The sequence below is a fragment of the Nonomuraea sp. NPDC049480 genome, from assembly GCF_044465905.1.
GTDB lineage: Bacteria > Actinomycetota > Actinomycetes > Streptosporangiales > Streptosporangiaceae > Nonomuraea.
In genome coordinates, this window is sequence record NZ_JBITMD010000003.1 from 113014 (window position 1) to 167441 (window position 54428).

The 54428-nt window shown below is 70.3% G+C and carries 63 protein-coding genes (2 of these 63 only partly in view); 39 read left to right on the forward strand and 24 right to left on the reverse strand.

What is annotated here, in order from left to right:
• From ACIBX3_RS10255 to ACIBX3_RS10335, 17 genes are all read left to right on the forward strand, one after another.
• Nucleotides 1-14: the final stretch of an LLM class flavin-dependent oxidoreductase gene (locus ACIBX3_RS10255; RefSeq protein WP_397115240.1), read on the forward strand. 1021 nt of this gene lie to the left of the window's left edge; 14 of the gene's 1035 nt are visible here — the last part of the coding sequence; the start codon falls outside the window, past its left edge; its stop codon occupies nt 12-14.
• Nucleotides 11-1099, forward strand: coding sequence for an MsnO8 family LLM class oxidoreductase (locus ACIBX3_RS10260; RefSeq protein ID WP_397115242.1), 1089 nt, complete (start codon nt 11-13; stop codon nt 1097-1099). The genes ACIBX3_RS10255 and ACIBX3_RS10260 overlap by 4 nt, the downstream gene beginning before the upstream one ends.
• Nucleotides 1096-2694: an ABC transporter substrate-binding protein gene (locus ACIBX3_RS10265; RefSeq protein ID WP_397115243.1), complete on the forward strand. Its 1599-nt coding sequence runs from the start codon at nt 1096-1098 to the stop codon at nt 2692-2694. Before ACIBX3_RS10260 ends, ACIBX3_RS10265 begins: the two co-directional genes overlap by 4 nt.
• Entirely contained in the window at nt 2691-3596 is a 906-nt protein-coding gene (locus ACIBX3_RS10270) for an ABC transporter permease (protein WP_397115245.1), read from the forward strand. The genes ACIBX3_RS10265 and ACIBX3_RS10270 overlap by 4 nt, the downstream gene beginning before the upstream one ends.
• Before the next feature lie 8 nt (nt 3597-3604).
• Nucleotides 3605-4525, forward strand: coding sequence for an ABC transporter permease (locus tag ACIBX3_RS10275; protein ID WP_397115247.1), 921 nt, complete (start codon nt 3605-3607; stop codon nt 4523-4525).
• The gene (locus ACIBX3_RS10280) at nt 4522-6105 is read left to right on the forward strand and encodes a dipeptide ABC transporter ATP-binding protein (RefSeq protein WP_397115248.1); all 1584 of its coding nucleotides are present in this window, start codon (nt 4522-4524) and stop codon (nt 6103-6105) included. Before ACIBX3_RS10275 ends, ACIBX3_RS10280 begins: the two co-directional genes overlap by 4 nt.
• Nucleotides 6106-6157: 52 nt before the next feature.
• Complete coding sequence (locus ACIBX3_RS10285) at nt 6158-7780, forward strand: TIGR04028 family ABC transporter substrate-binding protein (RefSeq protein ID WP_397115250.1); 1623 nt, start codon at nt 6158-6160, stop codon at nt 7778-7780.
• Nucleotides 7777-8706, forward strand: coding sequence for an ABC transporter permease (locus ACIBX3_RS10290; protein WP_397115252.1), 930 nt, complete (start codon nt 7777-7779; stop codon nt 8704-8706). The genes ACIBX3_RS10285 and ACIBX3_RS10290 overlap by 4 nt, the downstream gene beginning before the upstream one ends.
• Nucleotides 8707-9103: 397 nt before the next feature.
• Entirely contained in the window at nt 9104-9415 is a 312-nt protein-coding gene (locus ACIBX3_RS10295) for an ABC transporter permease subunit (protein ID WP_397115254.1), read from the forward strand.
• The gene (locus ACIBX3_RS10300; protein ID WP_397115256.1) at nt 9412-10983 is read left to right on the forward strand and encodes a dipeptide ABC transporter ATP-binding protein; all 1572 of its coding nucleotides are present in this window, start codon (nt 9412-9414) and stop codon (nt 10981-10983) included. The genes ACIBX3_RS10295 and ACIBX3_RS10300 overlap by 4 nt, the downstream gene beginning before the upstream one ends.
• Nucleotides 10980-11972, forward strand: a complete 993-nt coding sequence (locus ACIBX3_RS10305) for a putative FMN-dependent luciferase-like monooxygenase (RefSeq protein ID WP_397115258.1) — start codon at nt 10980-10982, stop codon at nt 11970-11972. The genes ACIBX3_RS10300 and ACIBX3_RS10305 overlap by 4 nt, the downstream gene beginning before the upstream one ends.
• A complete protein-coding gene (locus ACIBX3_RS10310) occupies nt 11969-12559 on the forward strand; it encodes a CMD domain protein (RefSeq protein ID WP_397115260.1) in 591 nt (196 codons plus the stop codon). The genes ACIBX3_RS10305 and ACIBX3_RS10310 overlap by 4 nt, the downstream gene beginning before the upstream one ends.
• On the forward strand, nt 12556-13125 hold the full coding sequence (locus ACIBX3_RS10315) for an alkylhydroperoxidase domain protein (protein WP_397115262.1): 570 nt from the start codon (nt 12556-12558) through the stop codon (nt 13123-13125). Before ACIBX3_RS10310 ends, ACIBX3_RS10315 begins: the two co-directional genes overlap by 4 nt.
• The gene (locus tag ACIBX3_RS10320) at nt 13122-13742 is read left to right on the forward strand and encodes a VOC family protein (RefSeq protein ID WP_397115264.1); all 621 of its coding nucleotides are present in this window, start codon (nt 13122-13124) and stop codon (nt 13740-13742) included. The genes ACIBX3_RS10315 and ACIBX3_RS10320 overlap by 4 nt, the downstream gene beginning before the upstream one ends.
• Nucleotides 13743-13757: 15 nt before the next feature.
• Complete coding sequence (locus ACIBX3_RS10325; protein WP_397115266.1) at nt 13758-14291, forward strand: OsmC family protein; 534 nt, start codon at nt 13758-13760, stop codon at nt 14289-14291.
• 199 nt (nt 14292-14490) lie between these two features.
• Complete coding sequence (locus ACIBX3_RS10330; RefSeq protein WP_397115268.1) at nt 14491-14763, forward strand: hypothetical protein; 273 nt, start codon at nt 14491-14493, stop codon at nt 14761-14763.
• On the forward strand, nt 14760-15152 hold the full coding sequence (locus ACIBX3_RS10335) for a type II toxin-antitoxin system VapC family toxin (protein WP_397115270.1): 393 nt from the start codon (nt 14760-14762) through the stop codon (nt 15150-15152). The genes ACIBX3_RS10330 and ACIBX3_RS10335 overlap by 4 nt, the downstream gene beginning before the upstream one ends.
• 227 nt (nt 15153-15379) lie before the next feature.
• On the opposite strand, the gene ACIBX3_RS10340 is transcribed toward ACIBX3_RS10335, so the two are convergent.
• The 4 genes from ACIBX3_RS10340 to ACIBX3_RS10355 all read right to left on the reverse strand — a co-directional run bounded on the left by ACIBX3_RS10340 (nt 15380) and on the right by ACIBX3_RS10355 (nt 17349).
• Nucleotides 15380-16402, reverse strand: coding sequence for an LLM class flavin-dependent oxidoreductase (locus ACIBX3_RS10340; RefSeq protein ID WP_397115272.1), 1023 nt, complete (start codon nt 16400-16402; stop codon nt 15380-15382).
• 72 nt (nt 16403-16474) lie between these two features.
• The gene (locus ACIBX3_RS10345; RefSeq protein ID WP_397116368.1) at nt 16475-16822 is read right to left on the reverse strand and encodes a hypothetical protein; all 348 of its coding nucleotides are present in this window, start codon (nt 16820-16822) and stop codon (nt 16475-16477) included.
• A 44-nt stretch (nt 16823-16866) separates the two neighbouring features.
• Nucleotides 16867-17061: a hypothetical protein gene (locus ACIBX3_RS10350; protein ID WP_397115274.1), complete on the reverse strand. Its 195-nt coding sequence runs from the start codon at nt 17059-17061 to the stop codon at nt 16867-16869.
• Between the two features lie 111 nt (nt 17062-17172).
• Entirely contained in the window at nt 17173-17349 is a 177-nt protein-coding gene (locus ACIBX3_RS10355; protein ID WP_397115276.1) for a hypothetical protein, read from the reverse strand.
• 37 nt (nt 17350-17386) lie between these two features.
• Between ACIBX3_RS10355 and ACIBX3_RS10360 the strand changes: the two genes are divergently transcribed.
• Together ACIBX3_RS10360 and ACIBX3_RS10365 are read left to right on the forward strand one after the other, a co-directional pair.
• On the forward strand, nt 17387-17884 hold the full coding sequence (locus ACIBX3_RS10360; protein ID WP_397115278.1) for a helix-turn-helix domain-containing protein: 498 nt from the start codon (nt 17387-17389) through the stop codon (nt 17882-17884).
• Between the two features lie 165 nt (nt 17885-18049).
• A complete protein-coding gene (locus tag ACIBX3_RS10365; protein WP_397115280.1) occupies nt 18050-18988 on the forward strand; it encodes a sulfite exporter TauE/SafE family protein in 939 nt (312 codons plus the stop codon).
• Between the two features lie 75 nt (nt 18989-19063).
• On the opposite strand, the gene ACIBX3_RS10370 is transcribed toward ACIBX3_RS10365, so the two are convergent.
• Nucleotides 19064-19702, reverse strand: a complete 639-nt coding sequence (locus tag ACIBX3_RS10370) for a 1,2-dihydroxy-3-keto-5-methylthiopentene dioxygenase (protein ID WP_397115281.1) — start codon at nt 19700-19702, stop codon at nt 19064-19066.
• A 50-nt stretch (nt 19703-19752) separates the two neighbouring features.
• On the opposite strand from ACIBX3_RS10370, the gene ACIBX3_RS10375 reads away from it, so the two are divergent.
• Genes ACIBX3_RS10375 through ACIBX3_RS10415 form a run of 9 tightly spaced genes read left to right on the forward strand, consistent with a single transcriptional unit; the run spans nt 19753 to nt 26388 of the window.
• Nucleotides 19753-20832, forward strand: a complete 1080-nt coding sequence (locus ACIBX3_RS10375) for a substrate-binding domain-containing protein (protein WP_397115283.1) — start codon at nt 19753-19755, stop codon at nt 20830-20832.
• A complete protein-coding gene (locus ACIBX3_RS10380) occupies nt 20829-22373 on the forward strand; it encodes a sugar ABC transporter ATP-binding protein (RefSeq protein WP_397115285.1) in 1545 nt (514 codons plus the stop codon). Before ACIBX3_RS10375 ends, ACIBX3_RS10380 begins: the two co-directional genes overlap by 4 nt.
• Nucleotides 22370-23395 carry an ABC transporter permease gene (locus tag ACIBX3_RS10385; RefSeq protein ID WP_397115287.1) on the forward strand — a complete coding sequence of 342 codons (1026 nt, stop codon included), beginning with the start codon at nt 22370-22372 and terminating at the stop codon, nt 23393-23395. Before ACIBX3_RS10380 ends, ACIBX3_RS10385 begins: the two co-directional genes overlap by 4 nt.
• Nucleotides 23392-24573 (forward strand): S-methyl-5-thioribose kinase, encoded by a 1182-nt coding sequence (gene mtnK, locus ACIBX3_RS10390; RefSeq protein WP_397115289.1) that lies wholly within the window; start codon nt 23392-23394, stop codon nt 24571-24573. The genes ACIBX3_RS10385 and mtnK overlap by 4 nt, the downstream gene beginning before the upstream one ends.
• Nucleotides 24570-24992 (forward strand): hypothetical protein, encoded by a 423-nt coding sequence (locus ACIBX3_RS10395; RefSeq protein WP_397115291.1) that lies wholly within the window; start codon nt 24570-24572, stop codon nt 24990-24992. Before mtnK ends, ACIBX3_RS10395 begins: the two co-directional genes overlap by 4 nt.
• A gap of 3 nt (nt 24993-24995) precedes the next feature.
• Nucleotides 24996-25304, forward strand: coding sequence for a hypothetical protein (locus tag ACIBX3_RS10400; protein WP_397115293.1), 309 nt, complete (start codon nt 24996-24998; stop codon nt 25302-25304).
• The gene (locus ACIBX3_RS10405; RefSeq protein ID WP_397115295.1) at nt 25295-25786 is read left to right on the forward strand and encodes a hypothetical protein; all 492 of its coding nucleotides are present in this window, start codon (nt 25295-25297) and stop codon (nt 25784-25786) included. The genes ACIBX3_RS10400 and ACIBX3_RS10405 overlap by 10 nt, the downstream gene beginning before the upstream one ends.
• Nucleotides 25779-26246 carry a hypothetical protein gene (locus ACIBX3_RS10410; RefSeq protein WP_397115297.1) on the forward strand — a complete coding sequence of 156 codons (468 nt, stop codon included), beginning with the start codon at nt 25779-25781 and terminating at the stop codon, nt 26244-26246. Before ACIBX3_RS10405 ends, ACIBX3_RS10410 begins: the two co-directional genes overlap by 8 nt.
• Nucleotides 26227-26388: a hypothetical protein gene (locus ACIBX3_RS10415; protein WP_397115299.1), complete on the forward strand. Its 162-nt coding sequence runs from the start codon at nt 26227-26229 to the stop codon at nt 26386-26388. Before ACIBX3_RS10410 ends, ACIBX3_RS10415 begins: the two co-directional genes overlap by 20 nt.
• Here ACIBX3_RS10415 and mtnB read toward each other — a convergent pair.
• The 12 genes from mtnB to ACIBX3_RS10475 form a co-directional block, all read right to left on the reverse strand.
• A complete protein-coding gene (gene mtnB / locus ACIBX3_RS10420; RefSeq protein ID WP_397115301.1) occupies nt 26374-27006 on the reverse strand; it encodes a methylthioribulose 1-phosphate dehydratase in 633 nt (210 codons plus the stop codon). The genes ACIBX3_RS10415 and mtnB overlap by 15 nt on opposite strands.
• The gene (gene mtnC / locus ACIBX3_RS10425) at nt 27003-27668 is read right to left on the reverse strand and encodes an acireductone synthase (RefSeq protein WP_397115303.1); all 666 of its coding nucleotides are present in this window, start codon (nt 27666-27668) and stop codon (nt 27003-27005) included. The genes mtnB and mtnC overlap by 4 nt, the downstream gene beginning before the upstream one ends.
• On the reverse strand, nt 27665-28612 hold the full coding sequence (locus ACIBX3_RS10430) for a nucleoside hydrolase (RefSeq protein ID WP_397115305.1): 948 nt from the start codon (nt 28610-28612) through the stop codon (nt 27665-27667). The genes mtnC and ACIBX3_RS10430 overlap by 4 nt, the downstream gene beginning before the upstream one ends.
• Nucleotides 28609-29613: a s-methyl-5-thioribose-1-phosphate isomerase gene (locus ACIBX3_RS10435; RefSeq protein WP_397115307.1), complete on the reverse strand. Its 1005-nt coding sequence runs from the start codon at nt 29611-29613 to the stop codon at nt 28609-28611. Before ACIBX3_RS10435 ends, ACIBX3_RS10430 begins: the two co-directional genes overlap by 4 nt.
• Complete coding sequence (locus ACIBX3_RS10440; RefSeq protein WP_397115309.1) at nt 29610-30479, reverse strand: ABC transporter permease; 870 nt, start codon at nt 30477-30479, stop codon at nt 29610-29612. The genes ACIBX3_RS10435 and ACIBX3_RS10440 overlap by 4 nt, the downstream gene beginning before the upstream one ends.
• Nucleotides 30476-31498, reverse strand: coding sequence for an ABC transporter permease (locus tag ACIBX3_RS10445; RefSeq protein ID WP_397115311.1), 1023 nt, complete (start codon nt 31496-31498; stop codon nt 30476-30478). Before ACIBX3_RS10445 ends, ACIBX3_RS10440 begins: the two co-directional genes overlap by 4 nt.
• A 50-nt stretch (nt 31499-31548) precedes the next feature.
• Nucleotides 31549-33078 carry an ABC transporter ATP-binding protein gene (locus ACIBX3_RS10450; RefSeq protein ID WP_397115313.1) on the reverse strand — a complete coding sequence of 510 codons (1530 nt, stop codon included), beginning with the start codon at nt 33076-33078 and terminating at the stop codon, nt 31549-31551.
• A 35-nt stretch (nt 33079-33113) separates the two neighbouring features.
• Complete coding sequence (locus ACIBX3_RS10455; protein WP_397115315.1) at nt 33114-34136, reverse strand: BMP family ABC transporter substrate-binding protein; 1023 nt, start codon at nt 34134-34136, stop codon at nt 33114-33116.
• Between the two features lie 434 nt (nt 34137-34570).
• The gene (locus tag ACIBX3_RS10460; RefSeq protein ID WP_397115317.1) at nt 34571-35341 is read right to left on the reverse strand and encodes an SDR family oxidoreductase; all 771 of its coding nucleotides are present in this window, start codon (nt 35339-35341) and stop codon (nt 34571-34573) included.
• A complete protein-coding gene (locus ACIBX3_RS10465) occupies nt 35338-35925 on the reverse strand; it encodes an NADPH-dependent FMN reductase (protein ID WP_397115319.1) in 588 nt (195 codons plus the stop codon). The genes ACIBX3_RS10460 and ACIBX3_RS10465 overlap by 4 nt, the downstream gene beginning before the upstream one ends.
• Nucleotides 35915-36547: a DsbA family protein gene (locus ACIBX3_RS10470; protein WP_397115321.1), complete on the reverse strand. Its 633-nt coding sequence runs from the start codon at nt 36545-36547 to the stop codon at nt 35915-35917. The genes ACIBX3_RS10465 and ACIBX3_RS10470 overlap by 11 nt, the downstream gene beginning before the upstream one ends.
• 12 nt (nt 36548-36559) lie before the next feature.
• A complete protein-coding gene (locus ACIBX3_RS10475; RefSeq protein ID WP_397115323.1) occupies nt 36560-38053 on the reverse strand; it encodes an MDR family MFS transporter in 1494 nt (497 codons plus the stop codon).
• 86 nt (nt 38054-38139) lie between these two features.
• Between ACIBX3_RS10475 and ACIBX3_RS10480 the strand changes: the two genes are divergently transcribed.
• The 8 genes from ACIBX3_RS10480 (at nt 38140) to ACIBX3_RS10515 (ending at nt 43815) form a co-directional block, all read left to right on the forward strand.
• Entirely contained in the window at nt 38140-38883 is a 744-nt protein-coding gene (locus tag ACIBX3_RS10480) for a TetR/AcrR family transcriptional regulator (protein WP_397115325.1), read from the forward strand.
• Nucleotides 38884-39139: 256 nt separating this feature from the next.
• Nucleotides 39140-39283 carry a hypothetical protein gene (locus ACIBX3_RS10485; protein WP_397115327.1) on the forward strand — a complete coding sequence of 48 codons (144 nt, stop codon included), beginning with the start codon at nt 39140-39142 and terminating at the stop codon, nt 39281-39283.
• A 75-nt stretch (nt 39284-39358) separates the two neighbouring features.
• A complete protein-coding gene (locus tag ACIBX3_RS10490) occupies nt 39359-39841 on the forward strand; it encodes a tyrosine-type recombinase/integrase (protein WP_397116369.1) in 483 nt (160 codons plus the stop codon).
• A gap of 71 nt (nt 39842-39912) precedes the next feature.
• Nucleotides 39913-40359 (forward strand): hypothetical protein, encoded by a 447-nt coding sequence (locus tag ACIBX3_RS10495; protein WP_397115329.1) that lies wholly within the window; start codon nt 39913-39915, stop codon nt 40357-40359.
• A gap of 310 nt (nt 40360-40669) precedes the next feature.
• On the forward strand, nt 40670-41743 hold the full coding sequence (locus ACIBX3_RS10500) for an ABC transporter substrate-binding protein (RefSeq protein ID WP_397115331.1): 1074 nt from the start codon (nt 40670-40672) through the stop codon (nt 41741-41743).
• A 17-nt stretch (nt 41744-41760) separates the two neighbouring features.
• Nucleotides 41761-42552, forward strand: a complete 792-nt coding sequence (locus ACIBX3_RS10505) for an ABC transporter ATP-binding protein (protein WP_397115333.1) — start codon at nt 41761-41763, stop codon at nt 42550-42552.
• Entirely contained in the window at nt 42542-43402 is an 861-nt protein-coding gene (locus tag ACIBX3_RS10510) for an ABC transporter permease (protein ID WP_397115335.1), read from the forward strand. The genes ACIBX3_RS10505 and ACIBX3_RS10510 overlap by 11 nt, the downstream gene beginning before the upstream one ends.
• Nucleotides 43403-43407: 5 nt before the next feature.
• Nucleotides 43408-43815, forward strand: a complete 408-nt coding sequence (locus tag ACIBX3_RS10515) for an RrF2 family transcriptional regulator (RefSeq protein ID WP_397115337.1) — start codon at nt 43408-43410, stop codon at nt 43813-43815.
• A 142-nt stretch (nt 43816-43957) separates the two neighbouring features.
• On the opposite strand, the gene ACIBX3_RS10520 is transcribed toward ACIBX3_RS10515, so the two are convergent.
• Together ACIBX3_RS10520 and ACIBX3_RS10525 are read right to left on the reverse strand one after the other, a co-directional pair.
• Nucleotides 43958-45652 carry a thiamine pyrophosphate-binding protein gene (locus ACIBX3_RS10520; RefSeq protein WP_397115339.1) on the reverse strand — a complete coding sequence of 565 codons (1695 nt, stop codon included), beginning with the start codon at nt 45650-45652 and terminating at the stop codon, nt 43958-43960.
• 176 nt (nt 45653-45828) lie between these two features.
• Nucleotides 45829-47019, reverse strand: coding sequence for an FAD-dependent monooxygenase (locus tag ACIBX3_RS10525; RefSeq protein ID WP_397115341.1), 1191 nt, complete (start codon nt 47017-47019; stop codon nt 45829-45831).
• Between the two features lie 144 nt (nt 47020-47163).
• On the opposite strand from ACIBX3_RS10525, the gene ACIBX3_RS10530 reads away from it, so the two are divergent.
• The gene (locus tag ACIBX3_RS10530; RefSeq protein ID WP_397115343.1) at nt 47164-47943 is read left to right on the forward strand and encodes an IclR family transcriptional regulator; all 780 of its coding nucleotides are present in this window, start codon (nt 47164-47166) and stop codon (nt 47941-47943) included.
• 507 nt (nt 47944-48450) lie between these two features.
• On the opposite strand, the gene ACIBX3_RS10535 is transcribed toward ACIBX3_RS10530, so the two are convergent.
• On the reverse strand, nt 48451-50160 hold the full coding sequence (locus ACIBX3_RS10535) for an MFS transporter (RefSeq protein ID WP_397115345.1): 1710 nt from the start codon (nt 50158-50160) through the stop codon (nt 48451-48453).
• A 418-nt stretch (nt 50161-50578) separates the two neighbouring features.
• Here ACIBX3_RS10535 and ACIBX3_RS10540 point away from each other — a divergent pair, with 418 nt between their 5' ends.
• Nucleotides 50579-51061 carry an SDR family NAD(P)-dependent oxidoreductase gene (locus ACIBX3_RS10540; RefSeq protein ID WP_397115347.1) on the forward strand — a complete coding sequence of 161 codons (483 nt, stop codon included), beginning with the start codon at nt 50579-50581 and terminating at the stop codon, nt 51059-51061.
• Between the two features lie 18 nt (nt 51062-51079).
• Entirely contained in the window at nt 51080-51184 is a 105-nt protein-coding gene (locus ACIBX3_RS10545) for an SDR family oxidoreductase (RefSeq protein WP_397115349.1), read from the forward strand.
• 48 nt (nt 51185-51232) lie between these two features.
• Here the strand turns inward: ACIBX3_RS10545 and ACIBX3_RS10550 are convergent, their stop codons facing one another.
• The 4 genes from ACIBX3_RS10550 to ACIBX3_RS10565 form a co-directional block, all read right to left on the reverse strand.
• Nucleotides 51233-51661, reverse strand: a complete 429-nt coding sequence (locus ACIBX3_RS10550) for an iron-containing alcohol dehydrogenase (protein ID WP_397115351.1) — start codon at nt 51659-51661, stop codon at nt 51233-51235.
• A gap of 239 nt (nt 51662-51900) precedes the next feature.
• Nucleotides 51901-52491 carry a nuclear transport factor 2 family protein gene (locus tag ACIBX3_RS10555; RefSeq protein WP_397115353.1) on the reverse strand — a complete coding sequence of 197 codons (591 nt, stop codon included), beginning with the start codon at nt 52489-52491 and terminating at the stop codon, nt 51901-51903.
• The gene (locus tag ACIBX3_RS10560) at nt 52491-53981 is read right to left on the reverse strand and encodes an aldehyde dehydrogenase (RefSeq protein WP_397115355.1); all 1491 of its coding nucleotides are present in this window, start codon (nt 53979-53981) and stop codon (nt 52491-52493) included. The genes ACIBX3_RS10555 and ACIBX3_RS10560 overlap by 1 nt, the downstream gene beginning before the upstream one ends.
• Before the next feature lie 142 nt (nt 53982-54123).
• A protein-coding gene (locus ACIBX3_RS10565) for a nuclear transport factor 2 family protein (protein WP_397115357.1) crosses the window boundary here: on the reverse strand, nt 54124-54428 show its 3' portion. 100 nt of this gene lie beyond the right edge of the window; the window shows 305 of its 405 coding nt (coding positions 101-405); the start codon falls outside the window, past its right edge; it ends in the stop codon at nt 54124-54126.

The following is a 54428-nucleotide window of genomic DNA, read 5'->3' on the forward strand; positions in this document are numbered from 1 at the left end:
GAGGTGCCTCGTGACACTGTCCATCCTCGACCTCGCCCCGATCGTGTCGGGAGGCACCGCCGGTGACGCGTTGCGCAACACCATCCACCTGGCCAGGCGGGCCGAGGAGTTCGGCTACCGCCGGTACTGGCTGGCCGAGCACCACTTCGCGCCCGGCGTGGCCAGCTCGGCCCCGGCCGTGCTGATCGCCCTGGTCGCCGCGGCGACGTCCACGATCCGGGTGGGATCGGGGGCCGTGCAGCTCGGGCACCAGACGCCGCTGTCGGTGGTCGAGCAGTTCGGGCTCATCGACGCACTCCATCCGGGCCGGATCGACTTGGGGATCGGCCGTTCGGGGCAGCGCCGCGCCGAGTTCGCCCAGGCCGCCTGGGAGCCCAGGCCCGCCAGGGTCGTGGACGGGCTGCTGATCCCGCCGCCGTTCGACTTCTCACAGCTGGCCAAGCATCCCCATCTCGCCCACTACGCCACGCTGCTCCAGCAGCCCGGCGCGCAGACGCCCGACTTCGCCGACCAGATCGACGATGTGCTGGCCTTCCTCAAGGGCACGCACGAGGCGCGGGCCGTGCCTGGTGAGGGCGCGGACGTGGAGGTGTGGATCCTCGGCAGCAGCGGCGGGCAGAGCGCGCAGGTGGCGGGGGAGCGGGGGCTGCCGTTCGCGGCCAACTACCACGTCAGCCCGTCCAACGTGCTGGAGGCCGTCGACGCCTACCGGGAGGCGTTCAAGCCGTCCGACGCGCTGGCCGAGCCGTATGTCGTCGTCTCGGCGGACGCGGTGGTCGCCGAGGACGAGGCGAAGGCCCGCGAGCTGGCCAGAGGCTACGGCCTTTGGGTGCGCAGCATCAGGACCGGCGCAGGCGCGATGCGGTACCCCACGGGCGAGGAGGCCGAGGCGCACGTCTGGACCGACGCCGACCGCGAGCTCGTCAAGGACCGCGTCGACACCCGGTTCGTCGGCACGCCCGATCAGGTGGCCGAGCGGCTGCGCGTGCTCCGCCACGTGACCGGGGCCGACGAGCTGCTGGTCACCACGATCACCCACGACCATCACCACCGCGTGCGCTCGTACGAGCTGCTCGCAGAAGCCTGGAAACGCCCGTGAAGCGCCTCATCCCTTTTCTGCTCGTCGCCACGCTGGCCGCTTGCGGCGGGCAGCCTGCCCAGGAAGCCGCCGTCACCTCGCTGACCTGGGCCATCGAGACGCAGCCCATCACGCTGAACCCGCAGCTGTGGGCGCAGAACAAGGTGCGGCTGCTCGTGTTCAACCAGTTCGACGCGCTGGTCTCCAAGGCCGAGGACGGTACGTTCCGTCCCTGGCTGGCCAAGTCGTGGAAGGTGTCGGACGACGGGCTCACCTACACCCTCGACCTGCGCGACGACGTGGCCTTCCACGACGGCACGAAGTTCGACGCCGCCGCCGTCAAAGCCAACCTCGAGCAGTTCAGGGTGCCCGGCTACAACCCGGCGGTGGCCGCGATCCAGCTCAAGGCCTTCGACAAGGCGGAGGTCGTGTCGCCGTACCAGCTGAAGATCACGCTCAAGGATCCGGACGCGCTGTTCCTCGACTTCCTCGCCTCTCCCTACGCCGGGCAGGTCTCGCCGAAGTCGCTCAAGAGCGCCAAGGACCTCAAGTTCGGCGGGCCCGACCTGGTCGGCACCGGGCCGTTCATCCTCGACCGGTACGTCCAGGGCCAGGAGATCCACTACCGGCGCAACCCCGCCTACAACTGGCCGCCCGCCGGGGCGGCACACCAGGGTCCCGCCCACCTGTCGGAGATCACCTACCGGTTCCTGCCCGAGGCCGCGGTCCGCGTCGGCGCGATCACCTCCGGCCAGGTGCAGGCCATCGAGGGCGTCCCCGCCACCGAGGTCGCACTCATCAAGAAGGACCCGACCCTGACCCTGCAGACCGCCCTGAACTCCGGCACCTCCTACTCCTACTACTTCAACACCTCCCACGCCCCCTTCGACGACCAGCGCGTGCGCGAGGCGTTCCGCGAGGCCGTGGACGTGGACGCCGTGCTGAAGTCCGTCTACCAGGGCACCGCCACCAGGGCGTGGAGCATCGTCGGCAAGCAGAGCACCTTCTACGACGCCACCCTGGAGAACACCTTCGGTGGCGACGTGGCCAAGGCCAACGCCCTGCTCGACGCGGCCGGCTGGAAGGAGCGCGACGCGGAGGGCTACCGGGTCAAGGACGGCAAGCGGCTCACGGTACGCGAGGTCGCCTCCGCGCCCTTCGTCCGGGACCGCAGGGACGTCCTCGCGCAGGCCATCCAGGCGCAGGTCAAGCAGAACGCCGGCATCGACTTCCAGATCAAGATCGTGGACCAGGGCAGCGCCCAGAAGGCCCTGGACGAGAACGCGTACGACATCTTCGGCAACTCCCGCGGCGATTCCGACGCGGGCGCCGCGCTCAACCTCATCCTGCCGACGAAGGGCGCCATCAACCGCACCCGCTTCTCCGACCCGCAGGTGGACAAGTGGCTCGCCGCCGCCTCGGCCACCTCCGACCAGGCCGAACGCAAGGAGCTCTACGCCAAGATCCAGCACGCTGCCGTGACGGAGCACGCCATCGTGTTCCCGCTCTACGTCCCCGCCGACCAGATCGCGGCGAACAAGAGCGTGCAGGGCCTCGGCTTCGACCCGGCCTCCGGAACCCCGGCGAGCGCGTACGACGTGCGGATCGGCACATGATCAAACGAATGGGCACCGGGCTGGCCGTGCTCTGGGCCGCGGCGACCGCTTCGTACGTGGCGCTGCTGCTGGCCCCCGGCGACACCGTCGACATCCTGGTCGGCGACGGCCCCGACACCCCAGAAATCCGGGCCGGAATCGTCGCCGAGTGGGGGCTCGACCGACCGCGGATCGTGCAGTACCTGGCCTACCTGTGGCGGCTGCTCCATGGCGACCTCGGCCGCTCCTACCAGCTGCAGCGCGGCGTCGGCGAGATCCTGGCCACCCAGATCGGCCCGACCGCGCAGCTCACGCTCGCGGCCGCGGCCACCGGCGTGGCCCTGGCCGGCGTCATCGCGATCGTCACGGCAGGCAGGGGGCGTTGGCTGCGCGGCGCCGCCTCGGCCGCCGAACTGGTGGCGGTTTCGGTGCCGCCCTTCCTGATCGGGATCGTGCTGCTGTCGGTGTTCTCGTTCACGCTGGGCTGGTTCCCCGTCTCGGGGGCACAGGGGCCGCAGGCGCTGGTGCTGCCCGCGCTCGCGCTCGGCCTGCCGATCGCTGGCGTGCTGGGGCAGGTGCTGCGCGGCGGGCTGGAACGGGCGCTGGAGCAGCCGTTCGCGGTGACGGCGCGGGCCCGCGGGCTCACCGAACGCGCCCTGGTCGCCAGGCATGCCCTGCGGCACGCGCTGATCCCCGCCGTGACGCTGGCCGGGTGGTTCACCGGGACGCTGCTGGGCGGCGCGGTGATCACCGAGGTGCTGTTCGGGCGGCCCGGGCTCGGCCAGGTGGCCATGCAGGCGGTGACCGGCCGGGACATGCCTGTGGTGATGGCCGTCGTGCTGCTGTCGGCCGTCGTGTACGTGACCATCAGCACGCTGCTCGACCTGGCCTACCGCGTCATCGACCCGCGGATACGAGGGTGACCCGGGCGATGCGCGTGCTCACCCGCGGGGAATCCCGCCCCGCCCGGAAGATCCTGCGCCCTTGGCACGCCACCCGCTCGAGCCCGGCCCGGCCCGCCCGGTCGGCATCGAGCGGGTCTGCCGCGGCGGACCTCCTGCGCCGGCTGGTGCCGGTGGCCTTCCTCGCCCTCCTCGCCGTGGCCGTCGCGGCGCCCGGGCTGGTCACGGACGCCGACCCGCTGGCCGCCGACCCGCTGAACGCGCTCGCCCCGCCCGGCGGCGCCCACTGGTTCGGCAGCGACCACCTCGGCCGCGACGTGCTGGCCAGGGTCGTCCATGGCGCCCGCCACTCCATCAGCATCGGCGTCGCCGCCACCGCCCTGGCCGTCACCGCCGGCGTGCTGCTCGGACTGGCCGCCGGGCTGTCGCCGAAATGGCTGGACGAGGCGCTGGCCCGCTCGTTCGACGTGCTGTCCACCCTGCCCGAGCTGCTGCTCGCCCTCCTGGTCGTGGCCATCACCGGCCCGGGCACCGGCAATGTCATCCTCGCCATCGCCGTCGCCCAGATTCCCAACTACGCCCGTGTGATCCGCGCCCAGACCTTCGTCGTCCGCCACTCCGGCTACGTCGAGCAGGCACTCACCTTCGGCCGTCCCCGCCTGGCGATCGTCGCCGGGCACGTGCTGCCCAACGTGCTCGGCCCGATCCCCGTGCTGGCCACCATCGGCCTCGGCCAGGCCGTGATCGCCAGCTCCGGTCTCAGCTTCCTCGGCATGGGACCTCAGCCGCCGGCCGCCGAGTGGGGCGCGATGCTCTCCGAGGCCCGCAACTACCTGCGGGTCGCCTGGTGGGAGGCACTCTTCCCGGGCCTGGCGATCACGCTCACCGTCGTCTGCCTGACCGTCGTCGGGCGCCGCCTGCAACGCCGCTTCGAGGGGAGAACACCATGACCTCGCTGGTTACCGTGGAGGACCTGCGCGTGAGCTTCGGCCACACCGAGGTCGTACGCGGTGTGGCCCTGACGGTCGAGCCCGGCGAGTGCGTGGCCATCGTCGGCGAGTCCGGCTCCGGCAAGAGCGTCACGGCACGGACCCTGCTCGGCCTGGCCGGACCCGGCTCGATCGTGCGGGCCTCGGCCTTCCGCGTCTCCGGCCGGGACGCCCTCGCCTTCACCCCCGGCGACTGGCGGCGACTGCGCGGCGGGTTCGCCGGACTCGTCCTGCAGGACGCGCTGGTCTCGCTGGACCCGCTGCGTACCGTGGGCGCCGAGATCGCCGAGGTGCTCGCCGTGCACGACGTCGTGCCCCGGGCCCGCCGCACGGATCGGGTGCTGGAGCTGCTCGACGCGGTGGGCATACCGGATCCGGCGACCCGGGTCGGGCAGTACCCGCACCAGCTCTCCGGCGGGCTGCGGCAGCGGGCGCTGATCGCCTCCGCCATCGCCGCCGATCCCGAGCTGATCATCGCCGACGAGCCCACCACCGCCCTCGACGTCACCGTCCAGGCTCAGATCCTGCGGCTGCTCGCCGAACGCAAGGCCGCCGGGACCGCTTTGCTGCTGATCAGCCACGACCTGGCCGTCGTCGGCTCGATCGCCGACCGCATCCTGGTCATGAAGGACGGGCAGGTCGTGGAGGAGGGGCCCGCCCGGGAGGTGCTGGCCGCGCCCGCGCACGACTACACCTGCGCGCTGCTGGCCGCCGTCCCGTCCGCCGCCTCCCGTGGCATCCGCCTCACCACCGGTACCCCGCGCACCCGCCCCGCCCGCGTCTCCCCGGTCCAAGTCCTCGCCGGAGCCGGGCTCACCCGCTCCTACGGCCCGCGCCGCGTCGTGGACGACGTCTCCTTCGCCCTCGACCAGGGCGAGACCTTGGGCGTCGTCGGCGAGTCCGGCTCGGGCAAGACCACGCTGGCCCGCCTCGCCCTCGGACTGCTCGAACCCGACACCGGCCAGGTCACCCTGCACCAGCGGCCATGGAGCCACCAGCGCGAACGCGCCCGCCGCCCGCTCCGCCCCAGAATCCAGCTCATCTCCCAGAACCCGCTCGACTCCTTCGACCCCCGCCACACCGTCGGCCACCTGATCGCCGAGCCGCTGCGTCTGCCTCGGGCGGAACGCCGCGAACGCGTACGCGACCTGCTCGCCCGCGTCGGCCTGCCGCCGGAGACGGCCGCCCGGCATCCCCGTGAGCTGTCCGGAGGCCAGCGCCAGCGCGTCGCCATCGCCCGCGCCCTCGGCCCCCGGCCCGACGTGCTCGTCTGCGACGAACCCGTCTCCGCGCTCGACGTCTCCATCCAGGCCCAGGTCCTTGATCTGCTCGCCGACCTCCAGGCCGAGTACGGCACCGCGATGCTGTTCATCTCCCACGACCTGGGCGTCGTCCACCACGTCGCCGACCGCGTGCTCGTCATGAAGGACGGCCGCGTCGTCGAGGAAGGCGATGTCGGGCAGGTGTTCACCCGGCCCCGCCACCCCTACACACAGGCGTTGGTCGCCGCCGTACCCCGCATGGAATTCTCCACAATCTAGGTAGGTTATAGTGGCTTTAGGGTCACAAACGTTCATGAAAGGCAGTACCCCCATGTCTCCATCCAGGCCGTTGCTCACCGCCGCCATGCTCACCGTCGTGGGCCTACTCGGCGCCTGTGGCGGCGGGGGAGCTGCCGGAACCGCGGCAGGCGACGGCAACAAACCGGCCTACGGCGGCACTCTGACCTATCTGGAGCATCAGCCCCCGACCTGCCTTTACCTGCCCGCCGCCGGCTTCTATCCCAACGGCGGCATCCTCAACCAGATCACCGACAAGCTGACCTGGCAGAACCCCGAGACGCTGAAGATCGAGCCGTGGATCGCCACCAAGTGGGAGATCAACGAGGACGCCACCGAGTACACGTTCCACCTGCGCGACGGCGTGACCTTCAGCGACGGCAGCCCGCTCGACGCCTCCGCCGTGGCGGCCAACTTCGACGTGTACGGCCTGGGCGATCCCAAGCTCAAGCTGCCCGTCGCCGAGTTCGTCAACAACTACGAACGCAGCGAGGTCGTCGACGCCAAGACGGTGAAGTTCCACTTCAAGCAGCCCTCGCCCGGCTTCCTCCAGGGCACCTCCGTGATCGGTGCCGGCCTCGTCTCCAAGAAGACGCTCTCCCTGCCGTACGAGCAGCAGTGCCAGCTCAAGAACATCATCGGCTCGGGCCCCTTCACCCTCAAGAGCCAGATCGTCGACAAGGAGGTCGACCTGGCCGCGCGCAAGGACTACAACTGGGCCCCGCCGTCGTCGCAGCACCAGGGCCGCGCGTACCTCGACGAAATCAAGATCATCGTCACGCCGGAGGACAACGTGCGGGTGGGTGCGCTCACCTCCGGCCAGGCCGACATGGTGCGCTACGTCCAGGCGTACGACGAGAAAACCGTCAAGGACGCGGGCTTCCAGATCTACGCCGAGCCCACCCGGGGCGTGAACAACGGCCTCTACCTGCGGCCCACGAACAGCATCCTCAAGGACGCCGACGTGCGCAGGGCGCTGCAGGCGGGCACGAACGCCAAGGAGGTCGTCGACACCCTGTTCACCGGCAGCTATCCGGTGGCCACCTCCGTGCTCAGCCACCTCGCCCAGGGCTATTCCGACCTGTCCAAGGAGCTCGCCTACGACCCGGACCAGGCCAACGCCCTGCTGGACAAGGCAGGCTGGGCGCGCGGCGCCGACGGGATCCGCGCCAAGGACGGCGTGAGGCTGCAGCTCGGCGTGTTCGTCTCCGGTCCGCAGCCGCTGTCGAAGCAGACGCTCGAACTCGTCGCCCAGCAGTGGGCCAAGCTCGGTGTGAAGCTGGAGATCCGCCCCGCCGACGCCGGCACGCAGGCCGTGGACATCAAGAACGCCGAGAAGACCGCGATTCAGCACGGCATGGTCGGCCGCGCCGACCAGGACGTGATCAAGAGTCACTTCCACAGCCAGAACCGCGACGTCATCCTCCACGAGGACGAGAAGCTGGACCGGCTGCTGGAGGAGGAGTCCGCCGAGCCCGACGTGGCCGCGCGCAACGCCAAGGTGTCCGAGATCCAGCGGTACGTGATCGAGCAGGGCTACGCGATCCCGCTGTTCGAGGAGCCCCAGGTGTACGGCGCCGCGCCGCACGTCAAGGGCGTGGCCTTCGAGGCGGTCGCCCGGCCCTGGTTCTACTCGGTGTGGAAGTCGCAGCAGTGACGCGATACCTCCTGTCGAGGACCGGCCAGGCGGCGCTCGTGCTCTGGGCCGCCTTCACGGCGAGCTACGTGCTCCTGCAGTTGCTGCCCGGCGACTCGATCCTGATCAAGTTCCAGAACCCCGAGCTCGGCCTGTCGCCGCAGCAGATCGCCGAGATCCGCGCTTTCTACGCCGGCGGCTCGCCGATCGGAGACTACTTCCGGACCCTGTTCGGCTTCGTGACCGGCGGCCTCGGCTACTCGATCGACACCGGCACCCCCGTGATCGAGCGGCTGGCCGAGGCGCTGCCCGGGACGGCCCGGCTCGCCTCGGCCGCGTTCCTGCTGGCGGTGCTGATCGCCGTGGTGATCGCTTTCGCGGCGAGCTACAGCCGGACTTCGTGGTTGCGGGGCGCGCTGCTGTCGGTGCCGTCGGTGTTCATCTCGGTCCCCGCGTTCTGGCTGGGCATCCTGCTGATCCAGGTCTTCTCGTTCCGGCTGAAGCTGGTGCCGGTGATCGGCGGCGGCGAGCTGCAGCAGCTCATCCTGCCCGTGCTGACGCTGGCCGTGCCGATCTCGGCGCCCATCGCGCAGGTGCTCGCCAGGAGCATCGACCAGGTGTACGCGCAGCCGTTCGTGCCGGTGATCGAGGCCAAGGGCGCCACGCGGTGGTGGGTCCTGTGGCGGCACGTGGCCCGCAACGCCGTGCTGCCGACGCTGACCGTGGCCGGGCTGACGTTCGGCGAGCTGATCGCGGGCTCGGTCGTGACCGAGACCGTCTTCGGCCGGGCCGGCATCGGCCGGTTGACCGAGCAGGCCGTCAACGCGCAGGACACCCCGGTGATGCTCGCGGTCGTGGTGCTCGCCGCAGCCGTGTTCGTGCTGGTCAACCTGATCGTGGACGTGCTGTTCCCGATCCTCGACCCGCGGCTCAAGGCGGCGGCGTGAAGGGCGGAGTGGCTCTCGCGTGGGCGGTGCTCGGCCTGGCGCTGCTCTGGGCGGTCGTGCCCGGGGTGTTCACCGGCTACGACCCGATCGCCGGCGTGCCTGCTGAAAAACTCCAGGGGCCGAGCGCGGAGCACCTGTTCGGTACCGACGCTGTCGGGCGCGACGTGTTCGCCCGGGTGGTGCACGGTTCGGTGCACTCGCTGTCGGGGGCGCTCGTGGCCGTGGCGGTGGGCCTGCTGCTGGGCACGTTGCTCGGGCTGCTGGCCGGTGCGGCCGGCGGGTTCGCCGACGCGGCGGTCATGCGGGTCGTGGACGTGCTGCTGTCGGTGCCCGGCCTGCTCCTGGCCCTGACGGTGATCATCCTGCTCGGGCCCGGCACGTCCGGCGCGCCGACTACGTGGAGGCCGCGTTCGGCAGCGGCGGCACGTTCCCGGCCGTGTTGTGGCGGCACGTGCTGCCGAACTCGCTGGGCCCCGTCATCGCGCTGGCCGCCCTGCAGTTCGGCGCGGCCATCCTGGCCATCTCGACGCTCGGCTTCCTCGGGTATGGCGCCGAGCCGCCCACCCCGGAGTGGGGGCTGCTCATCTCCGAGGGCCGCAACTACCTGGCCACGTCGTGGTGGCTGACCACGCTGCCCGGCGCGGTGGTGGTCGCGGTGGTGCTCGCCGCCGGCCGCATCAGCCGCTCGATCGGAAAGGAACGAGCATGAGCCTGCTGGACATCCGCGACCTGGCGGTCTCCTACGACGGCAGGCGCGCGGTGGACGGCGTCTCCTTCGCGATCGAGCCGGAGGAGGTCGTGGCCGTCGTCGGCGAATCGGGGTCGGGCAAGTCCACCACGGCGCACGCGATCATCGGCTTGCTGCCCGGCAACGCCACCGTGGACGCGGGTCGGATCGGATTCGGCGAGGCCGACCTGGCCGGATGGTCCGAGCGTCGCCTGCGGTCCGTCCGCGGCGCGCAGATCGGCCTGATCCCGCAGGACCCCGCCAACTCCCTGGACCCGGTCAAGACCATCGGCGCCCAGATCGGCGAGGTCCTGCGCATCCACCGGTATGGCGACCGCCGGACGATCCGCCGCCAGGTCCTCGATCTGCTCGCCCGCGTCGGCCTGCCCGACCCGGAGATGCAGGCCCGCCGGTACCCGCACGAGTTGTCCGGCGGCATGCGCCAGCGCGTGCTCATCGCCATCGCGATCGCCCTGCGCCCCCGGCTGATCATCGCCGACGAGCCCACCAGCGCACTGGACGTCACCGTGCAGCGGCGCATCCTCGATCTCCTCGACGACCTCCGCACCGAGTACGGCACCGCCGTGCTGCTGGTCACCCACGACCTCGGCCTGGCCGCGAGCCGGTCGGACCGCCTCGTGGTGATGAAGGACGGCCGCATCGTGGAGCAGGGGCCGACCGCCGCCGTGCTGGCCGCCCCCGAGGCGGACTACACCAAGCGGCTGCTGAACGACGCTCCCGCCCTGTCGGCGCGGCCGTTCCTGGACTCTCCCGGCGAGCCTCCCGAGGCCCGGCCGGCGACGGGGCCCGCGATCGTGGTCCGCGACCTGGTCAAGGAGTTTCGCGTGGGGCGGCGCCCGTTCCGTGCCGTGGACGGGGTCTCCTTCGAGGTGGCGCGCGGCACCACGCACGCGCTGGTGGGCGAGTCCGGCTCCGGCAAGACCACCACGGCCAGGATGGTCGTGCGGTTCGCGACGCCCACCTCGGGAACGGTGACCATCGCCGGGGCGCCGGACGATCGGCGCTTCCGCCGGCACGTGCAACTCGTCTACCAGAACCCGTACGGGTCGCTCGACCCGCGCCAGTCCATCGGGAAGATCGTGGAGGAGCCGCTGCGTAACTTCAACCTCGGCGACCGGGCCAGTCGCCGCGCCCGGGTCGCCGACCTGCTGGAGCGGGTGGCGCTGCCGGAGGACGTGCTGGCGCGCCGACCGCGGGAGCTGTCCGGCGGGCAGCGGCAGCGGGTGGCCATCGCCCGCGCGCTGGCCGCCGACCCAGAGGTGATCGTGCTCGACGAGGCGGTCTCGGCCCTCGACGTCACCGTGCAGGCGCAGATCCTCGACCTTCTCGAACGGCTCCAGCGCGACCTGGGGCTCACCTATCTGTTCATCTCGCACGATCTGGCCGTGGTACGCCAGATCTCGCACACCGTCTCCGTCATGAGCAAAGGACGCATCGTGGAAACCGGAACCACCCGGCAGGTCTTCACCGAGCCCCGGCACGACTACACCCGCGAGTTGCTGGCCGCGATCCCGGAGCGGGTGCGATGAGGCTCGGCTTCTTCACCCGGCTCCTCGACGACGTGCCGCCGGGGGAGCGGTACCGGCTGGCCGCCGAGCAGATCGAGCACGCGCAGGCGTACGGGTTCGACACGGCGTGGGTGGCGCAGCACCACTTCGACGGCGAGGAGGGCGGCCTGCCCGCGCCGCTGGTGTTCCTGGCCCACGTCGCCGCGCGGACCGGTCGCATCCGGCTCGGCACCGGCATCATCACGCTGCCGCTGGAGCATCCGGTGCGGGTGGCCGAGGACACGGCCGTGCTGGACCTGCTGACCGGCGGCCGGCTGGAGGTGGGCGTGGGCGGCGGGGGCACGCCGTCGTCGTTCGCGCCGTTCGGGCACGACAGCGCCGACCGCGCGGCTCTCTACGCCGAGCACCTGTGGCTGCTGCGCCGCGCCTGGTCGGGGGAGGACCTCGGCGGCGGCAACCGGCTCTACCCGCCCGCGCCCAGGCTCCTCGACGCCGTGTGGGAAGCCACGTTCTCGGTCGCGGGCGGGGCTCGGGCGGGGAGGGCGGGCCACGGGTTGATGCTGTCCCGCACCCAGCCGCGGCCCGCCGAGAACCCGCAGGCGACGCTGGCCGACATCCAGCTGCCGATCGTCGACGCCTACCACGAGAACCTGCCGTCCGGCGTCGGGCCGCGCATCGTGGCCTCGCGCACCGCGTTCGTCGCCGACAGCCGGGCCGAGGCGCTGCGCTACGCCGAGCTCGGCCTCGGCCGGGGCAGGTTGCCCTTCGAGCTGCCCGAGGGCGATCTCGACAGCCGCATCGCAGCCTTCGACGTTCACCTGGGCACCCCGGAGGACGTCATCGAAAGCCTCCAAGCCGACCCGACTCTCGACCGGGTCACCGACCTGGTCTTCCAGGTGCACTCGGTCGACCCGCCGCACCCGCTCGTCCTCCGCTCGATCGAGCTGCTGGCGACCGAGGTCGCGCCCGCGCTCGGCTGGCTCCCCTCCACAGAACTGAGCACCAAATGATCAACGATGTCATCGACCACCTGGCCGGGATAACACCCGGCTCTCCGCTCGACCGGCTGCGCGCCCGGCGGCCGGGCGCGCGTGAGCACGCCCAGCGCAGCTTCGACGCGCTCTTCACCCCGGACGACGACAGAGAGGTCACGCTCGTCGAGCGGGACGCGATCGCGGCCTTCGTGGCCGGGCTGCACCAGGACGCCGAGATCGCCTCCTTCTACGCCGACCGGCTGGCCGAGCTCTCGCCCGGCCTGCTCAAGGCCGTGGAGTCCGGGATCGAGGCGGGCATCACCATCGGTCCCTACGGGGCCTACCCGGACGGCGGCCCGCTGGCGAAGGAGAGCGACGAGGGACTGCGCTACCGGGCGCGGAACCCCGCCGACCTGGGCGTCCGGCTCGCCGCCGCGTTCGAGCACGCCCACCTGCTCGTGTTCCGGCCGCGCGAGGCTCGCGAGGACGATCTGGACGCCCTGGCTCGAGCGGGCTGGAGCGCCACGGCCATCGTGACGCTGTCGCAGCTCGTCGCCTTCCTCACCTTTCAGATACGCGTGGTGGCCGGGCTGCGGCTGCTGCGGAAGGGATCGGCCTCATGACCGGATTCACCCAGGACCAACTCGGCTGGGAGCCTTGGCTTCCGCCCCTGACGGCCGACGAGCTGACCGACGAGCACTACGAGGCGCTGGTCGACAAGGCGCGCGCCGCCTCCCCGTACTTCCTGCTGCTCGCCCGCGACCCGGATGTCCTGCACGCCCGCACGAAGACCGACGTGGACATCTTCTACAACCCCGACGGCGGGCTGCCGCGCGCCGAGCGCGAGCTGGCCGCCACCGCGACCTCGCGCCGCAACGGCTGCGTGTTCTGCGCGTCCGTGCACGCCCGCTTCGCCGGCCACTACTCCAAACGCCCCGACGACGTGCAGCGCCTGCTGGACGAGGGCGTCGGTGCGCCGCAGGAGGGCACCTGGCGGGCCGTCATCGACGCCTCGGTGGCGCTCGCCGCCACTCCGGCCGAGTTCGGTCCGGAGCACGTCGCCGCGCTCCGTGCCGCGGGGCTCGATGACCTGGCCATCAGCGACACCATCCACGCCGCCGCGTTCTTCAACTGGGCCAACCGGCTCATGCTCTCGCTCGGCGAGCCCACCCAGGAGGCCGGCCAGTGACGGAACCCCAGCTCGACCACCTTGTCTACGCGGTGCCCGACCTCGCGGCGGGGGTCGCCGAGTTCGCCGAACGCACCGGGATCCGCCCTGTGCCCGGCGGCAGACACCCCGGAGGCACCGCGAACCACCTCGTCCGCTTCGGCCCCACCTCCTACCTGGAGATCATCGGCCCGGACCCGGAGGCGTCCGCACGGCCCCGGGCGTTCGGCCTGGAGACCCTGACCGCGCCGCGGCTCGTGGCCTGGGCCGTGCGCCCCGGGGACATCGACAAGGCGGTGCGGCAGTCCCGCGAGCAGGGCTACGACCCCGGCGACGTGCAGCCCCTGTCCCGGCGCACCCCGGCGGGCGTACTGCTGGAGTGGCGGCTCACCCGGCGCGAGGATCCGGCGGCGGTCAGGCCGGTGCCGTTCCTCATCGACTGGGGCGACACACCCCACCCCGCCTCCTCGGACCTGCCCCTGGTGAGCCTGACCTCCTTCTCCGCCGTGCACCCCGACCCCGACGTGCTGCGGCGCGACCTGGCCGCCCTCGGCGTCCGGCTCGACATCTCACAAGAACGCGAGACGGCGCTGTTGGCCGTCATCGACACCCCGCTCGGCCACGTGACCCTGCGCTGACCAGAAGAGAAGACCATGAGCACCCTTCGCGAGTACCTGTCACACAAGCGCACGGCCCTGCTGGCCCGCCGGGAGGCGCCTGCCGCCGGGCCGGTCCCGTTGCACGCCCATGTCACCGCCGAGGGCCGCAGCGGGATCCGGCGCATCAGGATCAGGGACTTCCAGATCGTCAGCGACAGCGGCCCCGACTTCGCCGGTTACGACCTCGGCCCCACCTCGCCCGAACTGCAGGCCGGCGTCCTGGGCAGCTGCGTCACGCACATCTTTCTGATCAAGGCGGCCGAGCTGGCGGTGCCGATCGACGCGCTGGAGGTGGACGTGCGCGCCGAATACGACCCCCGAGCCCAGCAACCGGGTGACGGCGACATTCCCGTGTACCCGCACAACTTCCGCTACAACGTGCTGATCGACTCGCCCGCCTCCGACAAGGAACTGGCGAACCTGCACGCCGAGGTCGAGCGGGTCTGCCCGATACTCAACCTGATCCGCAACCCGCAGCCCGTCAGCGGAACGCTGGTCCGGACCCGAGCGGGAGCACCGCTGGTCTGACGAGCAGGATGATCATCGACCTCGGCGGCCTGGTCGATCCCTGGACGCGCCCACCATGCCTCGTCGCAGCTGCTCCTCCGCGCACGCGGCCTGCCAGGCAGGCCGCTCCCAGCAGGTCGAACCATAGTCGGCAGTTCTGGGTGACGCATGGGTGCCAACGCCACCGCCCGAATAACAATCGATTTGTTAGACTGGCTGCATGGATGCTGTTCCCGTCCCTGGTGAAGGCCCCACCCGGCCGGTATCCGTCTCACTCCATGAAGGTACGATCGCGGCGCTCAAGGAGCGCGTCGGAAAGCGTGGTATATCCGCATACGTTGAGGCGCTCATCCAGCGGCAGCTGGAGCGGGATCGGCTGCGTGAACTGATCGAGGACGCCGAGGCCGAGCACGGACCGGTCGATCCGTCATCGGTCGAAGCCAAGCGGGCGGTCCTGCGGGCGGACGGTGCGGACTCGGCCGACGCCGCATGAGCGGGACTCTTGTCCTGGACTGTGAAGGGCTGTCCAACCTCGTACGACGCGATCCTGAGCTCACCGAATGGCTGGCCGCGGCCGAGGCGGAGGACATCCGCGTCGTCGCCAGTTCTGTCACGCTCGTGGAAGCACGCGATCCTCGGGTGAACCAGGCCCGGTTCGACTACGTCGTCTCACGCGTCAACGTGATTCCGCCGACGGAAGCCATCGCCCGCCATGCCAGTAAGCTCCTCGCCGCGGCCGGACTGCACGGGCACAAGTACGCGCTCGACGCGATCGTGGCCGCCACAGCCCTCGCTTCGCCGACACCCATCACCATCCTCACCTCGGATCCGGAGGATCTCCTGGTGCTGTGTGGGTCCGGCCTCCGAGTGATCAAAGTCTGACCGGGATCGGATCACCGCTGCTTCCGTCGGTGGCCTGCGCGCAAGCCGCCGCCCAACCCCTGCCGGTCCCTCCCATGTCCGCTGCAGACCCGCGCCGCGATGCGGGGCTGCTGACGTCTCATGGCCCTTTCCTGGCCATGGCCATGGTCGTCGTCCCCACGTTGATCGTCGCGCTCGGGAGGCGTCCTGCGGCGGCCCGTGACGCGGACAAGGTCTACCAGCGGCGTCTATTGGTGCCGGGGCCGCCAGCCGAGTGAGGGACCGAGCTTGGTGGCGATGTCGGTGAGGATCTGTACGTAGTCCTCGTGATCGAACGTGAAGGGCAGCGCGAAGGCAACCTCGTGGATCTCCCGGAAGGCGGCATGGTCGTAGAGCCGCTCGGCGATCTCGGCGGAGCTGCCGACGAGATCGGGCGCGAACATCATCCGTGCCGGTCCCTGGGGGGCGGCGGTTCGGGGCGTGCGCTTGTCGGCGTACTCCTTGTACTTGGCCCGCTGCTCGGACGAAGCTGTGTCGGTGGGGATGACCACCAGGCCCTGGGAGACGCGGGCGCGGTCGCCGTCGGGGTGGTGGGCGCGGAACTCCCGTACGTGGGAGAGCTGGATCTCGGCGAAATCCTCCGACTCCTCCGCCTTCACGACGCTGCTGGTCAGGAGGTTCATGGCGTGCTCGCCCGCCCACCGGGCCGAGCGCAGGCTGCCGCCGCCATACCACATGCGGCTGCCGAGGCCGGGGGAGTGGGGCTGGACCCGGTCGGAGAAGACCTCGAAGCCCTCGACCCCGCGGAAGTCGGTGGCCGGCTGGCCGCGTACGAAGCCCAGCAGCCGTCGCACGCGTTCGTAGCTGAAGTCCTCGACGTCGCCGGTGTCGGGGTAGAGCGCGTCCTTGACCCGGTCGTAGTGCATGGGCGGGCCGATGCTAAGGCCCGGATTGAGGCGGCCCCCGGACAGGATGTCCACTGTCGCCAGGTCTTCGGCCAGCCGCAGCGGGTTCTCCCAGCCCAAGGGGATGACCGCCGTGCCCAGCTCGATGCGGCTGGTGCGCTGGGTGGCCGCCGCGAGGACGGCGACCGGGGAGGAGACGCCGTACTGCAGGTGGCGGTGCCGCACCCACGCGCTGTCGAAGCCCAGTTGCTCGCCCAGTTCGATGATTTCGAGCGTCGTCTCGTGGCCCCGGCGCGGATCGGCCTCGTCGAACAGCCCGATGGTCAAGAAGCCCAGCTTGCGCAGCGGTTGCGAGGCCAGCGGCATGCGTGTCCCTCCTTAGCCCTGTATTCCGACCCAAGATAGCGGGGAATGGTCGCACTGAGATGTCGAGGGGGGCTATCTGCGGGCGAGGCCGTCGAGAGTGAGGGTGATGAGGCGGTCGGCGTCGGCGGCGGATAGATGTTCGTGGAGCGAGGCGGCGGCGGTGGTGAGCGCGGTGACGTCCGCGCCCGACGCGTCTGAGCGGACGGCACCCGATTCGCGGGCCCGCGCGACGAGGCGTTCGCCGATTTCAGCCATGCGCAAGCAGGAGGCGTGCAACTCCGATGCCTCGTCGTCCAGACCAGCGGCGAGCATGGCGGCCAGGCCGCTGTAGACGGCGGCGTGCTCGGAGGCCGCCCGTACCCAGGTGCCCAGCGCGTCCGGCCCCGGCTCGGCGAGGAGTCTGTCGCCGAGTTGGAACAGGGTCGTGTTGCGGTATTGGGTCGATCAGAGTTCTGGCATCGCACTCACCAGCGTTCCCAGTGCAGAACCTCCTCGCGTGGGATGCGGCGGGCGGGTTTGAAGTCGGTGCCGATCGTGTAGGCCAGCGGAATGAACGCCGACAGCATCACGTCGTCGTAGGGCATGCCCGGTACCTGGGCCAATTCGCGTTCGAGTGAGTCCGCTACTGCGGCCAGGCCGAGCCGTACATCGCCCTGCACCGGGCCGAACCGCCGGCTCCGCCCTGCTCCCGCGGCGGCCCGGCCCCATGACCGGCTGCTTCCTGTACTGGTTCTGCGCCGGTCATGGACAGGGTGCTGCGTTCCTGAGGGCTAGAAACCGATCGGCTCGCGTACCAGCACCACCGTGGCCCGTTCCGGCAGGGCCTCCCTCTCCACGATGAGGACCTTGCCGATGAACGACGATTGGCCGAACTCCTGGAGGCGGAGGTGCTCGCGCGGCAGGCTGTACGAGCGGATCCGGCGCAGGGCCGTCTCCAGGTCCGGCACCACCTTCTGGGCGCCCGCATCGTCGCGATCTGTTCCGGTGCCTTCCTTCTGGCGGAGGCGGGACTGCTGGATCACCGTAGGGCGACCACCCACTGGCGGATGGCCGCCGCCGCATCGCGAGGGCGGGCAGCTGCAGTATGCCGCCCCTGCCCTCACCGCCCACCCGCCGGAGTCCCTGGCTGCCATCCTGGACTGGGCCATCGAGAGGCTGCACGAACCGCTCACCATCGACGACCTCGCCGCGCAGGCCAAGATCTCCCCGCGCACGCTCGCCCGCAGGTTCGCCGACCAGCTCGGCATCGCCCCCGGCCGATGGCTACTCCAGCAGCGCATCATGGCGGCCCGAACCCTTCTGGAAGAAACAGACCTCCCTGTGGAGACGATCGCGACCCGGGTCGGCCTGTCCTCGGCCGCCAACCTGCGCAGGCGCTTCCACACGATGGTGCACACCACGCCTGCCGCCTTCCGACGTTCCGTCGGTCGCCATACCGGCGGGACGCGACCGAGCGTCCGAGGCGTCAATCGCCGTATCTGACCGATCCGTGGTCGTCACGTTCCCCAAGGTAGATCGAGTATGGGGTCGCATAGTCAACAAATTATGTAGGAAGTATGGGTTTATCCGATCCCAGGGGGTGACTTGACGAAACCATGAGACTCGTAAATGATTATTCCTACTTATTAAGTAGAGAAAGGGGAGATCGTGCGAGCGCTCATCCTGCTCGGGCTCGTCGGTTTCGCGGCCCAGCTCGTCGACGGCAGCCTGGGCATGGCCTACGGCGTCACCTCCAGCACGCTGCTGCTGGCCGTCGGCACCAACGCGGCCGCCGCCTCGGCCACCGTGCACCTGGCCGAGATCGGCACCACGCTCGCCTCGGGCATCTCCCACTGGCGCTTCGGCAACGTCGACTGGAAAGTCGTCGCCAGGATCGGCATCCCCGGCGCGCTCGGCGCCTTCGCCGGCGCGACGTTCCTGTCCAGCCTGTCCACCGAGATCGCCGCCCCGGTCATGTCGATCATCCTGCTGACACTCGGCGTCTACATCCTCATCCGCTTCACCGCCTTCGGGCTGCCGCGCGGCAACCTGGGCAAGCCGCTGCGCAAGCGCTTCCTGGCCCCGCTCGGCCTGCTGGGCGGCTTCGTCGACGCCACCGGCGGTGGCGGCTGGGGCCCGGTCGGCACCCCCGCCATCCTGGCCAGCGGCCGGCTGGCACCCCGCAAGGTGATCGGCTCCGTCGACGCCAGCGAATTCCTCGTCGCCATCGCCGCCAGCATCGGCTTCTTCGTCGGCATCGGCTCGGAGAACATCGACTTCGCCTGGGTCGCCGTCCTGCTGCTCGGCGGCGTCATCGCCGCGCCGATCGCGGCCTGGCTGGTGCGTCACATCCCGCCGCGCATCCTCGGCTCGGCCGTGGGCGGCGTGATCGTCCTGACCAACATCCGCACCCTGCTGCGCAGCGACTGGATCGAGGCCTCCGGCGCCGTCCAGACCGTCGCCTACCTCGCCATCGCCCTGATCTGGGCCGGTGCCATCGCCTACTCCGTGCGCGAATACCGCCGCGACAAGGCCGCCGAGTCCGTCGAGGCGATCGAGACCGAGCTGCGCGTCCGGACCGCCGAGGAGGAGCAGGCCTCGGCATGAGGTCGTACGTGCCGGGCTTTGGGCAGGGGGTAGTGCTCACCTACCGCATCCCGCGTCAGTCGTCGACGTTGCGGATCACGATCTGCCGCAAGCTGGACTGGCTCGGCGCGGCTCGGCTGGGCGACGGGCCGTCCTGGCGGCACGGGTGGACGTGATCGTGTCGAAGTCCGGGATGCGCTCGGCGATGGGGTCGCCGGTGAAGTCGCCGATCCAGCCGTCGTCGTCGTGGAAGAAACGGATGGCGGTGAAGTCGGGCCGCGTGCCCATGTCGAACCAGTGCGTGGTGTTCTCGGGCACGCTCAGCAGGTCGCCGGCCTCGCACAGCACCGCGTGCACCTTGCCGTTCACGTGCAGGTAGAAGATGCCGGAGCCGGCGACGAAGTAGCGCACCTCGTCGTCGTCGTGCGTGTGCTCGTTCAGGAACTTCTTCCTGGCCGCCGCGGCACGCTCCGGCCAGTCGGGGCTGTCGTCGGGGTGGAGTCGGGCGACGTCGACGAACGTGTAGCCCTCCTCGGCGATGACGCGGTCCACCTCCTGCCGGTAGGCCGCCAGGATCTCCTCCTGGCCGGCGTCCTCCGGCAGGTCTTCGACGACCGCCCAGTGCCGCAGGACGACGTCGATCTCCTTCAGTGTCGCCGCGATCTCCGCGGCGTCCTCGGTCGCCAGCAGCGTCTCCGGCTGCTCGCCGTCGGTGTAAACGGTCAGGTACGTCATGACCATAAAGCCTACAATACATGCATGAATAGTGGGATATAGTCCGCTGTGTGAACCTCGCAAGACTCGTGGGCGTCGCGGCTCTCCTCGCCCTGGCCGGTTGCTCTCAGGGCACGCCCGCCGCCCCATCCGCTCCACCGCCCTCGCCGTCGCTTGCCGCGGCGAGCCCGACGGCTGCCGTGCCCCCCAAGTTCGCCTCGGGCGACGTCAGGATCTCCCTGGTCCGCCAGTTGTCTTCCGGCGACTATTTCGAGCAGTGGCTCGCCGGTGCCCAAGCCGAGGCCAAGGCGCTCAACGTGAAACTGGAGATCTCCAGCGGCGACGGCAACAACGACAAACAGGCGCTCAACCTGGAGCAGGCCGTCACCGGAAAGGCCGACGCGATCATCGTCGACCACGGGTTCGCCCAGACGGTGCAGCCCGCCATCAAGAAGGCGGTGGCCGCGAAGATCCCGCTCGTCGCGTTCGACGTCGATCCCGGCACCGCAGAGGCCGTCACCTTGAGCCAGGACGATCACCAGATCGCTGAGCAGGCGCTGGGCGCGCTGAAGGCGGAAACGGGCGGCTCCGGCGAGGTCGTCTACGTCTACGTGGCCGGCTTCGCGCCGCTGGACCGGCGCAACGAGACCTGGGAGCAGTTCAAGAAGGACAACCCGGCAATCAAACAGGTGGCGCAGATCGGTGTGGTCAACAGCTCGACCGCCTCGGCTGTGGCCGACCAGGCCAAGGCGGCGCTCCAGGCCCATCCGGGCGTCAAGGCGATCTTCGCGCCGTACGACGAGTTCGCCAAGGGCGCCGCCCTGGCGGTCAAGGAGCTCGGCTTGGCGGGCAAGGTCAAAATCTATGGTGCGGACGTGTCCACCGCTGACATCGGCGTCATGACCGAGCCGAACAGCCCGTGGGTCGCCACCTCGGCCACCGATCCCGCCAACGTGGGCCGGGTCGCGGTACGGGCGGCCGCCCTCCTGGTTGCGGGTGAGCAGGTGGGCCGGGCGCTCACGGTGCCGCCGTCGCTGATCACGCAGAAGGGGCTGCGGGACGCCGGCATCACCGGCGTCGAGCAACTGACTCGAGCCTTCCCCGGCTTGACCACGCCCGACGTGGCGCGCGTGCCGTGGGCGGCGCCGTGACCTTCGCGGTCACGTCCGTCTCCAAGGTGTACGGCGCCACCACGGCCCTGTCCTCGGTCACCCTCGACCTTCGGCCGGGCGAGATCGTGGGGCTCATCGGCACCAACGGGGCCGGCAAGTCCACGCTCATCAAAATCCTCTCCGGGGCGACCGCGCCCAGCTCCGGGACGCTGTCATACGAGGGGAGTCCCCTGTCGTTCGGCGGCCCGCTGGACGCGCAGGCGGCCGGGGTGCAGACCGTGCACCAGAACATCGACGACGGCGTGGTCTTCGGCGCCACCGTGGCGGAGAACCTCACGCTCGACGCGCTGGCGACACGCGGCCGGCGGGGGTGGTTCCAGACCCGTGCCCGGATCCGAGCCGCCGCGTCCGCCGCCGCTCCCGGGCTCGGCTTGTCCATGGACGCGCCGGTGGAGAGTCTGCCGGCGAGCGCCCGGCAGCAGATCGTCATCGCCCGCGCCCTGGCTCGCCACGCCCGGCTGCTGATCCTCGACGAGCCCACCTCCACGCTGTCGGAGGTTGAGGCGGGCGCGCTCGCCGCCCGGGTGCGGGAGGCGGCGGCCGCGGGCGTGTCGGTGCTGTACGTGTCGCATCGGCTGTCGGAGATCGAGGCGCTGTGCGATCGGGTGGTGGTCCTCAGGGACGGTGAACTGGTCGCCACGTTCGCCGCGCCGCTCGATCGGGCGGCGATCGTGGGCGCCATGCTGGGCTCGGCGGCCGATGCGCCCGCTCGCCGCGCTGCCGTTGCGCGGGAGGCCGGTGCGGATGCGGGGCGGGACGTGCTCCTCGCCGGCGGGGTGCGGGCGCTGCCGGGCGGGCACGCGTTCGGCTTCCGGGTTCGCGCCGGGGAGCTGCTGGGCGTGACCGGGCTGGCCGGGGCCGGGAAGACTGAGCTGCTCGAGCAGCTCGGCGGTGCCCGGCCGCTGGTGTCGGGGGAGCTGTCCCTCGACGGTGTGCCGTACAAGCCGAAGGATCCCCGCGACGCGATCGCGGCGGGGGTGGCGTTCGCGCCCGAGGAACGGGCGGCGCAGGCCATGGTGCCCGGATGGTCGGTACGCGCGCACGTCACGTTGCCGTGGCTGCGCCGGCACACCCGCTCGGGACTGCTGGCGCGCCGCTCGGAGTCCGCCGCCGCCCGGCACGTCATCGGCCTGTTCGGGGTGCGAGGTCCTGGGCAGGAGGCGCCCATCGAGGCGCTGTCCGGCGGCAACCAGCAGAAGGTGGTGGTCGGCCGCTGGCTGGCGGGGGAGCCGCGGCTGCTGGTGCTCGACGAGCCGTTCCGAGGTGTGGACCTGGCCGCGCGGGTGGACATCGGCCGGGTGATCAGGGAACGCGCACGGGAGTCGGCCGTCGTCGTGGCCTCCTCCGATCCGCAGGAGCTGTACGACCTGGTGGACAGGGTGCTCGTGCTGCACGAGGGCGACCTGGTGGGTGAGCTGGCGATCGCCGACGTGACGCCGGACCGCCTGGCCGCTCTCATGTCGGGCACTGAAGTGAGCGCTGCGGCCACTTCCCTGTTCGGGCCGGGAGGCCGGGAATGATCGCCACCGCGCGAGCCGCGAGCCGCAGCATATCGTCCCGCCGCGTCGTGTCCCGGGCTGCCGCCGTGGCCTACCGCTATGGCCTGCTGGGCGTGCTGGCCCTCATGATCGTCCTGTTCTCCCTGCTGCGGCCCGCGTTCGCGACCTACCCCAACGCCTTGGTCGTGCTGCAGTCCGTGGCCGTGGTCGGGATCGTCGCGCTCGGCGTCACCGTCTCCATGACGACCGGCGGGTTCGACCTGTCGGCGGGCGCCTGCGTCGGCGCGGTGGTCATGGTGACCGCGTTGACCATGGTCAGGTTCAACCTGACCGGCGGCACCGCGATCGTGGCCGGGCTGCTCACCGGCCTGCTCGTCGCCGGGGTCAACGTGCTGCTCACCGTCGTCGCCAAGGTGCCCGACCTGGTCGCGACGCTGGGCACGCTGTTCCTGTTCCAAGGCCTGGCGCTGATCGTCACGGGCGGCCAGTCGATCGCGCCGGGCATGACGGTGGACGGCGCGCCCGCCCTCGGCCGCTACACCGAGGGCTTCGCCTGGCTGGGCGGCGGCACGATCGCCTCCGTGCCGGTCCCGGTGGTGATGTTCGCCCTGATCGCCGCTGCCGTGTACGTGCTGCTCAACCACACCCGCTGGGGCCGGGCGCTGTACGCGATCGGCGGCAACGCCGAGGCGGCCCGCTTGGCGGGCATCCGCGTGGCCCGCTACCGCGCCCTGGCGTACGCGGTGTCGGGGGTGTGCGCGGCGATCGCCGGGATCCTGCTGTCTGCCCGGCTCGGCAGGGGCGATGTGGGCGCCGGGGACCCGTACCTGCTGCAGTCGGTGGCCGCGGCGCTCATCGGCTTCGCCGTGCTCGGGGCCAACCGCCCCAACGCGCTGGGCACGGTGGTGGGCGCGCTGTTCATCGGTGTCATGATCAACGGCCTGACCATGCTGAACGCCCCCTACTACGCGCAGACGTTCGTCCAGGGCGCGCTGCTCGTCGGCGCGCTGGTGACCAGTTACACGCTCAGGAGGATCAGGTGAGCTACGAGCTCCTCACCGTTGACACGGTGCCCGGCTACGTCGCCACGCGGCCCGCGCTCGCCCGCTTCGGTGCGGTCTCGCGGGTGCGGGAGGTGGGCGATGGCAACCTCAACCTGGTCTTCGTGGCCGAGGCCGACGGCGGCGGGCTTGTGCTCAAGCAGGCGCTGCCGTACGTGCGGGTGGACCCCACCTGGCCCATCACCCCAGAACGCAACGGCATCGAGGCACGCGCGCTGCGCGTGCACAACCAGCTCGCTCCCGGCCTCGTGCCGGGGATCTACGACACCGACGACGAGCGGCACGTCATCGCCATCGAGGACCTGTCCGACCACCGGGTCTGGCGGGGCGCGCTCAACGAGGGGCTGCGGCACGAGGGCGTGGCCGAGGACCTCGGGCGGTATGTCGCCAAGGTAGCGTTCGGCACCTCCGTGTTCGGGCTCGGCGCCAAGGGACACAAATCGGCGCTGGCCACCGCCGCCAACCCGGAGCTGTGCGAGATCACCGAGGATCTCGTGTTCACCGAGCCGTACATCTTCCACGAGCACAACCGGATCCTGCCCGCCAACGAGGCGGACGTGGCCGCCTACGCTGGCGATCCCGTCGTGCGGGCGGCCATCGGGGCGGCTAAGCTCGCGTTCATGACGCACGCCGAGGCGCTGATCCACGGCGACCTCCACACCGGCTCCGTCCTGGTCCGCGACGAACCCCACTCGGCCAAGGCCTTCGACGTCGAGTTCGCCTTCTACGGCCCGGTCGGCTTCGACATCGGCGCGCTGTGGGGCAATTACGTGCTGGCCGCCGCCCGCGCGCTCGTCCTGGGCGAGGACGCGCACGCGGCGTGGGTGCTGGCGCAGGCGGTCGAGACCTGGCAGGGGTTCGCCGACGAGTTCGCCGCCCTGTGGCCGGACCGGGCCGACCCCCGCGTCATCGACCTGGAGAGCTACCTGGCCGAGGTCTACGCGGACGCCGTGCCGTTCGCCGCGGCCAAGGCGGCCCGGCGGGTGATCGGCTTCTCCTCTGTCAGCGACATCGAGACCCTGCCGGAGCAGCGGCGCGAGCGCGCCATCCGGGCCGTCCTGGCGGCGGCCAGGTTGCTGCTCACCGGGGAGACGCGGCAGGGCGAGCCGAAACTCCTGTTCGACCAGGTGGGACAGATCATGGCGGAGGCAGGCAGATGATAGGCGACCTCGGTGCCGACGACTTCGACCGGCTCATCGAGGCCGCCAGACGAGCCGTGGAGGCCGCCCAGACTGAACCGCCCGCCCTGCCCGACGTCCGGCACGAGGCAGCGGACCCCGAAGGGACGGTCCGTGCGACGGCGGTCCTGACGGGCGAGGGCCCTCGCCTGCAGTCGCTGCGGCTGAATCCACGAGCCCGGCGGCTGGACTCCGGCGACCTGGCCGAATTGGTCTTGCGCACGGTGAACGAGGCGCTGGACGGCGTGTCCGCGGCCGCCGGTGGCCAGGCCGTCCCGAATCTGGCGGCGCTGTCGGCGGAGTTGCACGAGCTTCAGCAGTTCTCGGCCGACCGGTTCGGCGTTTTCGCCGACGCCATCGGCGATGTTCTCCGGCAGCTCGACAAGAGAATCGAGGAATAGCGCATGGAAATCCGCAAGACCGTTCTGGAGGGCGCGGGAACGGACGTGGGCGAGGTCGCCATCGAGGTGCGTGCCGCTTTCGATGAGCTGCTCGCCGCCGTCTCCGCTGTGGGTTCCCTTCCGCAGAACGATGACATCAGCGCCATGATCTCCGCAGCCTGTGCCGCCATCCACGAGATCGCGGCCGAGTCCGTCGAGTCGGCGGTCACCGCGCTGGGCGAGCACGGCGAAGGGCTGGTCTCGATGGCCGCCGCCTACGAGGCCGCCGAGCAGGACTCGATCCTGGCGATCAGGAGCGGCACGTGGGCGTGAGGCTGCCGGCCGAACTCGCGGCCCTGCTCAACGAGCTCGGCTACCTGTGGCCGGAGGTGGACGAGGAGTCGCTGCACCGGTTGTCCACCGCCTGGATCGGCTTCGGCGCCCGGCTCGGCGTCGCCACCGGGCAGGCGGACGCCGTCACCGAGGCCGTACGGCGCGGCAACGCGGGTGAGGCGATCGACGCGTTCCTGACCGCGTGGAGGCGCGAGGACGCCCCGCGCACGGTGGTCGCCGAAGGCGTGACCGGCGCCCGGGTCGTCGGCGTCTGCCTGGTGGTCTGCGCCGCGCTCGTGCTCGCTCTCAAGATCGCCTTCTTCGTACAGCTCGTCGCGCTGCTGGTCAGGATCCGCCTGGCGGTCGCCATGGCGGCGGCCACCTCCGGCGCCTCGCTGCTGACGATCCCGGCGGCCAAGCGGCTCACCGGCCTGCTGCTGAACCTCGCCGTGAACCAGGCGTCGCGGGTGCTGGTTGCGTAGGGTCCCCGCGGGCGCGGCCGGTTTCATCGCCCGCCGGGCCGCCAGGTTCTTCCGCGGCGCCAAGCCGGTGCCGCTCGGCGGGCTGATCAGGGACGCCCGGCGCAGCGGCGGCTTTTCCTGGTCACCGGCCACCGGCCGCCCGCCCGCCAGGGGTTACATGGTGGCCACGACCGGGCGTACCGCCCAGTTCCCCGAGAGCATCCTCGACGATCCGGACGTCGCGGCGCGGGCCATTGACAAGTACCTGCGCGACAACCGCGACGTCTTCGAGAGCCGCAAGAACATCTATCTGGGGTGCTGGATCGAGGACGGGAAGATGTGGCTCGAACCGTCCATGAACCTCCCCAGGAAGAGAGGGGCGATCAAGCTGGCCACGGAGACCGACCAGATCGCCATCTACGATGTGAGAACCCGCGACTACATTCAGACGGGAGGCGACGGTGGCTTTCTGGAGACGTAAGAAGGTCCACTCGGCGCTGCCGGAGGGCTATTTCGACCTGCCGGAGGAGGAGCGCCTGGCCTGGACCCGGCAGCTCGCCGAGGAGCTCAAGGCGGAGCGCGACGCCCCCCGGCAGGACGACGACACGTCAAGCGATGGCTAGCGCGTAGGAGAGCAGCCACTCCACGCACTCCGTGATGTGCCTGGCGTGCTTCAGGTCCCCGCCCCAGGCGTACAGACCGTGATCGGCCACGATGACGGCCGGCGTACGCGCGTCGTAGGCCGCCTCGAACCGGTCGCCCAGCTCTTCCATGTCCTGACTGTTGCCGATGACCGGGATCGTGACCTCGTCGTCGTGGGCGAGGCGGCCGATGCCCTTGAGCGTCTCCACGTCCCGCAGCGACACCCCGCCCGGCCAGCGGTGCCCGGCCACGACCGCGTTGAGCGCATGGACGTGCACGACCGCATCGGCTCCTGTCAGTGCGGCTACCCGGGCGTGCAGCCCGGCCTCGGCGGACGGCTTGAGCGGCTCCACGCCGTCCACGGCGACGGCCTCGCCGCGCGCGCCGACCACCGCCACGTCCGTCGGCAGCAGCTCACCCTTGTCCAGCCCGCTCGCGGTGACGGCCAGCCGCAGCGGCTCCCGTGACACCACCTCCGAGATGTTGCCGGAGGTGCCGCGCATCCACCCGATCCGGGTGAAGCGTGCCGCCTCCACCGCCAGTCTCGCGCCTGCCGCGTGCACCCGCTCGGCGGCCGGCTTCGTGTCCACGCTGCTCATAGGTCTATCTCCTCGAAGGTCGTGATGACGGGATGGGTGCCGAACGGTGTGGCCGCGTTCGGCTCGCCCGGCCTGCGTACCCCGGTGGTGCGCCAGCCGGCCGCCGCCGCGGCATCCAGCTCGGCCGGGACGTCGGACAGGAAGAGCAGCCCAGCGGCGTCGGTCAGGGTCTCCGCGATTCGCGCGTATGAGGCGGGCTCCCGTTTGGGGCCCGCGTTGACGGTGTCGAACCAGTGACCGACCAGCACCGACAGGTCGCCGTACGCGGTGCCCGCGAACCACGGCCGCTGACTGGCCACCGAGCCGGAGGAGAACACCGCGAGCCGGTGCCCGGCCGCGTGCCAGGCGCGTAGCGCGGGCGGCACGTCGGGGAAGAAGTGGGCGGTCAGCTCGCCCGCCGCGAAGCCCTCGGCCCAGATTCGCCCCTGCAGCGTCTTGAGCGGGGTGGCCTTGACGTCGCCGTCCATCCAGCCGTGCAGCACCTTCACGGCCTCCGCCGTGGTGGCCGCGCCGATCTCGGCGAGCGCCGCGCGCACGTCCGGGTCGTCGCGGTGGGCGTCGAGGTACGGGCCGAGCCGGGGCCGCGCGTAGGCGTACAGGCCGACGTGCACGGACTCCGTCGAGCTGGTCGTCCCCTCGATGTCGAGCACGATCGTGGTCACCGGGTCAGCACCTCCACGAAGTCGGTCACGAACCTGCGGGCGTCCACGGCGGCGATCACCCGTGTGTCCGGTGCGGGCTCGTAGGGGAAGGCCGGGGGCAGGCCGTCGTGCGTGCGCATCAGCCTGGCCCGGTGCAGGAAGCCGTCGCCGCGCACGTTGACCGGGCCGTCCGTCCAGGCGTTGGCGAAGGTGCGGTCCAGCAGGATGCCCGCGGCGAGGGGGTCGTGCAGCGGGATGATCCTGCGGCCCCACTCGTTCTGGTAGAAGTCCAGGTACGCGTCCAGGATCTCGGTCGCGAAGCGTGCCGTGGGTGTGCCGGACGCCCGCAGGGCAGCGATGGCGGATTCGTCCAGGATTGTGCCCGCCGTCACGTTAACGCCCACCATGACCAGCTCGCGGCGCGGCGCGGCGAAGACCGCACGCGCCGCCTCGGGGTCGTTGTTGACGTTGGCGTCGATCATCAGCAGGGTGCCGGGCGGGGCGTAGGGTCCCGAGCCGCCCATGAGCACCACTGAGCGGTATTTGGCGAGAAGCTCGGGGTCCAGGCGCAGGGCCAGCGCCAGGTTGGTGAGCGGGCCGAGCGTGAGCAGGTCCAGCTCGCCGGGCTGCTCGTTCGCCAGCCGCACCAGCAGCTCCGGTCCTGACTCGGTGCTCACCTCCGGTAGCGGCCGGTCGTGGCCCAGGTCGCCCAGGCCGTCCTTGCCGTGGACGTACCCGGCGATGTGGGCAGGGCCGCGCAGCGGCTCGGCGGCGCCCCTGGCGACGGATACGTCCAGGCCGAGCAGGCGGGCGACGTAGCCGATGTTGCGGGCGGCGTCCTCCTCCGTGCAGTTGCCGTACACCGAGGTGATCGCAACGATCTCGGCGTCGGGGCGGCCTGCCAGGTACAGCAGGGCGTGGGCGTCGTCGATGCCGGTGTCGGTGTCGACCACGATTCGTCTCATGAGAGCTCCTCAGGATGGTGGACGCCGTGCTCGGTCACGATGCGGGTCACCAGGTGGGGCGGGGTCACGTCGAAGGCCGGGTAGTAACCGGTCACGCCGTCGGCGGCGGTGCGCCGGCCGAGCACGTGCAGCACCTCGTCGCCGTCGCGTCGCTCGATCACGACGTCTCGTGCGGTGGGCGCCTGCGGGTCGGGGGCGTCGATCAGCGCGTAGAACGGGATGCCGGAGGCCTTGGCGGCCAGCGCGACGCCGAGCGTGCCGACCTTGTTGATCACGTGGCCGTCCAGCGTCACCCGGTCGGCGGCGGTCAGCGCCACGTCGGCCAGCCCGTCGGCCAGGGCGGCGGCGACCATGCCGTCGGTGATGAGCGTCGGCCGGTAACCCATCTCGACCAGCGTCGCCGCGGTCAGCCGCGCCCCTTGCAAGTAGGGGCGGGTCTCGGTGCAGACGAACTCCAGCCGCTTGCCCTGTCGCCTGGCCGCCCGTACGGTCGCGATCAGGAACGCGTCGGCCCAGCAGTGGGTGAGCACCCTCGTGCCGTCGCCGAGCAGCGAGGCGGCGTGCTCCCCGACCGCGGCGCTGCGCGCCCGGTAGCCCTCCTCGTGCGCCCGCGCCGCCGCCTCGACGGCCGCCGCCAGCTCGTCCCCGGCCAGTCGCGCCGAGTCCTCGGCCACCGTCGCCGACAACACGGCCTCCACGGCGTCCCGGATGTGGTTGTTCGTGGGCCGAGTCGCCACCAGCCGCGCCCCCACGGCCCGCAGCCGCGCCGCCGCCTCCTCAGGAGGGTTCCGTCGAGCCTCCCGTGCTCCGAGCACCAGGCCGGCCGTGGCCGCGAACAGCGGCCCCGAGCTCTGCGTCACCATCCGCTCGATCGCCACCGCCACGTCCTCGCTGGTGGCACAGCGGACCCAGCGGACCTCGAACGGGTACACGCGGCGATCGAGGATCTCCACCGCGTCCCCCGCGAACCGCACGGAATCAGCGAGTACCGGGCCGTTCACACCGTCTCCTTCCGACGTGTCGCCGCCACCAAGACCAGGGCCAGCAGCGTGATCAGATACGGGGCGGCATCGGCCGCCTGCTGCGGCAGCCCCGCCCCCTGCAACCGGAACCCCAGCGCTTCGGCCGCGCCGAACAGCAGGCACGCCCCCAGCCCGAGCCACGGCCGGGCACCGGCGAGCATCACGGCCACCACGGCCACCCAGCCTCGCCCCGCGCTCATCCCCTCGCTGAACAGCGTCACGTTCCCGAGCGCGAGCTGCGCCCCGCCGAGCCCGCACAACGCGCCCGCGCCGAGCACCGCGGCGTGCCGGTAGAACGGCACGGGCAGGCCGATCGACTCGGCGGCCTCCGCGTGCTGCCCGATGCCGCGCAGCCGCAGCCCCGACCTGGTCCGGCCGAGCCACCACGCGGCCCACGCCACCAGCAGGAACGCGACCGGCACCAGCGGTGACTGTGGCCCGAGCACCGGCAGGTCCAGTCCGAGTTCGGCGAGCGTGGGCAGTCCGGCCAAATCCGGGGAGCTGAAGGTGCCGCCGCTTCCGAACGCCGACCGCATGAGGAACGCCGTCAGGCCGAGCGCGAGCAAGTTCACCCCGACCGCCACGACGACGGCGTCGGCGCGGAAGGTGACGGCGGGTACCGACAGCAGCAGGGCGTACAGGGCGGTGGCGAGCACGGCCCCGGTCACGCCGAGCCAGGCGCTGCCGGTCAGGTGGCTGATCAGCACGGCCGTGAACGCGCCCCACAGCAGTTGTCCTTCCAGGGCCATGTTGAAGACGCCGGAGACCGAGCACAGCAGTCCCCCGAGCGCCGCCAGCACGACAGGCGTGGTCGCGGTGAGCACCGCCGTCAGGAACGCGGTCATCCGCGCCTCCCCGCAAGCCGGGCGCGGACGACGGCGGCCACCGCGACGATCACGATGATCAGGCCTTGCACGATCTGGGTCAGCTGGCTCGGAACGCCTGCGTCCCGTTCCATCCCCTGCCCGCCGGCCTGCAGGATCGTCATCAGCGCCACCGTCGCGGGGATCGCCGGCGGGCGTCCCGCGGCCAGCAGCACGGCCGCGATCGCCGTGAAGGTGTAGCCGGGCGCGGTCAGCGCGCCGTCCACGAACCGGTAGGGCGGGCCGAGCACGATCAGGCCTCCGGTCAGCCCCGCCAACGCGCCGCCCGCGGCCAGCGTGACGGCGGCCAGCCGGTCCACGCGGACGCCGCCGTACCGGGCGAACTCGCGGTTCGCGCCGATCGCACGGATCTCGTAGCCCGGGACGGTGCGGGCGTCGGCATACAGCCAGAGCGCGGTCAGGACGGCGATCACGGGCAGCGCGATCGTGACGTACGCGCTGGAGCCGAGCCCGGCCAGGCGGGCCGCGTCCGGCAGCAGCGGCGTCTGCGCGAGCCCCGTTCCCGGCTCGGCCAGCGGGAACCTGGCCAGATAGGAGGCCAGCGCCACCGCCGGGGCGCCGAGCAGCAGCGTGCTGACGATCGCCGGGACGCCGAGCCGGGTGCGCAGCGGCGCGGACAGTCCCGCCAGCAGCGCCCCCGCCATTGCTGCCCCTAGCAGCGGCACCACGAACGAGCCGCCGGCATGCAGCGCCAGCGCCGCCGCCGCGATGCCACCGAGCGACAGCTGGCCGTCGCCGCCCAGGTTGAACTCGCCCGCGCGCAGCGGGATCGCGAATGCCAGTGCCATGCCGAGCGTGGGAACGTACGTGGCGATCGTGTACTCGAGGTTGCCGTCCATGAGCGCGCCCCGCGCCAGCGCGGGGTAGGCGAGCGATGGGTCGACCCCGGCAGCGATCATGACAAGGGTGGTGAGCGCCAGCGCGCCCGCCACGGACAGCACGGCAGGCGACAGCGCCAGCCGCCGCGCGACCACGCGCACCTGTTCAGCCTGCCGACCCGGCGGCGTCAACGGGGGGTTGCCGACGCGGGTCATCCGGCGGTCTCCGAGCCTGCGGGCGGCCTCGAGAGGGCGGCGCCCGTCATGGCGGCGCCGAGACGCTCGTCCGTGGCCTCCGCCACCGGCAGCTCGGCCACCACGCGGCCCTCGAACATGACCAGCACCCGATCGGCCAGGGCGCGCAGCTCCGACAGCTCGCTGGACTGCACCAGCACCGCCCCACCGGCGTCGCGCGCCTCGGCCAGCAACGCGTGGATCCGCTCCTGAGCGCCCACGTCCAATCCCTGCGTCGGCTCCTCCACCACCAGCACCGGCGTGTCCTTGGACAGCTCCCTGGCCAGCACCGCCTTCTGCGCGTTGCCGCCGGACAGGCGCTCGATCGGCGCCGTCACCGACGCGGCGCGGATGGAGAACCGCTCCACCAACGCCGCGGCCCGCCGCCGGACCCGGGCGGGATTCAGGCGGACGCCGCGCTGCTCGCCCATCAGCAGGTTGTCGGCCAGCGACATGCCGGAAGCCGTCGCCCGGCCCGCACGGTCCGCGGGCACGGAGGCGATGCGCCGCTCCCGGCCACCGCCGACAGGCCGCCCGTCGAGCAGCACCGAACCCGAGTCGGCGGACCGGAGCCCTGTCACGGCGTCCAAAAGTTCACGCTGCCCGTTCCCCGCCACGCCCGCGAGGCCGACGATCTCACCGGCGCGCACTCCGAAAGAGACCCCGTCCACCGCCATGACGCCGTCACGATCCCGCACCCGCAGGTCTCGCACGTCGAGCAGATAAGGCCGTTCCGAAGCGGCGAGCGGCGCGGGCCGGGCGGGGCCGGCGGACGCTGTGGCGACCGAGCGGCCGATCATGGCGCGGACCAGCTCGTCCGCCGAGGTGGCCGCCGTGTCGAACCGGCCGGTCACCCGCCCGCCGCGCAGCACCGTGACCCGGTCGCTCGCCGCCAGCACCTCCTCCAGCTTGTGCGTGACGAGCAGCACCGACACACCCTCAGTGGTCAACTCCCTGACCATGCGGAACAGCCCCTCGGCTTCGCCAGGGGTGAGCACGGCGGTGGGCTCGTCCAGGATGAGCACCTCGGCCCGCCGGTAGAGCGCCTTGAGGATCTCCACGCGCTGCCGCACTCCTACCGGCAGTTCTCCTGCGCGCGCCGCGGGATCCACGTCCAGTCCGTACCGCCTGGCCAGCTCGGTCACCGCCCGGCGGCCGGCCGCCCGGTCGAGCACGCCGTGCCGCACCGGCTCGGCCCCGATCACCACGTTCTCGGCCACACTCAGGCCGGGAAAGAGCCGGAAGCGCTGGTGCACCATGCCCAGCCCATGGGCGATGGCATCGGCGGGGGAGCGCAGCCGGACGGGAACCCCCGCACGCAGCACCTGGCCGGCGTCGGGGCGGTGCAGCCCGTAGAGCACGGACATCAGCGTGGACTTGCCCGCGCCGTTCTCGCCGACGACGGCGTGCACCTCGCCCGGCCGCACTACCAGGTCGATTCCATCGTTGGCCAGCACGTCGCCGAAGCGCTTGGTGATCCCGGCCAGCTCGACCGCCGGCGCAGGCACCCCATCAGCGGGTCGGCGAGCGTGCTCGAGCGCGCTCATCCCGCCAGCGGGTCGGCGACCGTGATCCGGCCGGCCACGATGTCGTCGCGTACCTGCTTGACCTTGGCGACCACGTCGGGGCTCGAGGTGACCGCGCAGCCGGAGGCGGACAGGTCCGGGCCGAGGGCGTTCACGCCGACGCCGCCCTCTTCGAGCCCGTACACCTTGAGGCCGCCCGCCCGGCCCGCCGCGATGTCCTTGATGGCGGCGCTCTCGGCCACGTCGACGTGCTTGAGCACGTTATCGATGATCGTGTCCGGGCTCTGTGCGCACTGGTTGACGTCCACGCCGAACGACTTGGCCCCGGCGGCGGCCGCCGCCTCGAACACGCCCTGGTTGCCTCCGGACGCTGCGGCGGCCACGATGTCGGCGCCCTGGCCGGTCAGGGTCTGAGCCTGCGACTTGGCTCTCGCCGGATCGCTGAAGGGGTTGTTGCCGCCGACGTACAGCGGCGTGCCGGTGACGGAGGCGTTGACGGACTTGGCGCCGGCGAAGAACGGGTCGATCCAACGGTGCACGAACGGCGAGTCGAGCGCGGCCACCACGCCGATCTTGCCGCTCTTGGACAGCAGGCCCGCCTCCACCCCGGCCAGGTAGGCCGCCTCATGCTCCTTGAACGACACGCAGGTGAGGTTGGCCGCCTGGTCCTTGGCGCACGAGTCCACTTGGAGGAACTGCTGGCCGGGATGCTGCTTCGGCACGGTGGCGAACAGGTCGTCGAACGAGAAGCTGACCCCGACGATCAGGGTCGGCTTCGCCCTGACGGCGGCGTCGAGATTCTGCGCGATGCTTGTGGGGTCCTTGCTCTCGTACAGCTTGAACGAGGCGCCGATCTCCTTGGCCGCGGCTTCCGCGCCCTTCACGCCGAGCTGCAGGAAGCTGTTGGTCCCCACGGGGTTCGGCGTGATGAGGATGACGGACTTGCCGGGGGAGGAAGCGGGCGGCCGGTCGGCTCCGCCGCACGCCGTGAGGGCGAGCGCTGCCGCAGCCAGGACAGCCGGTATGGAGGTCGTGCGCATGGCGGCGAGCATAACATGCATATTAGGTAGGAAATATCGCCTATGGTCCGGATCGTAGGCGGGGCGAGCTTGCTCGCCGGCGTCGGAACTTCCACGGGTTCTACCCGTTCAATCGCCCTGAGCTGAGCGGTGGGCTGCGCGAGCTGCGTGATCCGAACGCCGGCTCCGATGAGGAGGAGTGAGGCCGATGGGTGATGAGCCGCTAGATCGCGCCTGAAGTGGGGGTTTCGACAGTGTGCTTCCGGGGCCGAGTGTCGTGATGGAGGAGCGATCGGAGGCTGCTCGAGCGTGGGATGAACCGTCCGGACCGGCCACGGTGATCAGTACTTCCGGCGTTCAGATGCCGGTTTTCTCAAAGCTCAGCGCGATAGGCGCTCGTCTGCTCGCCGAGTCGGAGCGAGCAGACGAGCATGGGGCCGCTCGGTGGCGTGGGTCTACATGGTCGTCCCGCCTGAGACGTCGAGCCGGTGTCCGGTGACGTAGCGGCTGTCGTCGGAGGCCAGGAAGGCGACGGTGTCGGCCACGTCCTGCGGCGTGCCGAGCCGGCCGAGGGGCGTCTGTGACGAGAGCCAGGCCAGGGCCTCGCCGACCAGGCGTCCTTGGTGCATGTCGGTGTCGATGACGCCGGGGGCGACGAGGTTGACGGTGATGCCGCGCGGCCCGAGCTGCTTGGCCAGGGCGATGGTCATGACGTCGAGTGCGGCCTTGGACATGGCGTAGTCGATTGCCCTGGGCATGGCCGCTCCGCGGGTCAGCATGGTGCCTACGGTGATGATCCGCCCGCCGTCGCGCAGCCGGGGCAGAGCTTGCTGGGTGATGAGGAACGGGGCGGTGGTGTTGACCGCGAACAGGCGCTCAAGGCCCTCCCGGGTGACGCCGTCGATCTCGCTCTGGCCGCCGAGGATGCCCGCGTTGTTGACCAGGATGTCCAGCCCGTCGGCGTGGCCGTCGAAGGCGGTCCACAGGGCTTCGGCGTCGCCGGGCGCGCCCAGCTCGGCCTGGACGGCGAAGACCTGCCCGCCGGCCGCTTCGATGGCGGCGACGGTGTCCTTGGCGGCGGCGTGGTTGCCGCCGTAGTGCACGGCGACCCGGGCTCCTTCGCGGGCCAGCCGGGTGGCGATCGCGCGGCCGATGCCCCGGCTGGCGCCGGTCACCAGCGCTGTCTTGCCGGTCAATGTCGTCATGATCATGCCTTTCTGCTTCATGCGGTGTAGGGGGTGGTGGTCTTGGCGTCGCGCAGGATGCGCGCCCACCAGGTCACCTGGTCCAGCAGGGTCTTGGCGGCCGTGGCCGGGCCGACCGGGTCCTTCGGCTGTCCGTTGCCATCGAAGGACTCCCAGGCGCCGTGGAAGCTGACGGTGTCGCGGGTGGTGACGGCGTGCAGCTCGGCGAAGACGGCACGCAGGTGCTCCACCGCGCGCAGGCCTCCGGAGATGCCGCCGTAGGAGACGAACGCCACCGGCTTGGCGTGGAACTGCTGGTTGTGCCAGTCGATGACGTTCTTCAGCGCGGCCGGGTAGCTGTGGTTGTACTCGGGGGTCACCACCACGAACGCGTCGGCGGCCGCCAGCCGCGGCGTCAGCCCGCCCAGGGCCTCCAGCACCGGCGCGGGCGCGGACATCGACGGGGCCGCCCCGCCGATCGGCACGTCGACCAGGTCGATCACATCGACGTGCAGGTCCGGGCGGGACGCGGCCTGACCGGCGAACCAGCTGGCCACGGTCGGGCCGAAACGGCCGTCGCGGACGCTGCCGACAATGACGGCAAGCCTCAGCGGGTCAATGGTCACGGTGTTCTCCCTTCGTGATGGCGGCCTGTCGCAGCGCCGCCAGCAAGGTTGTCTCGGTCTGGGATCCGGTGAGCGGGGCCAGGTTCTCGATGAGGAAGACCGGCACGCCGGTGATGCCGAGGCGGCGCACGCGGTCGAGCCGGGCGCGCATCTCGGTGCCAGTCGCGTGGCCGGTGGTGATGCCGGCCTCGGCGGCCAGTCGGGCGAGCGTGGCGGGGTCGCCGATGTGCAGCCCGTCGGTGAAGTGGGCGCGAAACAGGCGTTCGGCCATGAGCTCGGCCTTGCCCTGTCGTGCGGCGTCGGCGATGAGGCGGTGGGCGTCGAAGGTGCCGGTGGCGATCGCCTTGCCGTACTCCAGCCGGAGGCCTTCGCGGGCCGCGCGTTCGGCGAAGGCGAGCACGCCGGCGGCCGCTTGCGGGCCGAAGGTGTGTTCCAGGACCTCCAGGAGCGGCCGTCCGTCGGCCAGGGCGCCCGGTGCGAGCTCGAAGGGCAGGAACTCCACCGCCACCGGCAGGCCCTCGGCCCTGAGCCGGTCCGCGGCGCGGGCGAAGCGGGTGTGGCCGAGGTAGGAGTGTACGCAGATGACGTCCATCACGAGCTGGACTTTCACACTCTGTGGCATGGGTGCTCCGCCTCACGCGGCCGCGGTGGCGGGCTCGGCCGACGGGGCGCCATCACGCAAGGGGACCTCGCGGATGAACCAGGCCAGCGCGAAGGCGACGGCGCCAAGCGCGGCGGCGCCGAGGGCCATGGCGTGGATGCCGTCGGAGACGGCGAGGCGAACGGCCTCCCGCGCGGCGGGCGTGAGCCGGACGAGCGCCTCGGGCGTCAAGGCGATTCCGGTGGCGGCCTCCGCGCCGAGGCGATCGACGAGGGTGTCCTGCAGCTGGGCGGTGTACAGGGCGCCGAGGGCGGCCACGCCCAGTGAGGCGCCCATGGTGTGCCAGAGGGTGACCGAGCCGCTGGCCGCCCCCATGTCCCGCGGCTCGGCGCTGTTGATGGTGATGATCGTGGTGGACTGCATCAGCAGGCCCACCCCGAGGCCGCCGATCAGCGTCAGGGCGGAGGCGAGCGCCAGGTTGACGCCGGGGCGCAGCAGGATCAGCGCGAGCATGCCGGCCGCCACGGTCGCGCCGCCGAGGATCGGGTAGATCCGGTAGCGGCCGGTGCGGCTGATGAGCCGGCCGGTGCCGATCAGCACGGCGACCATACCCAGCATGGCGGGCAGGATCAGCAGCCCGCTGGCGATCGGTGAGGCGCCGTGGACCAGCTGCATGTACTGGGGCAGGAAGGTGGCCGCCACCACCATGCCGACGCCGCCGAGGAAGCGGATGACCTGGGCGAGGGTGAAGTTGCGGTCGGCGAACAGGCGCAGCGGGAGGATCGGCTCGGCCGCGCGCCGTTCCACCAATAGCAGAGCGGCCAGCGCCACCAGCCCGACCAGGATCAGGGCGAGGATCGGGGCCGATTCCCAGGCGTACTGGGTGCCGCCCCAGCTGGCGACCAGGCTGAGCGCGACCAATACCACCGTCAGCAGCAGCGCGCCCGGATAGTCGATGCGCGCCCTGATCCGGCGCGGCTCCAGCCGTACGGCGGCGCCGATGAGCAGCAGGGCCGCCGCGCCGACGGGGATGTTGACGAAGAACGCCCACCGCCAGCCCACGTCGGCGAATAGTCCGCCAAGCAGCGGCCCGGCGATGAAGGCGATCGGCATCATGACCCCGAACAGTCCCATGAGCTTGCCGCTGTGCCGGGGCGGCACGAGCTCGCCGATCAAGGCCAGTGCCCCGGTCATCAGGCCGCCGGCGCCCAGTCCCTGGACCATGCGGAAGCCGACGAGCTGGATCATGTCCTGCGCGGCTCCCGACAGCCCGGAGCCCAGCAGGAAGATCGTGATCGCGGCCATGAAGACGACCTTGCGGCCGTACAGGTCGCCGAGTTTGCCCCAGATCGGCGTCGTGGCGGCCATGCAGATCAGGTAGCCGGTCGCCACCCAGGAGAAGTACTCCAGCCCGCCGAGGTCTTTCACGATCACCGGCAGTGCCGGGCCGAGCATCATGCCGTCCAGCGGGGCTGTGATCATGCCCAGCATCACGCCGATCACGCCCACACGAAGAGATCGGTCCATACGTCCTCCAATTCGCGTACTTCGTACGTGAAATGGACCATAACCATTCAGGTACCATGTACGCAAATGGAAGGGAAGGGATGCGCATGGCCGACGAGGAACCCACCAGCATCTGGATGCAGCCCGAGGGGCACGAGCGCTCCGGCCCAGGACGGCGCCCCGGCTACAGCCGTGAGCAGATCACCCGAACGGCCGTCCGTATCGCCGACGCCGAAGGAGTTGAGGCCGTTACCATGCGGCGGATCGCGGGCGAGCTGGGCACCGGCGCCATGTCGCTCTACCGCTACGTACCCCGGCGCGACGACCTGTTCGACCTCATGATCGACCTGGCGATGAGCGAGATCGAGCTCCCCGACGGCCCGTCCGGTGACTGGCGCGGCGACCTGACGCTGCTGGCCCGACAGATCCGCGCCGCCGGCCTACGCCATCCCTGGCTGATCGCGCTGCTCACCAGCCGGCCCACGCTGGGCCCCAACCTGCTGCGCGTGCACGAGTTCGCACTCAGCGCCTTCAACGGGACCGGGCTCGACATCGACGACATCACCGGCCTGGCCGCCATGCTGAACGACTACGTCCACAGCGCGATCCGCCGCGAGATCGGCTGGCTGGAGGAGGCCCGCCGCACCGGCCTGGACCCCGAGCGCTGGAAGCGGGACTACATGGGACCTTATGTCCGCCAGGTCGTCGAATCCGGCGCCTTCCCCCTGTTCAACCGATCGGTTCTCGACTCCCGCACTGCTCACCTCGCCCCCGAGGAACGCTTCCGGCATGGACTCGATCGCATCCTCGACGCCATCGCCGCGCTCATCCCATCGCTCTGTCCTCGTTGAGCAGGAAGTCAGCAACGCTCCTGCGAAGGAGCAGTTCGATCGCCGGGCTCAATTGGCCGCCGGCAAGAACGAGGCTCGGCAGGAGGATAAGCAAGGCGCCGACGACTGAGCGTCCGCCGCGCGCCGTGGCCCGATGCGACAGGGAAGAGCCCATTCCCTGTCACATACAAGATCCTTCCCTCATTCCGGCCAGCGGTTCCACCACGCGGCTCTAGGCTCGAAGCCAGCACGTTCCCTGTCACATAGGATCCCGCCGGTGATCCCCGACCCCGCACAGCCCCCCGACCGACTGCGCGCCGCGGGCGAGCTCGCCCAGCACGCCTCCGAAACCGCGGCGATGGACGCGCCGGCGGACGCGGAGGTCATCCTGCGCAACACCGAGGACTTGCGATCCCCGTGACCATGGCCAAGGTCCTGCCGCTCACCGGCAGTCCGACGCTGGCCGAGGCCGCCACCGCGTTCCTGAACCGCCGCGATCCTAGGCCTCGACGTCGGCGACCTCGTGCGGGAGGCTAAACGGGGGCGCGTACGCCGCAAGGGCGGCGCCATCGACTGGATCTTGTGGCAGTCCGGCACCGCCCGGCTGCTGCCCCGCCTGCTCGCCGGCCGCACCCGCGGCCCGGTCTTCCTCACCGACCGGCGCCCAGGCCCTGCCCGCACTCCCGCCGCCGCCGACCTGTGCCCGGACACCGGCCGCGCCCGGCTGTCCTATGAACGCGCCGAGTACCTGTTCAAACAGGCCACCAAGGACATCGATCCGACCGGTGCCGGCTACACCCTCCACCAGCTGCGCCACTCCCGGCTGACCCACCTGGGCGAGGACGGCTGGTCGGCTTCCATGCTCATGACCCTGTCCGGCCACCGGAACCTGCGCACCCTCGGCATCTACGTCCAGCCCAGCACCGAAGCCGTCGCCGCCGCACTCGCCGAGCACGACCCCGGTCGCCGACGACACTGACCACGCCCCCCATACCGCGCCAGCAGGGTGATCGTATGCCTCGTGACCGAAACCCCATCCGAGTTCAGCGGGTGTCCCGCCTGCGCTGGTGGTGGACCCGCATCACCACACCGCACGCCCCGATGCGCTTCGTCTATCACCTGCCCGCACTTCCGGCCGGCCTGCGCGAAATCTACGTCTACGATCCCGGCGACTACAACATCGCCCGCCTGGTCTGGCAGGTCTGCGAGGCCTGCCGCTGCGGCAGCATCAACAAGATCTCCATCGACCAGGAATGGCAGCGCCAAGGGCTCGGCCGCCACCTCATCCACCGCGCCCTCCGCGACGGACCGGCATACGCCTGGGTCACCTCAGGCCAATCCCCGGAAGCCAAGAAGTTCTTCCCAATCATGAGCGCCGAGACGGGAGCAGCCTTCACCGCGCACGGCCCATCGTGTCCCCACACCAAGCTCGACCGGAAAAGCCTCGCCGCCGAACGCATCCCGCCACCGCGCGCGATGATCGAACACGACATCTGACAACGCCATGGACAACGCCGACCACCAGTCCGCCTCCTCCCACCAGCTGCCGAGGCGGCCGCACCTGACTACACCGTTCCTCAACGCCAGGACGGCTGGCCCAACTGGCGCCGCCGCCGCCCGATGCGCAGCTCCGACCGAGCGAAAATCCGTGAAGCGCTCGAGACCGGGCTACCCGACGGACCACTCACCGTCCCCGGCCCCTTTCTGTGCTACCTCACCATCGACAGAGGCCGACTTGACGTGACCGTGCGGGTAGGGCTATAAACTCCACAAAAGCTACTAAATAAGTGGGAAATAGGGAGAACTGATGTACGCACGCAGGGCTCGCGGGGTGGTGGCCGCACTGGCCGTCCTGGCGCTCACGACCGTGGCGGCGGCCTGCGGTGGCGGCGCAAGCGGGGGTAACGCAAGCGGGGGCGCGGCCGCCGGCGGCGGGCCGGCGGAGGTGCGGCTCGGGTTCTTCCCGAACATCACCCACGCCACCGCTCTCGTCGGCGTCGAGAAGGGCCTGTACGCCAAGCAGCTGGGAAGCGGCACGACGCTGAAGACCAGCACGTTCAACGCCGGCCCGGCGGCGATCGAGGCGGTCTTCTCCGGCGCGATCGACGCCACCTACATCGGCCCGAACCCCGCCATCAACGCCTGGTCCAAGTCCAAGGGGCAGGCCATCAAGATCGTCGCGGGCGCGGCGTCCGGCGGCGTCTTCCTGGTGGTCAAGCCGGGCATCAATACGCCGGAGGACCTCAAGGGCAAGAAGATCGCCACCCCGCAGCTCGGCAACACCCAGGACGTGGCGCTGCGTTACTGGCTGACCGAGAAGGGCATCAAAACCGACACCAAGGGCGGCGGCGAGGTCTCCATCGTGCCGCAGGAGAACTCCCAGACCGTTCAGACCTTCGCCACCGGCGACATCGACGGCGCCTGGGTGCCCGAGCCGTTCGCCAGCCGCCTCATCAAGGAGAGCGGCGGCAAAGTGCTGGTCGACGAGCGCGACCTGTGGCCGAACAAGCAGTTTGTGATCACCCATCTGATCGTCCGCCAGGAGTTCGCCAAGGAGCACCCGGAGGCCGTCCGAAAGCTCATCGAGGCGCACGTCGAGGCCAACGCCTTCATCAACTCCGACCCCGCCGGCGCCGCGCAGACCGCCAACGCCGCGCTGCAGAAGCTGACCGGCAAGCCGCTCAAGCCCGAGGTGCTCGACAGCGCGTTCAAGAACATCACTTTCACCAACGACCCGATCGCCTCCTCCCTCGTCGGCAGCGCCGAGCACGCCACCAAGGTCGGCCTGCTCGACCCGGTCGACCTGAACGGCATCTACGACCTGAAGATCCTTAACGAGGTCCTCGCCACCAAGGGCGAGTCCCCCATCTCGGACAAGTAAGCGACCCAGGAGATCCCATGACCGCTCCGCTGACGGAGCAGGCCGGCAGCCGCAACGGCGGGCACCAGCCCGCCGTGCGGCTGGAGGCCGTCTCCAAGATGTACGGCCAGGGCAAGACCGGCCTGCTGGCCCTCGATGACGTCGCCCTCGACGTGGCGCCGGGCGAGTTCGTCTGCCTGCTGGGGGCTTCAGGCTGCGGCAAGAGCACGCTGCTGTCGCTGGTCGCCGGGCTCGACGCGCCTACCGCCGGCCGCGTCGACGTCGACCGTGACCGGGTCGCGCTGATGTTCCAGGAGCCGGCGCTGTTCCCGTGGCTGACGGTCTCGGCGAATGTCGAGATGGCCCTGCGCGCCAAGAGCGTGGCCCGCAAGGAGCGCCGGGCTCGCGCGGCCGAGTTCCTGGAGATCGTGCACCTGGGCGGGTTCGGCGGCAAGCGCCCGCACGAGCTGTCCGGCGGCATGCGCCAGCGCGTCGCCCTGGCCCGCGCGCTCGCCCAGGACGCCGACGTGCTGCTGATGGACGAGCCCTTCGGCGCGCTGGATGCGATGACGCGCGACCTGCTCCACGACGAGCTGGAGCGCATCTGGCGCGAACGCGCCCTCGCCGTCCTGTTCGTCACCCACAACGTCCGCGAGGCCGTCCGGCTCGGCGACCGGGTGGTGCTGCTGTCCAGCCGACCGGGGCGGGTGGTCGAGGACTTCCCGGTGACGCTGCCCCGGCCCCGCCGCACCGACTCGGCCGAGGTGGCGGAGCAGGCCGCTGAGATCACCGACCGGCTGCGCCAGGAGGTCCTGCGTCATGGCCGTTGACACCCACGCCCGGCAGATCGCCGGGCTCGACGCCCTCGAACTCGCCGACCGCCGACGCGCAGGCCTGGCCACGCGCGCCTGGTCGGGGCTGTGGCCGGTGGCCTCGGCGATCGCCATCACCCTCCTCGCCTGGCAGGCGGTGGTCCTGGCCGGCTGGTGGCCGGAGTACGTCTTCGCCGGCCCGGTGACCACCCTGACCGAGCTGGGCCACCGCCTCGGGGAGGCCGAGTTCTACCAGGCCGTCGCGGTCACCATGCGCCGCGCCGTGACCGGCTTCGCGGCGGCCATCGCCGTCGGACTCGTCGTCGGTGCCCTCGTCTCGCGTATCCGGCCGCTGCGCCGGGCCGTCGGGTCGCTGATCACCGGGTTGCAGACCATGCCGTCCATCGCCTGGTTCCCGCTCGCCATCTTGTTGTTCGGGCTGAGCGAGAGTGCGATCCTGTTCGTCGTCGTGCTCGGCGCCGCTCCGTCCGTCGCCAACGGCCTGATCGCCGGCGTCGACTACACCCCCCCGATCCTGCTGCGGGCCGGGCACATGCTGGGCTTCCGCCGCCTCGCCCTGTACCGGCACGTCATCCTGCCCGCCTCGCTGCCGTCCTTCCTGGCGGGGCTCAAGCAGGGCTGGGCGTTCGCCTGGCGCTCCCTGATGGCCGGCGAACTGCTCGTCATCATCGCCAACCGGCCCTCCCTGGGGGAACAGCTGCACTTCGCCCGCGAACTGGCCGACTCGGCCGGCCTGCTCGCCACCATGATCGTCATCCTGGCCATCGGCATCCTCATCGACCGCCTCTTCGGCGCGGCCGACGGCGCGTTGCGGCGCCGCTGGGGCCTGCACCAGGTCACCGACTGAGCGGCATGCGGATCTCCGCCCGAACTCAATACGCCCTGCGCGCCGCCGCCGAACTCGCTGCGGCGCCGCCAGGACCTGTGCCGGCCGACAAGATCGCGGCAGCTCAGGGGATTCCCCGCAAGTTCCTCGACAACATCCTGCTCCAGCTCCGCCGCGCCGGTCTCCTGCACAGCCAGCGCGGCCCCGAGGGTGGCTACTGGCTGGCCCGTCCCGCCGCCGAGATCACGCTGGCTGACATCATCACCGTGGTCGAAGGCGTACCCGAGGGGAGCGACCACGGCGGGTACCCGGGCGTGGCCAGGCCGCTGGCGGACGTGTGGAGCGCCTTACGCGACCACGAGCAAGCCCTGCTCACCGAGATCACCCTCGCCAACGTCGCCGACGGCTCGCTGCCCGAGCCATCGGACCACTGAGGGACTTGAACCACATGCAGATGCCTTCACACTGACCGCCATCTTCCTGCTCGGCCAGAGGCGATCGGGGATGAGCAGGGCGTGACTTCCGACGTCAGTCGTGTCGTACACGGCGCTTCTTCGCGGTCACTCCGGAGGTGGCTCATGCGTCGATCTCGACGCCGCCGAACGGACCGCCGCCCATCAGGACGCGCTCCTCCGGAGGAATGGGCGCGAGGCTCACTCGCACGTCGATGCACGTCGGCCGGCGGGCCGCGAGGGCGGCCTCGATCGCCGGGCGAAGCTGGTCCATCTCTGTGACGTCGACGCCGTCTGCACCGAGAGCTTGTGCCACGCCGCTGTAGGAGCCGTTCTCCAGGCGGTTGTTGGTGACGCGGTCCCGTCCGAAAAGCCACTCCTGGGTGTGCAGGGTGGCGCCCCAGGCTCGGTTGTTGAGGACGATCACGATGACCGCAAGTCCCGCCCGGACGAGGGAGTCGAACTCGGCGAGGCTGTAGCCGACAGCGCCGTCGCCGGTGACGAGGATCGTCGCCTTGTCGGGCGCCGCGTACTGCGCTCCCAGAGCCACGCCGAAGTTGCTGCCCATCGAACTGAGGTAGCCGTGCCCAAGGTAGTGGGCCAGCGGCGCGAGCGCGATCGTCTCGGAGAGCCACAGCTCGGTCAGAGCGCCGTCGACGACCACGGTGGCCCTGTCGGGGACGCTCTCAGCGATCGTGCGGACCGCGAGGTAGGGGTGGATCGCGTCCTCGTACTTCTCGGTTTCGGCTGCAAGTGCGGATCGCCGGGCGGCCGAGACGTCTTGCAAGGTCGTGAGCCAGACGTCGCGTCCTGAGGGCACGGGGCTGTCGCCCAGGCGCTCATTCAGCAGGCTGATCGTGCCGACCGGGTCGGCCTGGATGCCGAGCTCGACATCCTGCAGACGGCCGAGCTCACGGCCGTCGGGGTCGATCTGGAATATCCGTGAGCTCTTCGGGAGCAGCCGGCCCGTGCCGAACTGGGTGGCCAGTCCGAAGCGCAGCCCGAGCAGAAGGACCAGATCGGGCCGCTCGTCCTCAGGGACGGTGGCCAGGGTCTGGAGGAGACCGACGTGCTGCTCGGAGCCGGCGATCGCCCCGAGGCCCTCGTAATCGGAGAAGAGGGGCACTCCAGTACGGGCGGCGAACTCGTGCAACCGTGCCCGTGCCTCGGCGGTGACGAAGGACTTGCCGACCAGCGCGATCGGCCGCTGGGCGGCGCTGAGCGCATCGAGGATCCGATCGACGCCACCGGCGGGAGCGATGCCGGTGCCGTCGATCTCAAGGCGGTAATCCTCGACCTCATCGACGTCGACCGGCTGGCGGAGGACGTCCCAGGGAATGTCGAGGAGCACCGGGCCCTTGGGCTCCGACTGTGCGATGCGGATCGCCTGGGCGAGCAGGCGAGGGATCAGCTCGGCACGGGTGATGCGGTGCGCGAACTTGGTGACCGGGGCTGCCATGGCGATCTGGTCGAACCCGGCCTGCTGGTCGTTGACCTGGTCCATCTCGAGAGGGCCGGACCCTGCGATGTAAAGGACGGGAGTCCGGTCCAGGTAGGCGTTGGTGACCGAGGTCAGGACGTTGGTGAAGCCGCCACCGGCCGTGACGACGGCGACACCCAGCTCCCCGGTGACCCGTGCATAGCCCTCGGCCGCGTGGCCGGCGTTCATCTCGTGACGCACGTCGACGATCCGAAGCTTGGCGTCCAGGGCATCCTGGAGGATGCCGTCGATGTGTGCCCCGGGCAGGCCGAAGGCCACGTTGACTCCAGCTCGCTGCAGTGTTCGCACGACGAGCCCACTACCGGTTGCCGCTACCATTCGCTGCTCTGCCTCTCTGGACGTACTCAGGGTTCAACAAAAGTCGCTGGGGACAGGGCCGCGTCTCGGGCCGCCCGTACCGGAGTCTCGGGTGTGGCCTGGGGCACGACAATGGCTGTGTTCGTTGGATGGCCAATGCCTCGTTCGACATCGAAAGGCCGAGGCGGCAGCGATCTTCATGAGACAGCGGTCTCGGGGTCGTACTCGTAGATCCAGCCGTTCGCCTTGAGTGGGTCGGCCTGCGAGTACGCCAGGTCGCGCGCCTGCTGCTCAGGGCCGTCCGGAAGGTGGTTGATGTGAGATCTTCCATGCGACACCTCCTGCAGGCGTGCCGTGCGGGGTCGACGTAGCTCTTCGTAGCGTCCCAGCGCCGCGATCGGGTTGTCCGGGTCCACCGCAAGGCAGAGGGCCAAGACAGCGCCGTCCTCGATCGCCTGGGCAGCGCCTTGGGCAAAGAACGGGAACATCGGGTGGGCCGCGTCACCCAGCAGGGTCGCGTTTCCACGGTTCCAGTGGTCGAGGGGCTCGCGGTCGAGCAACGCCCAGCGCCCCGGCGTGTCGGCCGCCGTGATCAGCTCCACCAGACGCGGATCCCAACCGGCGAACTCGTCGAGTAGTTCCTCGACCGTCGTGGTGGCCGTCCACGACTCGACACTGTTGGCCCCGGCAGGCGCGAAGGCGACGAGGTTGACGTACTCCTCGCCGGAGACCGGGTAGTGCACGAGGTGGTGGCCGGGGCCGATCCAGAGGGTCTGGGCGCGCCGCTTGGCGAAGCCGGGTGCCTTCGCCGCTGGTACGAGAGCCCGGAAGGCGCAGATGCCTGACTCCCCGGCGTGAGTCGGCCCGACGATGGCGCTGCGCACTCGTGAGTGGACCCCGTCGGCGCCGATGAGGATGTCCGGGCGAACCGACTCGCCATCCTGGAACTGAAGAACCGCCTGGTCGCCTTCGAATTCGACCGAGACGCAGGCCTTGCCGAGGTGGACCGAGCGCTCGGGGACAGCCGACCTCAAGGCGTCCAGCAGGTCGGCGCGATGGGCGGTGTAAGTGTGCTCGCCGTACAGGCGCACGCACGCCTCGTCCAGGTTCTCCGCGGAGAGGACGGTGCCGTCCTCCCAGCGCCGGAACTCCCAGCCGATCTCCATCTGGACCGCGCGCTTGATGAACCGATCCAGCACGCCGAGACGCCGGAGAAGGCGGGCGGCGTTGGGCGCGATCACCAGGCCGGCACCAACCTCGGTCAAGGCCGGCGCCTGCTCGTAGACGTCACTGTCGAAGCCCTTGTCGCGAAGGAAAGCCGCGGCAGCGAGGCCCCCGATGCCGCCCCCGAGGATCGCGATCTTGGGACCGTCTTCCGTACTCATCATGACCTTTCACTCCCGTGGACCTCGAGCGAGGTAGTAACAGGCTGCCTGCAAGAGTTCGGCAAAATGCGCATTGGGAGAACAGCTTCGTCCATCCAACGAACATAGAAGGTAGAGTGACTCGGATCACGAACGGAGGAGGGGTCTATGCCTCGCGCGAACGAGCCAGGGCGCTCAGTCAGCTCTCGACTGTGGGACCTACTGTTTGCCTTTGACCCCAACCACACCGAGCTGAGCCTCGCTGACCTGGTCCGGCGTACCGGCATGCCGCACGCCACCGCCAGGCGCCTCACGCTCGAACTCGTGGAGGTCGGCGCGCTGGAGCGCACCAGCGACAACCGGTTCGCGATCGGCTTGCCGCTGTGGCGCCTCGGGACCCTCGCGCCGCGCGCCGAGACGCTCCGTAGCGCCGCGCAGCCGTTCGTGGAGGACCTGTACACGGCTCTTCGCCAGCATGTGCAGCTGGCCGTCCTCCAGGGCGACCAGGCCGTGATCATCGAGCGACTGTCCGCGGTCAACGCCGTTGGTCTGACGTCGCAGGTCGGCGGCCATCTGCCCTTGCATTGCTCAGGTGTCGGCAAGGTACTTCTGAGCCACAGCAGTCCGGCCTTCATCGATGAGGTGTTGGCGGGAAGGCTGCAGCGCTTCACTCCCAAGACGATCGTGGATCCGGCCGAACTGCGTCGCGAACTGGCGTCCTGTCGCTCGACCGGAACGGTGGTCGTCAAGGAAGAGTTGAGCGAAGGGGCCGAGTCGGTTGCGACGCGCATCATCGATGGCCGCGGCAAAGTCGTCGCGGCTCTGTCCGTTGTGGTGGCTGCGGGCTCGATCAACCTGCAAGCGGCCGTTCCCTCGCTGGTCGCGAGCGGACTGGGATTGTCCAGGAGCCTCGGCTGGAGGCCGGGCATTCCGATTCGCACCTCGTAACCTTTCGAGGGGCGAGGAAACCAGCGCGTCATGCCGGCGGTTGCCGCCGGGAGAGCTGCCTGTGGCCGAGACGCCATCCCTCCTCGGTCGAGAACCACATCCGTGTGGCCACGGCCTGAACCAGGAACGGCGGCAGGTCGGGCGAGCGCCGCATGCGCATCTTCTGAAAGCACGTCACCATGGATGGCTGGCCCCCTGGTTCCAGGCACGTCACCTCGCTCGTCTGCGCCTCGATGGTGGGTCATCGCCCTTGGTGTTCGCGACGAGCCACGCCGCCTCCGCCTGAGCGACCGTGTCCGGCATGCGGACGTCGTTCCTACTGCTCGATCCTGGATGCGCGGAGGTCATCGTTCGGCTCCTGTCCGAGTGCGTCCGGTAGTCGTTATGCCTTGTACGCCGTGGCCTGCCGCAACTGCTGCTTCCGAGGAGGAGGAGTCGCGGCGGGCGCTCCGGTTGTCCTGGCCGGCCTGCTACCCGTGTCCCGGCGCCGGCCCGTTCGTCAGGCGGTCAGCCGTTGAGGGTGCGCGGGTCGTCTTCGAGATGAGCCTCGCCTACACGACCGCGCCTGCCCACGAGAGTGAGTGCCGCCGCCACGAGAGCAGCCACGCCACCGAGCACGTATGCGATGGAGTAACTGTGGCTGAGGGCGTCGAAAGCGACGTCCTTGAGCGGGTTGAAGGGCATGACCTGACCATCCGGCAGTGGGATGCCGGCCGGCACCGAGTTGGCGCCGAGCGGGCCCGAGGCTACGGCGTGAACTGCCGCCTCGAGCTGCGGTCTCTGATCCGCGGGAGCATTGACCGCAGATGCCTGGAAAGCCGCATAAGCGCTCCTCAGGTCGGGATTGCCGGCCAAGTTGCGGGCGATCTCCTTGGCGGCCTGGCCCAGCGCGACGGCACCGACGATCGCGGGGGCGAGGGCGAACCCGAGATCCCGGAACATGCTTGTGACACCGCTTGCCATGCCGGCGAGGTGGTTGGGCAACGTGTTGACCGCGACCGCACTGATCGCAGCGATTGCAAGTGCCGAGCCGACGCCGACGAAGATCAGAGGCACGACGATGGCGCCCAGTGCCCGATTGCTCGCCGGAACGGCGGCGAACCACAGCCCACCAGCGCCGATGAAGATCAGGCCGGCGAAGAGAACCCACCGGGGGTTGTAGCGCTCAAGCAGCTTGGAGGTGAGGGGCAACTGCACGAGGCCGATGCCTCCGAAGAAAAGGTAGGCGACGGAGCCCCACAGTGGACTGAACCCCTGGATAGCGGTGAGGCGGATACTGGTGGAGTACGCAATCGCGAGGAAGGCGAACATACCGATCAGGGTGACCACCGAGTTCATTGCGAATGCCCGGTTCTTGAACGCACTCAGGAGAAGGAGCGGCTCGGCCGCGCGACTCTCGGCGAAGACGAACAGCACGAGGAATACGGCCGCGACGATGAACGCGATGACGATCTGCGGGCTCCCCCAGCCACTCTCGGGGCCCTGGATCACGGCGTACATCAGAGTGAACAGGCCGAGCGCGGCAGTGATCTGACCCGGCCAGTCGATGGATCGGCCCTCGGGCGAGGCGGAGTTCTGGGCGAGGGTCAGCGACAGGACCACGCTCACCGCAGCGATGAGGAGGACACCGACGTAGGCCCAGCGCCAGTTCGCACTCCCAGCCCATCCCGTTTGGATCTCGGCGGCGACGCCTGCCAGCAGCGGCCCGAGGAAGCCGCCGACCGAAAGCGCAGTGGCCCAGATCGCCACGCCACGCGCGCGGGTGGCAGTGGTGTGCGTGCCGGCCGCCACCATGGCGAGGCTCGTCGGGAAGATGGCCGCAGCCCCGATGCCGTTGAGGAGTTGGGCAAGGACCAGCAACATCACCCGTGTGTCGGTCGAGGATCCCTCACCTGGCACCAGGACCGCGACAGCCGAGCCCACGACGATGAGCGCGGTGCCCCCGATGAGCAGGCGCTTGCGGCCGAACAGGTCACCGAACACGCCGAAGCCCAGTCCCAACGCAGCGACGGCAACCATGAAGACGTCGACGATCCAGGTCAGCTGGGCCGAGGACGGCGCGAGATCCTGCTGGATCAGCCCGGTGATGAGTGAGGGGACGGAAAGGGCTATCTGCGCAAGGCATACGGCGAGAACCACCGCGGCCAGAGTGCCTGGGCTCAGGGTGTATCGCCCGCCCTCTCCCCTTGCCGCACTGGATGCATCGATCTGAACCATGGCTGACTCCTTGCGCGCAAAGCGCTGCTGTCGGCACCGACGTTCGCCGCCGGACCTTGCTGTGGGTGCTTCTGTCTCGGCCATCCCGGCAACACCGCTGCCGAACCGCCTCAGGGGCCTTGCGGCTCCGAGTGGCTCTTCGACCGGACCTGACCCAGGACGCTCGGCGTGGTGGCCAACCCGCCGAGCAGCGACAACGTAGGTTGTGACCTCCGTCACGCTCAATGAGCATGTTCATTAGACGAACAGGCCACCCCTCGTCCGCAGCCTCGATGCGCAAGATTCATGGGTGACGGCCTTGCTGGGGCCGGCCGGGCTCGGGTGGCGCCAAGAAGCGCATCGCTTCTATGGAGAGGTCGCTACATGACGCCGTGTCCCGCTCCGGTTCCGTTCGGGTGCTGACCAAGGAGAAACGAGCATGGCTGGGAGACTGACGGGCAAGACTGCCGTCGTGACCGGGGGCAGTACCGGTATCGGGCAGGAGATCGCTCGTAGGCTTGCGTCGGAGGGAGCGGACATCGCGGTCGCGGACGTCAATCCGGCCGACGAGACGCGGGAACTCGTTGCGGGAACCGGCCGGCGATTCTTCAGCGACAAGGTCGGCGTCTCGGATGAGGACGCGATCCATGGGTTTGCTGCGCGGGTCCGAAGTGAGCTCGGCGCCGCCGATATCCTGGTGAACAACGCGGCCGCTGTTCTGCTGGCCGATATCGACCACGTGACCTTCGACGAGTGGCGTCGCACCTTCGCCGTCAACGTGGACGGCGCCTTCCTGACCACCAAGGCGTTCCTGCCAGATCTGAAGGAGTCCAGGTCGGGACGGATCATCAACACCACCTCCTCGAGCTACTGGACTCCGAGCCTCCATTCGTCTCTTATGTCTCCGCCAATGGCGCGCTGAACGGATTCACCTCTGCAGATGCCGGCCGACGTCTCGGGCGTCGTGGCGTTCCTCGCCTCCGACGACGCCGCGTTCATCACGGGGCAGATCATCGCGGCGGACGGTGGCAGCACGCGACGCTAGGACTAGCTGTCAGGCAATGAGCGACTGTGGACCTGGCGTTGGCTGTCATCATGCGTCCCGAAGCAGCACGGAGCATTGACGGAGCAGGTAACTTCGTCTTTCCGCGTGGGTCTGGGCGTGCGGGAGGTTGAACATGCCGCCGAGGACGTGGCAGATCTTGTGATGCATCCCGGAGCCGGCCGAGGCGAACGCGACAGCGGCGAGGTAGGCGCCGTACAGCATCTGCTCGATGCCCTCGACGCTCGCCGAGTCGTCGGCCACCACCGGCAGGCCGGTCGCCAGTCCGCGGATACCCTCCTGCGCCGGCGCGCGGTCGATCGGGTCGGTACGTGGCCCCCACATCGAGTCCACGCAGTGCGCCATCGCGTTCAGGCCGCTGGCCACGGTCATCTCGCCGGGCAGCGTGGTCAGCAGACTGGCGTCGTACACGATCGACGCGGGCAGCACCTTGCCGTCCACACCGGGTCTTGGTCTCACCCTGGGTCAGGCCCCAAACGTTGGTCGCCTCGGAGCCGGCGTACGTGGTGGGTACCGCGACGATCGGCAGCACGACCGGGATCTCCTTGGCGATCGGGTCGGCCGGCTCCTTCTCGCGGTCCGACGCGATCAGCATGACCTTGGAACCGCCGAGCGCCTCGATCTCCGCCGCCACGGCGACGGCGACTCCCCGGCCGCGAACACCACGCGCTGGGGAACGGTCTCGTGTGTGAACCTCATCAGGCCCCCGCCAGCCATTGCCTGCCTTCCGAGTAGAGCTGTCCGACTGCTGTGCCGGTGAGGCCGGGAAGCCCGTCCCGCACCGTGAAACCCGCCTTGGTCTGCAGGTAGGCCAGGTGCCGATAGCCGGTCGGGAAGCGGTTCAGGAACTCGGGATCCAACGTCAGTGAGGCAGCGGGGTCGACGACGTCGAGCCGGTCCTTCTCGTAGATCGGCTGCCGACGCACGATGGTCCAGCGCCCCTCGTGGCGGGAAAGGAAGTCGTAGAAGCGACCGGTGCAGACGACATCGACCTCGACGCCGTCGATGCTGGCGCGCTGGTTGATAGTCATCTTCGTCTGAGCGATGGCTCGGTCGCCGACGATGTCCGCGGTGTGGCCACCCAGGAAGTGGAGGATGCTGACTCCGTTCTCGAAGCCTTCCCGACTGGCCTTGATGAAGGCGGTGGCGCTTCCCTGGAACCAGGTGGCGCTCATCCAGCCATCGCGCGGATGCCAGACCGTGGCGAAGCGGCTCCACTCCCCGGCATCGCGCCACAGCGCCCAGTTCTCGATGAGCTGCCGGATCTCGTGGCGGTCGTGGTCGGTCATCAGATGGGGTAGTGGCGGGATCCGGACTGGATGGTGATCCAGCGCAACTCGGTGAACTCCTCCAGCGCGGCGCGTGAGCCGAATCGACCCCAGCCGCTGGCGCCGACACCACCGAAGGGCATCCGGGGCTCGTCGTGCACGGTGGCGCCATTGATGTGGCAGATGCCGGACTTGATCCGGCGAGCCACGTCGAGCGCCGCAGCCGCGTCCTTGCCGAAGACCGCGGCAGAGAGCCCGTACTCGGTGTCGTTGGCAACCGCGACGGCTTCGTCGGTTGAATCCACCTCGATGATCGAGACCACCGGTCCGAAGGACTCCTCGCTGTAGACGCGCATGTCCGGCGTGACACCGCGCAGCACGGTGGGCTTCACGAACAGGCCGTCGGCCGTGCCACCGGTCAGGATCTGCGCACCCTTGGCACGGGCGTCCTCGATCAGCGCGATCACGTGGTCGCGGGCGCCGGCGTGGACCAGCGGACCGATCTGTGAGGTGGGGTCGCTCGGGGGTCCGACGACAAGCTTGGAGGCACGCTCGGCCAGGCGGGAGGAGAACTCGTCGGCGACAGCTTCATTGACGATGACGCGCTCGGTCGACATGCAGATCTCGCCCTGGTTCATGAAGGCACCGAAGCTGGCCGCGGCGGCGGCCTCCTCCAGATCCGCGTCAGGAAGCACCACGAAAGGCGCTTTGCCGCCGAGCTCGAGGAGCACACGGGTCAGGTAGCGACCGCCGAGTTCGCCGATGATACGGCCGACCCGGCTGGATCCGGTGAAGTTCACGCGGGTCACGGCGGGGTGGGCGATCAGAGCCTCGACGACGCTCGGACCGTCCTCGGGCGCGTTGCTGATGAGGTTGACGGCGCCGGCGGGCACGCCGGCATCGTGCAGCACCTGGACGATGGCGGCCTGGGTCAGCGGCGTCTGCTCGGAGGACTTCAGCACCACGGTGTTGCCCCACACCAGCGGCCACACGATGGCGCGCACGCCGAGGATCAGCGGTGCGTTCCACGGTGCGATGCCGACGACGACGCCGACCGGCTGACGCACGCCGAGGGCGGTGAGGCCGGGCACGTCCGACGGAATGACCTCGCCGACGGCCGAGTAGGCCTGGGCTGCCGCCTCGACGAGCATGCCCTTCGCGACGTGCACGTTGAAGCCGCACCAGGGGAGGGTGGCGCCCATCTCGCGGCTCATCGCGGCGACGATCTCGTCGGTGCGCTCGCCGAGCAGGACGGCTGCACGCTCCAGAACCGACCGCCGTGCGGCCGGAGGAAGGCTCGACCACTCCGGAAAGGCGGCCGCCGCCGCGTCCACCGCGAGGTTGACATCCTCGACGGAGGCCGCCGCCACCCGCGCGATCGGTTCACCGGTCAGGGCCTCGGTCGTCTCGCAGTAGCGGCCGTCCTTGGCCGCGACGTGCTCCCCTGCGATGAAGAGGTCGCTCGTCCGGACCGCGCCGGACGTGGGTGCCTCGATCTCAGTAGCTGACATGTGTTGCCTTACCTCCACAACAGCGGCGATCGCCGTACGAACCATTCATGTCGAACTCTCTGTGGCCGGCGTCACGCCCAGAACCCTCTTGTCCATTCATCGAACAGCAGCGTGAGGGTTATGCGGTCGGCCTTCGGGGACGTCAGACCGGCGGGAAGCGCCTGCCCAAGTGCATGTGTGCCAAGCGCCAGCCCTCTGCGGTCTCCTCCCAGACCTTCGTCACCGTCTCTTGCATCGGGAACGGCGGGAGATTCTGGTCGAGGACGGTGTGCATCTCATGGAAGCACGTGGTGGTCGCGGTGTTGCCACGCACTGTGATGTTGAGCTCCGTGGCCTTCGCGGCGACGGAGCGGCGGTGGGTCACATGGAAATGGGCCCAGGTCTCCCGGTCGTCGACCTTCCCGACCGGGCCATGGACGACGCGGCTGTCCTCGAGCATGAGGGGGA

Excerpts from the sequence above, each read along its gene's own strand:
- ACIBX3_RS10525 (WP_397115341.1), bottom strand. The coding sequence starts at position 47,019 with ATGATGAGTACGGAAGACGGTCCCAAGATCGCGATCCTCGGGGGCGGC.
- ACIBX3_RS10530 (WP_397115343.1), top strand. The coding sequence starts at position 47,164 with ATGCCTCGCGCGAACGAGCCAGGGCGCTCAGTCAGCTCTCGACTGTGG.
- ACIBX3_RS10505 (WP_397115333.1), top strand. The coding sequence starts at position 41,761 with ATGACCGCTCCGCTGACGGAGCAGGCCGGCAGCCGCAACGGCGGGCAC.
- ACIBX3_RS10475 (WP_397115323.1), bottom strand. The coding sequence starts at position 38,053 with ATGGACCGATCTCTTCGTGTGGGCGTGATCGGCGTGATGCTGGGCATG.
- ACIBX3_RS10270 (WP_397115245.1), top strand. The coding sequence starts at position 2,691 with ATGATCAAACGAATGGGCACCGGGCTGGCCGTGCTCTGGGCCGCGGCG.
- ACIBX3_RS10545 (WP_397115349.1), top strand. The coding sequence starts at position 51,080 with ATGCCGGCCGACGTCTCGGGCGTCGTGGCGTTCCTCGCCTCCGACGAC.
- ACIBX3_RS10325 (WP_397115266.1), top strand. The coding sequence starts at position 13,758 with ATGAGCACCCTTCGCGAGTACCTGTCACACAAGCGCACGGCCCTGCTG.
- ACIBX3_RS10455 (WP_397115315.1), bottom strand. The coding sequence starts at position 34,136 with ATGCGCACGACCTCCATACCGGCTGTCCTGGCTGCGGCAGCGCTCGCC.
- ACIBX3_RS10500 (WP_397115331.1), top strand. The coding sequence starts at position 40,670 with ATGTACGCACGCAGGGCTCGCGGGGTGGTGGCCGCACTGGCCGTCCTG.
- ACIBX3_RS10285 (WP_397115250.1), top strand. The coding sequence starts at position 6,158 with ATGTCTCCATCCAGGCCGTTGCTCACCGCCGCCATGCTCACCGTCGTG.
- ACIBX3_RS10430 (WP_397115305.1), bottom strand. The coding sequence starts at position 28,612 with ATGAGACGAATCGTGGTCGACACCGACACCGGCATCGACGACGCCCAC.
- ACIBX3_RS10280 (WP_397115248.1), top strand. The coding sequence starts at position 4,522 with ATGACCTCGCTGGTTACCGTGGAGGACCTGCGCGTGAGCTTCGGCCAC.
- ACIBX3_RS10305 (WP_397115258.1), top strand. The coding sequence starts at position 10,980 with ATGAGGCTCGGCTTCTTCACCCGGCTCCTCGACGACGTGCCGCCGGGG.
- ACIBX3_RS10555 (WP_397115353.1), bottom strand. The coding sequence starts at position 52,491 with ATGACCGACCACGACCGCCACGAGATCCGGCAGCTCATCGAGAACTGG.
- ACIBX3_RS10510 (WP_397115335.1), top strand. The coding sequence starts at position 42,542 with ATGGCCGTTGACACCCACGCCCGGCAGATCGCCGGGCTCGACGCCCTC.
- ACIBX3_RS10300 (WP_397115256.1), top strand. The coding sequence starts at position 9,412 with ATGAGCCTGCTGGACATCCGCGACCTGGCGGTCTCCTACGACGGCAGG.
- ACIBX3_RS10440 (WP_397115309.1), bottom strand. The coding sequence starts at position 30,479 with ATGACCGCGTTCCTGACGGCGGTGCTCACCGCGACCACGCCTGTCGTG.
- ACIBX3_RS10540 (WP_397115347.1), top strand. The coding sequence starts at position 50,579 with ATGGCTGGGAGACTGACGGGCAAGACTGCCGTCGTGACCGGGGGCAGT.
- ACIBX3_RS10520 (WP_397115339.1), bottom strand. The coding sequence starts at position 45,652 with ATGGTAGCGGCAACCGGTAGTGGGCTCGTCGTGCGAACACTGCAGCGA.
- ACIBX3_RS10480 (WP_397115325.1), top strand. The coding sequence starts at position 38,140 with ATGGCCGACGAGGAACCCACCAGCATCTGGATGCAGCCCGAGGGGCAC.
- ACIBX3_RS10315 (WP_397115262.1), top strand. The coding sequence starts at position 12,556 with ATGACCGGATTCACCCAGGACCAACTCGGCTGGGAGCCTTGGCTTCCG.
- ACIBX3_RS10395 (WP_397115291.1), top strand. The coding sequence starts at position 24,570 with ATGATAGGCGACCTCGGTGCCGACGACTTCGACCGGCTCATCGAGGCC.
- ACIBX3_RS10275 (WP_397115247.1), top strand. The coding sequence starts at position 3,605 with ATGCGCGTGCTCACCCGCGGGGAATCCCGCCCCGCCCGGAAGATCCTG.
- ACIBX3_RS10400 (WP_397115293.1), top strand. The coding sequence starts at position 24,996 with ATGGAAATCCGCAAGACCGTTCTGGAGGGCGCGGGAACGGACGTGGGC.
- ACIBX3_RS10340 (WP_397115272.1), bottom strand. The coding sequence starts at position 16,402 with ATGCCGCTGGCCTCGCAACCGCTGCGCAAGCTGGGCTTCTTGACCATC.
- ACIBX3_RS10535 (WP_397115345.1), bottom strand. The coding sequence starts at position 50,160 with ATGGTTCAGATCGATGCATCCAGTGCGGCAAGGGGAGAGGGCGGGCGA.
- ACIBX3_RS10515 (WP_397115337.1), top strand. The coding sequence starts at position 43,408 with ATGCGGATCTCCGCCCGAACTCAATACGCCCTGCGCGCCGCCGCCGAA.
- ACIBX3_RS10310 (WP_397115260.1), top strand. The coding sequence starts at position 11,969 with ATGATCAACGATGTCATCGACCACCTGGCCGGGATAACACCCGGCTCT.
- ACIBX3_RS10460 (WP_397115317.1), bottom strand. The coding sequence starts at position 35,341 with ATGAAGCAGAAAGGCATGATCATGACGACATTGACCGGCAAGACAGCG.
- ACIBX3_RS10470 (WP_397115321.1), bottom strand. The coding sequence starts at position 36,547 with ATGCCACAGAGTGTGAAAGTCCAGCTCGTGATGGACGTCATCTGCGTA.
- ACIBX3_RS10385 (WP_397115287.1), top strand. The coding sequence starts at position 22,370 with ATGATCGCCACCGCGCGAGCCGCGAGCCGCAGCATATCGTCCCGCCGC.
- ACIBX3_RS10335 (WP_397115270.1), top strand. The coding sequence starts at position 14,760 with ATGAGCGGGACTCTTGTCCTGGACTGTGAAGGGCTGTCCAACCTCGTA.
- ACIBX3_RS10370 (WP_397115281.1), bottom strand. The coding sequence starts at position 19,702 with ATGACGTACCTGACCGTTTACACCGACGGCGAGCAGCCGGAGACGCTG.
- mtnB (WP_397115301.1), bottom strand. The coding sequence starts at position 27,006 with ATGAGCAGCGTGGACACGAAGCCGGCCGCCGAGCGGGTGCACGCGGCA.
- ACIBX3_RS10330 (WP_397115268.1), top strand. The coding sequence starts at position 14,491 with ATGGATGCTGTTCCCGTCCCTGGTGAAGGCCCCACCCGGCCGGTATCC.
- ACIBX3_RS10560 (WP_397115355.1), bottom strand. The coding sequence starts at position 53,981 with ATGTCAGCTACTGAGATCGAGGCACCCACGTCCGGCGCGGTCCGGACG.